General features: G+C 67.0%; 58 protein-coding genes (1 of these 58 only partly in view). 30 read left to right on the top strand and 28 right to left on the bottom strand.

Going from position 1 to position 56,379, the window contains the following annotated elements:
- On the bottom strand, positions 1-761 hold the 5' portion of the coding sequence (locus A9W99_RS16040) for an iron-siderophore ABC transporter substrate-binding protein (RefSeq protein ID WP_371514966.1). The gene continues 310 nt to the left of window position 1, outside the view; only the first 761 of its 1,071 coding nucleotides appear in the window; the start codon lies at positions 759-761; its stop codon lies off the left edge, out of view.
- Between the two features lie 220 nt (positions 762-981).
- On the opposite strand from A9W99_RS16040, the gene ctaD reads away from it, so the two are divergent.
- The 8 genes from ctaD (at position 982) to A9W99_RS16000 (ending at position 9,546) form a co-directional block, all read left to right on the top strand.
- Positions 982-2,742, top strand: a complete 1,761-nt coding sequence (gene ctaD / locus A9W99_RS16035; RefSeq protein WP_067380819.1) for a cytochrome c oxidase subunit I — start codon at positions 982-984, stop codon at positions 2,740-2,742.
- A 12-nt stretch (positions 2,743-2,754) separates the two neighbouring features.
- Positions 2,755-3,990 (top strand): phosphoserine phosphatase SerB, encoded by a 1,236-nt coding sequence (gene serB / locus A9W99_RS16030; protein WP_067379860.1) that lies wholly within the window; start codon positions 2,755-2,757, stop codon positions 3,988-3,990.
- Between the two features lie 112 nt (positions 3,991-4,102).
- The gene (locus A9W99_RS16025; protein WP_172828898.1) at positions 4,103-4,963 is read left to right on the top strand and encodes an ABC transporter ATP-binding protein; all 861 of its coding nucleotides are present in this window, start codon (positions 4,103-4,105) and stop codon (positions 4,961-4,963) included.
- Complete coding sequence (locus A9W99_RS16020) at positions 4,960-5,790, top strand: NUDIX domain-containing protein (protein WP_067379854.1); 831 nt, start codon at positions 4,960-4,962, stop codon at positions 5,788-5,790. The genes A9W99_RS16025 and A9W99_RS16020 overlap by 4 nt, the downstream gene beginning before the upstream one ends.
- On the top strand, positions 5,787-6,527 hold the full coding sequence (locus A9W99_RS16015) for an enoyl-CoA hydratase (protein WP_067380816.1): 741 nt from the start codon (positions 5,787-5,789) through the stop codon (positions 6,525-6,527). Before A9W99_RS16020 ends, A9W99_RS16015 begins: the two co-directional genes overlap by 4 nt.
- 36 nt (positions 6,528-6,563) lie before the next feature.
- On the top strand, positions 6,564-7,538 hold the full coding sequence (locus tag A9W99_RS16010) for a class I SAM-dependent methyltransferase (RefSeq protein ID WP_067379851.1): 975 nt from the start codon (positions 6,564-6,566) through the stop codon (positions 7,536-7,538).
- 70 nt (positions 7,539-7,608) lie between these two features.
- A complete protein-coding gene (locus A9W99_RS16005) occupies positions 7,609-8,799 on the top strand; it encodes a class I SAM-dependent methyltransferase (protein WP_216639737.1) in 1,191 nt (396 codons plus the stop codon).
- Positions 8,800-8,862: 63 nt separating this feature from the next.
- Positions 8,863-9,546: an esterase gene (locus A9W99_RS16000; protein ID WP_067379845.1), complete on the top strand. Its 684-nt coding sequence runs from the start codon at positions 8,863-8,865 to the stop codon at positions 9,544-9,546.
- A gap of 110 nt (positions 9,547-9,656) precedes the next feature.
- Here the strand turns inward: A9W99_RS16000 and A9W99_RS15995 are convergent, their stop codons facing one another.
- Complete coding sequence (locus A9W99_RS15995; RefSeq protein WP_067379843.1) at positions 9,657-11,021, bottom strand: PQQ-binding-like beta-propeller repeat protein; 1,365 nt, start codon at positions 11,019-11,021, stop codon at positions 9,657-9,659.
- A 169-nt stretch (positions 11,022-11,190) separates the two neighbouring features.
- Here A9W99_RS15995 and A9W99_RS15990 point away from each other — a divergent pair, with 169 nt between their 5' ends.
- Positions 11,191-11,928, top strand: a complete 738-nt coding sequence (locus A9W99_RS15990) for an acyltransferase (RefSeq protein WP_067379841.1) — start codon at positions 11,191-11,193, stop codon at positions 11,926-11,928.
- An 8-nt stretch (positions 11,929-11,936) separates the two neighbouring features.
- Here the strand turns inward: A9W99_RS15990 and A9W99_RS15985 are convergent, their stop codons facing one another.
- From A9W99_RS15985 to A9W99_RS15975, 3 genes are read right to left on the bottom strand one after another with little or no spacing between them, the layout of a single operon-like run.
- Entirely contained in the window at positions 11,937-13,268 is a 1,332-nt protein-coding gene (locus A9W99_RS15985; protein WP_067379838.1) for a deoxyribodipyrimidine photo-lyase, read from the bottom strand.
- A gap of 1 nt (position 13,269) precedes the next feature.
- Complete coding sequence (locus A9W99_RS15980) at positions 13,270-13,749, bottom strand: TspO/MBR family protein (protein WP_067379835.1); 480 nt, start codon at positions 13,747-13,749, stop codon at positions 13,270-13,272.
- 17 nt (positions 13,750-13,766) lie between these two features.
- Complete coding sequence (locus A9W99_RS15975; protein ID WP_067379832.1) at positions 13,767-15,866, bottom strand: MMPL family transporter; 2,100 nt, start codon at positions 15,864-15,866, stop codon at positions 13,767-13,769.
- A gap of 49 nt (positions 15,867-15,915) precedes the next feature.
- Here A9W99_RS15975 and A9W99_RS15970 point away from each other — a divergent pair, with 49 nt between their 5' ends.
- Positions 15,916-16,413 (top strand): MarR family winged helix-turn-helix transcriptional regulator, encoded by a 498-nt coding sequence (locus A9W99_RS15970; protein ID WP_067379830.1) that lies wholly within the window; start codon positions 15,916-15,918, stop codon positions 16,411-16,413.
- Between the two features lie 13 nt (positions 16,414-16,426).
- Here the strand turns inward: A9W99_RS15970 and A9W99_RS15965 are convergent, their stop codons facing one another.
- Entirely contained in the window at positions 16,427-16,825 is a 399-nt protein-coding gene (locus A9W99_RS15965) for a hypothetical protein (RefSeq protein ID WP_067379827.1), read from the bottom strand.
- 234 nt (positions 16,826-17,059) lie between these two features.
- On the opposite strand from A9W99_RS15965, the gene A9W99_RS15960 reads away from it, so the two are divergent.
- The 3 genes from A9W99_RS15960 to A9W99_RS15950 all read left to right on the top strand — a co-directional run bounded on the left by A9W99_RS15960 (position 17,060) and on the right by A9W99_RS15950 (position 20,218).
- Complete coding sequence (locus A9W99_RS15960; RefSeq protein ID WP_067379824.1) at positions 17,060-17,764, top strand: hypothetical protein; 705 nt, start codon at positions 17,060-17,062, stop codon at positions 17,762-17,764.
- 147 nt (positions 17,765-17,911) lie between these two features.
- Positions 17,912-18,958: a type 2 isopentenyl-diphosphate Delta-isomerase gene (fni, locus tag A9W99_RS15955; protein ID WP_067379821.1), complete on the top strand. Its 1,047-nt coding sequence runs from the start codon at positions 17,912-17,914 to the stop codon at positions 18,956-18,958.
- Positions 18,959-18,967: 9 nt separating this feature from the next.
- Positions 18,968-20,218 carry a glycosyltransferase gene (locus tag A9W99_RS15950; RefSeq protein ID WP_067379820.1) on the top strand — a complete coding sequence of 417 codons (1,251 nt, stop codon included), beginning with the start codon at positions 18,968-18,970 and terminating at the stop codon, positions 20,216-20,218.
- Here the strand turns inward: A9W99_RS15950 and A9W99_RS15945 are convergent.
- The 15 genes from A9W99_RS15945 to A9W99_RS15870 all read right to left on the bottom strand — a co-directional run bounded on the left by A9W99_RS15945 (position 20,215) and on the right by A9W99_RS15870 (position 31,286).
- Entirely contained in the window at positions 20,215-20,586 is a 372-nt protein-coding gene (locus tag A9W99_RS15945; RefSeq protein ID WP_067380813.1) for a hypothetical protein, read from the bottom strand. The two genes, A9W99_RS15950 and A9W99_RS15945, sit on opposite strands and share 4 nt — an antisense overlap.
- A gap of 205 nt (positions 20,587-20,791) precedes the next feature.
- Positions 20,792-21,265 (bottom strand): DUF2784 domain-containing protein, encoded by a 474-nt coding sequence (locus tag A9W99_RS15940; RefSeq protein WP_082930026.1) that lies wholly within the window; start codon positions 21,263-21,265, stop codon positions 20,792-20,794.
- A 13-nt stretch (positions 21,266-21,278) separates the two neighbouring features.
- On the bottom strand, positions 21,279-21,560 hold the full coding sequence (locus A9W99_RS15935) for a lipopolysaccharide assembly LapA domain-containing protein (protein ID WP_067379815.1): 282 nt from the start codon (positions 21,558-21,560) through the stop codon (positions 21,279-21,281).
- A 76-nt stretch (positions 21,561-21,636) separates the two neighbouring features.
- Positions 21,637-22,641: a DUF5914 domain-containing protein gene (locus A9W99_RS15930; RefSeq protein WP_067379812.1), complete on the bottom strand. Its 1,005-nt coding sequence runs from the start codon at positions 22,639-22,641 to the stop codon at positions 21,637-21,639.
- Positions 22,638-24,173, bottom strand: a complete 1,536-nt coding sequence (locus A9W99_RS15925; RefSeq protein ID WP_067379809.1) for an FAD-dependent oxidoreductase — start codon at positions 24,171-24,173, stop codon at positions 22,638-22,640. Before A9W99_RS15925 ends, A9W99_RS15930 begins: the two co-directional genes overlap by 4 nt.
- Positions 24,173-24,895, bottom strand: a complete 723-nt coding sequence (locus tag A9W99_RS15920) for a class I SAM-dependent methyltransferase (protein WP_067379806.1) — start codon at positions 24,893-24,895, stop codon at positions 24,173-24,175. The genes A9W99_RS15925 and A9W99_RS15920 overlap by 1 nt, the downstream gene beginning before the upstream one ends.
- A complete protein-coding gene (locus A9W99_RS15915; protein WP_067379803.1) occupies positions 24,882-25,193 on the bottom strand; it encodes a lycopene cyclase domain-containing protein in 312 nt (103 codons plus the stop codon). Before A9W99_RS15915 ends, A9W99_RS15920 begins: the two co-directional genes overlap by 14 nt.
- Complete coding sequence (locus tag A9W99_RS15910) at positions 25,190-25,513, bottom strand: lycopene cyclase domain-containing protein (protein WP_067379799.1); 324 nt, start codon at positions 25,511-25,513, stop codon at positions 25,190-25,192. Before A9W99_RS15910 ends, A9W99_RS15915 begins: the two co-directional genes overlap by 4 nt.
- Complete coding sequence (locus A9W99_RS15905) at positions 25,510-26,439, bottom strand: phytoene/squalene synthase family protein (RefSeq protein WP_067379796.1); 930 nt, start codon at positions 26,437-26,439, stop codon at positions 25,510-25,512. The genes A9W99_RS15910 and A9W99_RS15905 overlap by 4 nt, the downstream gene beginning before the upstream one ends.
- Positions 26,436-27,968, bottom strand: coding sequence for a phytoene desaturase family protein (gene crtI / locus A9W99_RS15900; protein ID WP_172828887.1), 1,533 nt, complete (start codon positions 27,966-27,968; stop codon positions 26,436-26,438). The genes A9W99_RS15905 and crtI overlap by 4 nt, the downstream gene beginning before the upstream one ends.
- Complete coding sequence (locus A9W99_RS15895) at positions 27,965-29,062, bottom strand: polyprenyl synthetase family protein (protein WP_067379794.1); 1,098 nt, start codon at positions 29,060-29,062, stop codon at positions 27,965-27,967. The genes crtI and A9W99_RS15895 overlap by 4 nt, the downstream gene beginning before the upstream one ends.
- A 315-nt stretch (positions 29,063-29,377) precedes the next feature.
- Positions 29,378-29,611 carry a general stress protein CsbD gene (locus tag A9W99_RS15890; protein WP_067379791.1) on the bottom strand — a complete coding sequence of 78 codons (234 nt, stop codon included), beginning with the start codon at positions 29,609-29,611 and terminating at the stop codon, positions 29,378-29,380.
- A 436-nt stretch (positions 29,612-30,047) separates the two neighbouring features.
- Positions 30,048-30,608, bottom strand: a complete 561-nt coding sequence (locus tag A9W99_RS15880) for a MarR family winged helix-turn-helix transcriptional regulator (protein ID WP_067379784.1) — start codon at positions 30,606-30,608, stop codon at positions 30,048-30,050.
- Positions 30,609-30,712: 104 nt separating this feature from the next.
- Positions 30,713-31,048 (bottom strand): DUF3140 domain-containing protein, encoded by a 336-nt coding sequence (locus A9W99_RS15875; RefSeq protein WP_067379778.1) that lies wholly within the window; start codon positions 31,046-31,048, stop codon positions 30,713-30,715.
- Positions 31,049-31,067: 19 nt separating this feature from the next.
- Positions 31,068-31,286, bottom strand: a complete 219-nt coding sequence (locus A9W99_RS15870) for a DUF2945 domain-containing protein (protein ID WP_067380804.1) — start codon at positions 31,284-31,286, stop codon at positions 31,068-31,070.
- Positions 31,287-31,439: 153 nt separating this feature from the next.
- Here A9W99_RS15870 and A9W99_RS15865 point away from each other — a divergent pair, with 153 nt between their 5' ends.
- A complete protein-coding gene (locus A9W99_RS15865) occupies positions 31,440-32,111 on the top strand; it encodes a phosphodiesterase (protein WP_067379771.1) in 672 nt (223 codons plus the stop codon).
- Between the two features lie 18 nt (positions 32,112-32,129).
- On the opposite strand, the gene A9W99_RS15860 is transcribed toward A9W99_RS15865, so the two are convergent.
- From A9W99_RS15860 to A9W99_RS15845, 4 genes are all read right to left on the bottom strand, one after another.
- Positions 32,130-33,473: a TIGR01777 family oxidoreductase gene (locus A9W99_RS15860; RefSeq protein ID WP_067379768.1), complete on the bottom strand. Its 1,344-nt coding sequence runs from the start codon at positions 33,471-33,473 to the stop codon at positions 32,130-32,132.
- A gap of 23 nt (positions 33,474-33,496) precedes the next feature.
- Positions 33,497-34,741: a glycosyltransferase family 4 protein gene (locus tag A9W99_RS15855; protein ID WP_067379760.1), complete on the bottom strand. Its 1,245-nt coding sequence runs from the start codon at positions 34,739-34,741 to the stop codon at positions 33,497-33,499.
- Positions 34,742-34,829: 88 nt separating this feature from the next.
- The gene (locus tag A9W99_RS15850; protein WP_067379751.1) at positions 34,830-36,410 is read right to left on the bottom strand and encodes a glycoside hydrolase family 57 protein; all 1,581 of its coding nucleotides are present in this window, start codon (positions 36,408-36,410) and stop codon (positions 34,830-34,832) included.
- Positions 36,407-37,210, bottom strand: a complete 804-nt coding sequence (locus tag A9W99_RS15845; RefSeq protein WP_067379744.1) for a bifunctional 2-polyprenyl-6-hydroxyphenol methylase/3-demethylubiquinol 3-O-methyltransferase UbiG — start codon at positions 37,208-37,210, stop codon at positions 36,407-36,409. Before A9W99_RS15845 ends, A9W99_RS15850 begins: the two co-directional genes overlap by 4 nt.
- 276 nt (positions 37,211-37,486) lie before the next feature.
- On the opposite strand from A9W99_RS15845, the gene A9W99_RS15840 reads away from it, so the two are divergent.
- The 6 genes from A9W99_RS15840 to mnmA all read left to right on the top strand — a co-directional run bounded on the left by A9W99_RS15840 (position 37,487) and on the right by mnmA (position 43,729).
- Positions 37,487-38,287 carry an electron transfer flavoprotein subunit beta/FixA family protein gene (locus A9W99_RS15840; protein ID WP_067379735.1) on the top strand — a complete coding sequence of 267 codons (801 nt, stop codon included), beginning with the start codon at positions 37,487-37,489 and terminating at the stop codon, positions 38,285-38,287.
- Positions 38,288-38,334: 47 nt separating this feature from the next.
- Positions 38,335-39,291 (top strand): electron transfer flavoprotein subunit alpha/FixB family protein, encoded by a 957-nt coding sequence (locus tag A9W99_RS15835; protein WP_067379727.1) that lies wholly within the window; start codon positions 38,335-38,337, stop codon positions 39,289-39,291.
- A 390-nt stretch (positions 39,292-39,681) separates the two neighbouring features.
- Complete coding sequence (locus A9W99_RS15830) at positions 39,682-40,536, top strand: GNAT family N-acetyltransferase (RefSeq protein WP_067379719.1); 855 nt, start codon at positions 39,682-39,684, stop codon at positions 40,534-40,536.
- Positions 40,533-41,384 carry a 1-acyl-sn-glycerol-3-phosphate acyltransferase gene (locus A9W99_RS15825; RefSeq protein ID WP_067379711.1) on the top strand — a complete coding sequence of 284 codons (852 nt, stop codon included), beginning with the start codon at positions 40,533-40,535 and terminating at the stop codon, positions 41,382-41,384. The genes A9W99_RS15830 and A9W99_RS15825 overlap by 4 nt, the downstream gene beginning before the upstream one ends.
- Before the next feature lie 42 nt (positions 41,385-41,426).
- On the top strand, positions 41,427-42,608 hold the full coding sequence (locus tag A9W99_RS15820; protein WP_067379702.1) for a cysteine desulfurase family protein: 1,182 nt from the start codon (positions 41,427-41,429) through the stop codon (positions 42,606-42,608).
- Positions 42,605-43,729 (top strand): tRNA 2-thiouridine(34) synthase MnmA, encoded by a 1,125-nt coding sequence (gene mnmA / locus A9W99_RS15815; RefSeq protein ID WP_067379699.1) that lies wholly within the window; start codon positions 42,605-42,607, stop codon positions 43,727-43,729. Before A9W99_RS15820 ends, mnmA begins: the two co-directional genes overlap by 4 nt.
- On the opposite strand, the gene A9W99_RS26980 is transcribed toward mnmA, so the two are convergent.
- Both A9W99_RS26980 and A9W99_RS15805 read right to left on the bottom strand, forming a co-directional pair.
- The gene (locus tag A9W99_RS26980; RefSeq protein ID WP_082930023.1) at positions 43,702-44,115 is read right to left on the bottom strand and encodes a hypothetical protein; all 414 of its coding nucleotides are present in this window, start codon (positions 44,113-44,115) and stop codon (positions 43,702-43,704) included. The genes mnmA and A9W99_RS26980 overlap by 28 nt on opposite strands.
- Positions 44,116-44,187: 72 nt before the next feature.
- Positions 44,188-44,823 carry a sensor domain-containing protein gene (locus A9W99_RS15805; RefSeq protein WP_067379693.1) on the bottom strand — a complete coding sequence of 212 codons (636 nt, stop codon included), beginning with the start codon at positions 44,821-44,823 and terminating at the stop codon, positions 44,188-44,190.
- Positions 44,824-44,903: 80 nt separating this feature from the next.
- Here A9W99_RS15805 and A9W99_RS15800 point away from each other — a divergent pair, with 80 nt between their 5' ends.
- From A9W99_RS15800 to A9W99_RS15765, 8 genes are all read left to right on the top strand, one after another.
- Complete coding sequence (locus A9W99_RS15800) at positions 44,904-45,929, top strand: methionine synthase (protein WP_067379691.1); 1,026 nt, start codon at positions 44,904-44,906, stop codon at positions 45,927-45,929.
- Positions 45,930-45,996: 67 nt separating this feature from the next.
- On the top strand, positions 45,997-46,479 hold the full coding sequence (locus tag A9W99_RS15795) for an SRPBCC family protein (RefSeq protein WP_067379687.1): 483 nt from the start codon (positions 45,997-45,999) through the stop codon (positions 46,477-46,479).
- Positions 46,476-46,799, top strand: coding sequence for a helix-turn-helix transcriptional regulator (locus tag A9W99_RS15790; RefSeq protein WP_156623129.1), 324 nt, complete (start codon positions 46,476-46,478; stop codon positions 46,797-46,799). Before A9W99_RS15795 ends, A9W99_RS15790 begins: the two co-directional genes overlap by 4 nt.
- Before the next feature lie 220 nt (positions 46,800-47,019).
- Positions 47,020-49,089, top strand: a complete 2,070-nt coding sequence (ligA, locus tag A9W99_RS15785; protein ID WP_067379681.1) for an NAD-dependent DNA ligase LigA — start codon at positions 47,020-47,022, stop codon at positions 49,087-49,089.
- 4 nt (positions 49,090-49,093) lie between these two features.
- On the top strand, positions 49,094-49,522 hold the full coding sequence (locus A9W99_RS15780) for a tautomerase family protein (protein WP_067379678.1): 429 nt from the start codon (positions 49,094-49,096) through the stop codon (positions 49,520-49,522).
- Positions 49,523-49,547: 25 nt separating this feature from the next.
- Positions 49,548-50,156 (top strand): TetR/AcrR family transcriptional regulator, encoded by a 609-nt coding sequence (locus A9W99_RS15775; RefSeq protein ID WP_253869916.1) that lies wholly within the window; start codon positions 49,548-49,550, stop codon positions 50,154-50,156.
- Between the two features lie 145 nt (positions 50,157-50,301).
- Positions 50,302-50,748 carry an MmpS family transport accessory protein gene (locus tag A9W99_RS15770; protein ID WP_216639733.1) on the top strand — a complete coding sequence of 149 codons (447 nt, stop codon included), beginning with the start codon at positions 50,302-50,304 and terminating at the stop codon, positions 50,746-50,748.
- Positions 50,745-53,651 carry an RND family transporter gene (locus A9W99_RS15765; RefSeq protein ID WP_067379672.1) on the top strand — a complete coding sequence of 969 codons (2,907 nt, stop codon included), beginning with the start codon at positions 50,745-50,747 and terminating at the stop codon, positions 53,649-53,651. Before A9W99_RS15770 ends, A9W99_RS15765 begins: the two co-directional genes overlap by 4 nt.
- 107 nt (positions 53,652-53,758) lie before the next feature.
- Here the strand turns inward: A9W99_RS15765 and A9W99_RS15760 are convergent, their stop codons facing one another.
- A complete protein-coding gene (locus A9W99_RS15760) occupies positions 53,759-54,415 on the bottom strand; it encodes an amino acid-binding protein (protein WP_156623128.1) in 657 nt (218 codons plus the stop codon).
- Positions 54,416-54,531: 116 nt separating this feature from the next.
- Between A9W99_RS15760 and gatC the strand changes: the two genes are divergently transcribed.
- Positions 54,532-54,831, top strand: coding sequence for an Asp-tRNA(Asn)/Glu-tRNA(Gln) amidotransferase subunit GatC (gatC, locus tag A9W99_RS15755; RefSeq protein ID WP_067379664.1), 300 nt, complete (start codon positions 54,532-54,534; stop codon positions 54,829-54,831).
- On the top strand, positions 54,828-56,312 hold the full coding sequence (gene gatA / locus A9W99_RS15750; RefSeq protein ID WP_067379661.1) for an Asp-tRNA(Asn)/Glu-tRNA(Gln) amidotransferase subunit GatA: 1,485 nt from the start codon (positions 54,828-54,830) through the stop codon (positions 56,310-56,312). The genes gatC and gatA overlap by 4 nt, the downstream gene beginning before the upstream one ends.
- Positions 56,313-56,379: the final 67 nt, after the last annotated feature.

Below are 56,379 nucleotides of genomic sequence, written 5' to 3'. Positions count from 1 at the left end.
ACCCCGACCGCGACAAGCACGCTGGCCGGAAAGTTTTTGGACCCGTACACGCGCATGGTGTTGTCGGTCAGCTCGACGATCGAGGCCTGGAAGTGCGCCGCGTCATGCTTGGACCCGACCTCGCTGGCCCGTCGGGAGAAGCCGGCGATCAGCCCGTCGACTGCGGCGCCGCGCGCGGTGGCCGCACCGACACCGCGCAGGTTGTCCTGCCAGCCTGCGCCCGGTGCCCCGGTGAACACCGTGGGAGCGATCGCCGCCAGCTGCGGATACAACTTCGGCGTCAAGCCCTGCGAGCCGAGGATCAGATCGGGGTGGGCGGCCTTGATGGCGTTCAGGTCGGGGGAGCCGCGGGTCCCCACGCCGGGCAGCCCGTGCACCGCGTTGCCCAAGTAGGACGGCTGACCGGACGAGCCGTCCGGCAGCGCCGCGCCGACGACCCGCGACTGCAGACCCAGCACGCACAGCGCGTCGAGCTGGTCGCCGGAAAGCACCACGATGCGCTGCGGGTCGGACGGCACCTGCACGACGTCGGGTGTGACGCCCTCGGCATTGTGGGCCGGACGGGTCGGCGGTCCCGGGTCCGGGGCGGCGGCATCGTGCGCGCACGATTCGTCGGACTTGCGATCGTTACCCAGCACGCCGGCCCCCGCGATCTGGGTCGTCGGGGTAGGCACTGACCGCGACGGCTTGGGAGGGTGATCGGACCCGCACGCGCTGCACGTCAGAATCGCCGCCGCCGCGGCTACCGAGGCTGCTGACATGAGTCGCATCCGGCCGAAACGCACGGGTCCGACGGTAACATCCGCTCGCCCCGGCCCCCTCCGCCGAAACGGGCCGAACGCACGTCAGAAGGGATTACGACAGTTTGTAGGACCAAACCTTCCACTGACCCCATCGAAGGCTAAGATTCTGGGCAGTGTTGGTTTTTTGGGGCCTCTTGGCTTTTAGGCCTCTATCCGGGACGGATGTTTGGAGGAGCTGTTGACAGCCGAAGCGCCCCCGTTGGGAGAACTCGAAGCCGTCCGTCCCTACCCGGCTCGGACGGGTCCCAAAGGGAACCTGGTCTACAAGCTGATCACCACCACCGATCACAAGCTGATCGGCATCATGTACTGCGTCACCTGCTTCATCTTCTTCTTCATCGGCGGGTTATTGGCGCTGTTGATGCGCACCGAGTTGGCCGTGCCGGGTCTGCAGTTCCTGTCGAATGAGCAGTACAACCAGCTGTTCACCATGCACGGCACGATCATGCTGCTGTTCTACGCGACCCCGATCGTGTTCGGCTTCGCAAATCTCGTGTTGCCGCTTCAGATCGGCGCCCCCGATGTGGCATTCCCGCGACTGAATGCCTTCTCATTCTGGTTGTTTGCGTTCGGCGGCATAATCGGGATGGCCGGCTTCATCACGCCCGGCGGGGCGGCCGACTTCGGCTGGACCGCCTACACCCCGCTAACCGACGCCATCCACTCGCCCGGGGCTGGCGGCGACCTGTGGATCATGGGCCTGATCGTCGCCGGTCTGGGCACCATCCTGGGCGGGGTCAACATGATTACCACGGTGGTCTGCATGCGCGCCCCCGGCATGACCATGTTCCGGATGCCGATTTTCACCTGGAACATCATGGTGACGTCAATCCTGGTGTTAATCGCGTTCCCGCTGCTGACCGCCGCGCTGTTCGGGCTGGCCGCCGACCGCCACCTTGGCGCACACGTCTACGACCCCGCCAACGGCGGAGTGTTGTTGTGGCAGCACCTGTTCTGGTTCTTCGGGCATCCCGAGGTCTACATCGTCGCCCTCCCGTTTTTCGGCATAGTCACCGAGATCATCCCGGTGTTTGCCCGCAAACCGATCTTCGGCTACACCACGCTGGTATACGCGACGCTGTCGATCGCCGCGCTGTCGGTGGCGGTTTGGGCGCACCACATGTTCGCCACCGGAGCCGTCCTGCTTCCGTTCTTCTCCTTCATGACATATCTGATCGCGGTGCCCACTGGGATCAAGTTCTTCAACTGGATCGGCACCATGTGGAAGGGCCAGTTGACATTTGAGACGCCTATGCTGTTCTCGGTCGGGTTCCTGGTGACCTTCCTGCTAGGTGGCCTGACCGGTGTGATACTGGCCAGCCCACCGCTGGACTTCCACGTCACCGACAGCTATTTCGTGGTCGCCCACTTCCACTACGTGTTGTTCGGAACGATCGTGTTTGCGACGTTTGCCGGCACCTACTTCTGGTTCCCCAAGATGACCGGTCGACTGCTCGACGAACGGCTGGGCAAGCTGCACTTCTGGTTGACGTTCATCGGTTTCCACACCACGTTTCTTGTGCAGCACTGGCTCGGCGACCTGGGCATGCCACGCCGCTACGCGGACTACCTGAAGAGCGACGGCTTCATACCGTACAACGTCGTCTCGACCATCGGCGCGTTCATTCTGGGCGCGTCGATGCTGCCGTTCGTGTGGAACGTCTTCAAGAGCTGGCGCTACGGCGAGGTGGTAACCGTCGACGACCCGTGGGGCTACGGCAATTCGCTCGAGTGGGCCACCAGCTGCCCGCCGCCGCGGCATAACTTCACCGAGCTGCCCCGCATCCGCTCCGAGCGGCCGGCGTTCGAGCTGCACTACCCGCACATGGTGGAGCGACTCCGCGCAGAGGCCCACATCGGGCGCCACGCCACTGCCGGCGAGTCGCCCAAGGGATTCGGCCCACGGACCGAACCGGACCGCTCGACGAGTAAGCAGTAGCGGCTTCCGCGAGTGAACTCGCCACCCAGGGTGTCGGTGCTGATCACCGTCACCGGCGCGGACCAGCCAGGTGTCACGTCCGCGCTTTTCGACGTGCTCTCGCAGCACAAGGTCGAGCTGCTCAACGTCGAACAGGTGGTGATCCGCGGCCGTCTCACACTAGGGGTGCTGGTGTCGGTGGCCACGGACGTAGCCGAGGACACCGCGCTGCGGCGCGATGTCGAGGCCGCGATTCACCAGGTGGGCCTGGATGTCACGATCGAGCGCAGCGACGACCTGCCGATCATCCGGGAGCCCTCGACCCACATCATCATGGTGCTGGGCCGGCCCATCACCGCCGAGGCGTTCGCCGCGGTGGCCCGCGAGGCCGCCGCGCTCGGCGTCAACATCGACCTGATCCGCGGCGTTTCGGACTATCCGGTTACCGGGCTGGAACTGCGCGTGTCGGCGCCGCCGAAGGCCGGTGACGAGCTGAAGACCGCGCTGACCAGGGTCGCCGCCGAAGAACAGGTCGATGTGGCGGTCGAGAGTTACGGGCTGGACCGGCGCGCCAAGAGGCTAATCGTGTTCGACGTCGATTCGACGCTGGTCCAGGGCGAGGTCATCGAAATGCTGGCAGCCCGGATGGGCGCCCAAGGCAAGGTCGCGGCGATCACCGAGGCCGCGATGCGCGGCGAGCTGGATTTCGCCGAGTCGCTGGTGCAGCGCGTGGCCACCTTGGCGGGCATGCCGGCCAGCGTTCTCGACGAGGTCGCCGCTCAGCTGAAGCTCATGCCTGGTGCACGTACTACGCTACGGACGTTGCGGCGCTTGGGTTTTCGGTGCGGCGTCGTGTCGGGGGGATTCCGGCGGGTCATCGATCCGCTGGCGCACGAGCTGATGCTGGACTTCGTCGCCGCCAACGAGCTGGAGATCGTCGACGGGGTGCTGACTGGGCGCGTCGTGGGGCCGATCGTCGACCGGGCCGGCAAGGCCAAGGCGCTGCGCGACTTCGCCGAACAGGCCGGGGTATCGATGGAGCAGACGGTCGCCGTCGGCGACGGCGCCAACGACATCGACATGCTGGCGGCCGCGGGGCTGGGCGTGGCTTTCAACGCCAAGCCGGCGCTGCGCGCGGTGGCCGACGCGTCGTTGAGCCATCCGTACCTGGATACGGTGCTGTTCTTGCTGGGTGTTACCCGCGGCGAGATCGAGGCCGCCGACGCGGTCGACGGCGTGGTCCGCCGCGTCGAGATCCCCCCGCGGTAGCGCGCACCTTCCCTGCCGCGAGGGTGCGCAAATGTACGCCAAAGACGGCGAAATCCCGTGCATATGCGCACGCTCGCGGTTACGGATGGGGGCTTGCGTCTGTTCGCCGGGCATACGGCACGATGATCGGGTGCCCGAAACCGGCCTCGAAACCGTCAACCCGGATCTGCTGATCGATTTCAGAGGCGTTTCGCTGCGCCGCGGTGGCCGTGTTCTGGTCGGTCCCGTCGATTGGACCGTCGAGCTCGACGAGCGCTGGGTGATCATCGGTCCCAACGGGGCAGGTAAGACGTCGCTGCTGCGCATCGCCGCGGCCACCGAACACCCGTCGTCGGGAGCGGCCTACGTGCTCGGCGAGCGGCTCGGCCGCGTCGACGTCTCCGAACTGCGCGCGCGGATCGGGCTGAGCTCGTCGGCGCTGGCGCAACGGGTGCCCGACAACGAGCTGGTCCGCGACCTGGTCGTGTCAGCCGGCTACGCGGTGCTGGGCCGGTGGCGGGAGCGCTACGAGGATGTCGACTACCGCCGCGCGGTCGACATGCTGGAGAGCCTGGGCGCCGAGCACCTGGCTGACCGTACCTACGGCACGCTGTCGGAAGGCGAGCGCAAACGGGTGCTGATCGCCCGGGCGCTGATGACCGACCCCGAGTTGCTGCTGCTCGACGAGCCCGCGGCCGGGCTGGACCTCGGCGGGCGCGAAGAGCTGGTGGCGCGTTTGACCGACCTGGCCGCCGACCCCGACGCGCCGGCGCTGGTGCTGGTCACCCACCATGTGGAGGAGGTGCCGCCCGGCTTCAGCCACTGCATGCTGCTCTCGGAGGCAAAGGTGGTGGCCGCGGGTTTACTGCCCGAAGTGCTGACCGCCCAAAACCTGTCCATCGCCTTCGGTCAGTCGATCGCCCTGGACGTCGTCGACGGACGCTATTTCGCCAGGCGGGTCCGCACCCGCGCAGCCCACCGGAGGCCGTCATGAACGCAACCCAGACGCCACTCACGCCACGACCAGCCGCGACGGTGATGCTCGTCCGCGACGCCGAGCCGGATGCCGCAGCAGGCGTCAGCGTGTTCCTGATGCGCCGACATTCCGCGATGGAGTTCGCCGCCGGGGTGATGGTGTTTCCCGGCGGTGGCGTCGACGACCGCGACCGCAACGCCGATATCGCGTGGGCCGGACCGCCGCCGGACTGGTGGGCGCAGCGTTTCGGCATCGAACCCGACCTGGCCGAGGCGCTGGTCTGCGCCGCGGCCCGGGAGACGTTCGAGGAGTCCGGGGTGCTGTTCGCCGGGCCGGCCAACGATCCGGCAGGAATCGTGCGTGATGCCTCGATCTATCGCGATTCCCGGCAGGCGCTGGCCGATCGATCGCTGTCCTTCGCGGACTTCCTGCGTCGGGAAAACCTGGTGCTGCGCTCGGATCTGTTGCGGCCGTGGGCGAATTGGGTCACCCCGGAGGCCGAGCTGACGCGTCGCTACGACACCTATTTCTTCGTTGGAGCGCTGCCCGAAGGCCAGCGTGCCGACGGCGAGAACACCGAATCCGACCGTGCCGAATGGATGTCGCCGCAGGCCGCCATCGCGGACTTCGAAGCCGGCCGCAACTTCCTGCTGCCGCCGACTTGGACGCAGCTCGATTCGCTGGCCGGCCGCACCGTCGCCGACATCCTGGCCGTGGAGCGTCAGATCGTCGCGGTGCAACCGCATCTGGAAATCCAAGGCGACAACTGGATTTTCGAGTTCTTCGACTCCGACCGCTACCACGCCGCCCGCAAGAAAGGCGGAACCATGGGGTGGCCGCTGTGAGCGAGTTCGTCAGCGTCGTGGTCAGTGACGGCTCACAGGACGCCGGTCTGGCGATGCTGCTGCTGTCGCGGCCGCCCACCAACGCCATGACCCGTCAGGTCTACCGCGAAATTGCCGCTGCGGCAGACGAATTGGGCCGGCGCGACGACGTGGCCGCGGTGATCCTGTTCGGCGGCCACGAGATTTTCTCGGCCGGCGATGACATGGCAGAACTGCGGACGCTGAGCCCCGCGGAGGCCGGCACCGCCGACCGGGTCCGGCGCGCGGCCATCCACGCCGTCGCGACGATGCCGAAACCGACGGTCGCCGCGATCACCGGATACGCACTGGGCGCTGGCCTGACGCTGGCGCTGGCCGCCGACTGGCGGGTGAGCGGCGACAACGTGAAGTTCGGCGCCACCGAGATCCTGGCCGGCCTGGTTCCCGGTGGTGACGGGATGGCCCGTTTGACCCGCGCTACCGGCGACAGCCGGGCCAAGGAGCTGGTGTTCAGCGGACGCTTCTTCGACGCCAAGGAGGCCATGGCGTTCGGCCTGATCGACGAGATGGTGGCTCCCGACGACGTGTACGACGGCGCCGCGGCCTGGGCGCGCCGCTTCCTGGACGGACCCCCGCACGCGCTGGCCGCCGCCAAGGCCGGGATCAATGCCCTCTGGGAGCTAGCGCCCGCCGAGCGCCTAGCGGCCGAACGCGACCGCTATGTCGAGGTGTTCGCCGCTGGTCAGGACGGCGGCTGACGGGACCGGACGGACCGGCGGTTAGGCTAGCCATTCATGACGACGAGTTCGACCGACGCGGCGCCCAACCCGCATGCCACCGCGGAGCAAGTGGAAGCCGCACGGCACGACAGCAAGCTGGCCCAGGTGCTCTACCACGACTGGGAAGCCGAGAGCTATGACGAGAAGTGGTCCATCTCGTACGACCAGCGGTGTGTCGAATACGCTCGCCACTGCTTCGACGCCGTCGTGCCTGATGAGGTCACCCGTGAGCTGCCCTACGACCGGGCCCTGGAACTGGGCTGCGGGAGTGGGTTCTTCCTGCTCAACTTGATTCAGGCCGGGGTGGCGCGGCGCGGCTCGGTCACCGATCTCGCACCCGGAATGGTCAAGGTCGCGACCCGCAACGGGCAATCGCTCGGTCTGGACATCGACGGCAGGGTTGCCGACGCCGAGGGCATCCCGTACGACGACAACACCTTCGACCTGGTGGTGGGGCACGCGGTGCTGCACCACATTCCCGACGTCGAACTGTCGCTGCGTGAGGTGCTGCGCGTGCTGAAGCCTGGCGGCCGGTTCGTCTTCGCCGGCGAGCCCACCAACGTCGGCAATGGATACGCTCGTGCGCTCGCGGATCTGACGTGGAATGTCACCATCCGCGCGGTAAAGCTGCCCGGGCTGGGCGCCTGGCGCCGTCCACAGGCCGAGATCGACGAGAACTCTCGTGCGGCGGCCCTCGAGTGGGTCGTCGACCTGCACACCTTTGATCCCAAAGACCTGGAAACGATGGCGACCAATGCCGGTGCCGTCCAGGTCGACACCGCCACCGAAGAGTTCACCGCCGCCATGCTGGGATGGCCCTTGCGCACCTTCGAGTCGACGGTGCCGCCGGGCAAGCTGGGCTGGGGGTGGGCGAAGTTCGCCTTCACCAGCTGGAAGACGCTGAGCTGGATGGACTCCAACGTATGGCGTCGCCTGGTGCCGAAAGGCTGGTTCTACAACGTGATGATCACCGGGGTCAAGCCGTCTTGAGCCGGAGCCCCGACGCGGTTCAGCACGGCGACGATGCGGGCCGTCCAGCGGCCCGAGGAGGAGCCGGGCAATCAAATTCAGCACGGAGGACGTCAGATACCTGCGGTCCGAATCGGGTGCCGCGGCTCTGCAAGCGGTCGCTGAACTCTCGCTGACGGAGTCCACCCGTCTAGCCGATACCGCCGCGGCGCGAGCCCGGTTCGGCGAACGGGCGCCGGTGCTGGTGGAGACGACGCTGCTGCGCCGCCGCGCGGTATTCAAACTGGCTGAGCTGGGGCCAACGTATGACATGTCCAAATGGCTGTTCACCGACGAGGCGCTGCAGCAAGCCACGGCTGCGCCGGTAGCCCGGCACCGGGCCGCCCGCCTGGCCCGACACGGTGGTCCGGTGCACGACTCCACCTGTTCCGTCGGCACCGAACTGGCGGCGCTGCTCGCCGCGGGAACTCAAGCCGTGGGCAGCGATATCGATCCGGTGCGGCTGGCGATGGCACGGCACAACCTGGGTCCCGCGGCCAACCTGTTGCGCGCCGACGCACTGGCCCCGGTGACCCGCGACGCGGTCGTTGTCGTCGACCCCGCGCGTCGCAGCGGCGGGCGGCGGCATTTCAACCCCGACGACTATCAGCCTGGCCTGGGGGAGTTGATGGACCGCAACCGCGGACGGGACCTGGTCGTAAAGTGTTCCCCCGGAATCGATTTCGAGCACCTGAAGCGGCTGGGATTCGACGGGGAAATCGAGGTGACGTCGTTTCGCGGTTCGGTCCGCGAGGCGTGCCTGTGGTCAGCGGGGCTGGCCGCGCCTGGTGTGCACCGCCGGGCCAGCATCCTGGACAGCGACGAGCAGATCACCGACGCCGAGCCGGACGACTGCCCGGTGCGGCCCGCCGGGCGATGGATCGTCGACCCCGACGGCGCTGTGGTGCGCGCGGGTCTGGTCCGCCACTACGGCGCGCGGCACGGGCTGTGGCAGCTCGACCCCGACATCGCCTACCTGTCCGGAGACCGGCTGCCGCCGGGGGTGCGGGGCTTCAAGGTGCTCGAAGAGCTGGCGTTCGACGAGCGCCGGCTGCGGCAGGCACTGACAGCGCTGGACTGTGGTGCACTCGAAATCCTGGTCCGCGGTGTGCAGGTGGACCCCGACGCGCTGCGGCGGCGGCTGCGGCTGCGGGGCGACCGGCAGCTGTCCGCGGTGATCACCCGCATAGGTTCAGGGCCGGCAAGTCACGCGACCGTCTTCGTCTGCCTACCCTCGCGGTAGCGACCGGTAAGCTGACGGCAATCTCTTCCAGGCACCCCTCGAGTCTGCGAGGACAACTCGACAATGCGTTATTCAACAGCGGCCGCGCTGCTGGCTTTCGCGGTCTGGACCGCGTGTCCGGCTGCGGCTGAGCCGCCGTCGTGCACCGGCTTGGGCGGCACCATCGTGGCCGCTCAGACCTGCCGTCTGCATGCGTCCGGCCCGACGTACACGCTCAACATGACGTTCCCGACGGACTATCCCGACGAGCAGGCGCTGACCGACTACATCACGCAGAACCGCGACGGGTTCGTCAACGTCGCGGAGGGGTCCGGGGCGCGTGATCACCCCTACCAGATGGACGCCACCAGCGAGGAGCACAGCGCCGGGCAACCCCCGCACAACACTCGCAGCGTGGTGCTCAAGTTCTTCCAGGATCTGGGTGGGACGCGGCCGTCCACTTGGTTCAAGGCGTTCAACTACCACCTGGGGACCAAGCAGCCGATCACATTCGACACGCTGTTCGCTCCCGGCACCGCCCCACTGGAAAGTATCTTCCCGATCGTCCAGCGCGAGCTGGAGCACGAGAACGCGCTGGGCGCCGCGATATCGCCGTCGTCGGGCCTGGACTCGTCGCACTACCAGAACTTCGCCATCACCGACGACGCGCTGATCTTCTACTTCTCGCCGGGCGAGCTGTTGCCGTCGTTCGCCGGCGCGACCCAGGCCCAGGTGCCGCGCAGCTCCATCCCGCCGCTCGCGATTTAACGGCGAGCTGGGGGCACTCCCCTACCTGCGGTGTGGGCCCACCCGCTTGCGGGGGAACGCAAAATCCCCCGAAATTGACTGTTTTGACGGGATTTTGCGTCTGCTCGGCACTAGGCCGCCGGCGCGAAGCTGTAGACCTGGCCGTCGCTGGTGGCGGTCACCACCGCGCGATCCTTGGCCACCGAAACCCCCACGGGATATCCGGTGGCCGACGGCAGCGGATAGCTATTGACGGTGTGGCCGTTGGCCGGATCGAACACCAGCAACGACATTCCCGGCGCGTTGTCTCGCGGTGGCCCGCTGACCACCGCATAACCGGCGTCGCTTCCGGCCAGGCTCGACGTGGAGAGCGGAGTGACGTCGTCGCGGCGCCAGGCCGGATCGGCGTGGTCTCCGGCGTCCCGGAACGCCACCAGCCGCGTGTCCGGGCCGCCGCCGGACACGACGAGACCGTTCGGCGTGACCGCCGGCGGCGTCTGCGTCAGAAACCCCAGCGGCACCGACCACTTGGTTTTCCCGTCTGCGGCGCGGAATGCCCACAGCCGCTGGTCGCGGCCGTTGACGTAGACGGTTGACCCGTCGGCGGACAACACGGGGCTGGCCAGAACCCCGGCGGTGACGGCGTCGCTGGTCCATTCCCGAGTCAGCAATGGTGTCTGTCCCGGGTGGTACTTCAGCCCTACCAGCCCCGCGCCCAACGCGCCCGGCTGCCAGACACCAAGCACCACCGTCCCGCTCGCCGCGGAGAACGCGGGAGCGGCCGCGACCGGGCAGCCCTGCTTCGCCGGCACGCAGTCGGCCAATCCGCGGGTGGCGTCGGTGGGGTCGACACCGTCCACCAGATCCAGCGGCGGGCCGACCGAGACACCGCGGTGGGAGTCGAAGACGAGCACCTGTCCCAGGTGCGTAGTGACGAGCAGTCGACCGCCCGCCAGAAATCTCGGGGTGGACGGCATCCCGATCACCGGCTGGCGCCAGCGGGTCCATTGGGTCGGCGGAAAAGAGTCCATCGCTCCCGGCTGACCGACGTACAGGTTGTCGAATCCGTCGAACAACGGCCCGCCCACGCCGCCGCCCTGGACCAGCCGGACACACCAGCGTTGCCGGCCGTTCTCGTTGTTCTCCCACTCCATCAGCGAACATCCGGCCGGCGTCTGCGCGTTGAGCGCCAGATAACCGCGCGCGCTCAGCGCCGGCCCGGCAGCCAAGCTGCCCTTGACCGAGCGCGTCCAGCGCAATGCCAGCCTGGTCGCGCCGTTCGTGGAGGTATAGCTGCTGTTGGCGGCATCGCCGTACTGAGCGGACCAGCCCTGCGCGGGTGCCGCGTCCACCCACGCGTCGGTGTTGCCGCAGCCGCCGAGCCCGATCACGAGCACGACCACGACACCGGCCGCCAGCAGACGTCGCGCAAGCACCTCTTGCTTTCGCAGGGTTCCGAAATTCCTTTCGTATCGTTCCGATACACGCTTCGTCATGAGCAGCTATCGAGTACAGGTGAGGGTAACGCGTGGAGCTTGGCCGCTGCCTGATCGACTGGCGGTTCCCCCGCCGTTCCGGCGCGCATCGGCGCCGACTGTGCCTGATTGCCCGGCTACTCAGCCCGCCGTTCCGGCGCGCATCGGCGCCGGGCTAAGCTTTCCGGCCATGACGAGCATGTGGGGGGCGCCGTTGCATCGCCGCTGGCGCGGCTCGCGGCTGCGGGATCCGCGCCAGGCGAACTTCCTCACCCTGGCATCGCTGAGGTGGATGCTGAGAAACCGGGCCTACACGCCGTGGTACCTGGTCCGGTATTGGCGACTGCTGAGGTTCAAGCTCAAGAACCCGCACATCATCACCCGCGGCATGGTGTTCCTCGGCAAGGGCGTCGAGATCCACTGCACACCCGAACTGGCGCAGCTGGAGATCGGGCGCTGGGTGCACATCGGCGACAAGAACACCATCCGCGCCCACGAGGGCTCGCTGCGGTTCGGCGACAAGGTGGTGCTCGGTCGTGACAACGTCATCAACTGCTACCTCGACATCGAACTCGGCGATTCGGCGCTGATGGCGGACTGGGTTTACGTCTGCGACTTCGACCACCGGATGGACGACATCAACGTCCCGATCAAGGACCAGGGCATCGTCAAATCCCCGGTGCGGATCGGTCCGGACACCTGGATTGCCACCAAGGTGACCATCCTGCGCGGCACATCGATCGGGCGGGGCTGCGTGTTGGGATCGCACGCGGTGGTGCGAGGTGTCATCCCCGACTATTCGATCGCGGTCGGCGCACCGGCCAAGATCGTCAAGAACCGGAAGCTGTCCTGGGAGAGCTCGGCAGCGCAGCGCGCCGAGCTGGCCGCCGCGCTGGCCGACATCGAACGCAAGAAGGCGTCCCGATAGCAGTCGGTTCAGCCCAGGCTCTGGTAGCGGCGCAGGGCCTCGGCCCGCTCGGCTCGATGGTCGATGATCGGCTCCGGATACCCTTGCGGACGTTCACCTTTACGCAAGAAGACATCGGTCGCGCCGCTCAGCTCGGGAACCCACCGCCGGATGTAATCACCTGAGGGATCGAACTTTTCGGCCTGCGTGGCCGGGTTGAACACCCGGAAGTAGGGCGCGGCGTCGGTGCCGCATCCCGCGCACCACTGCCAACCGTGCTGATTGCTGGCCAAATCACCATCTGTGAGCTGATCCATGAACCAGCCGGCACCCCACTGCCACGGCAGATGCAGGTCCTTCACCAGGAACGACGCGACGATCATCCGTGCCCGGTTGTGCATGAAACCGGTCGCGCGTAGTTGACGCATCCCCGCGTCGACGATCGGGAACCCGGTTTGGCCGGCCTTCCAGGCCTCGAAACGCCGCTTCGCCTCCGCGCCGGTGTCGGTTTTGATGGCGTCGAAGTCGCTGTTCCAGTTGCGCCATGCGCTGTCCGGCCAGTGGTTCAGCACCGCTGCGTAAAAGTCACGAAAGGCCAACTCGCGCAGGTATTTCTGCGGGCCGGTGCGGCGCAGGTCCAGATCTGCGACCATGGTGCGCGGATGGATGGTGCCGAACTTGAGATGCGCCGACATGCCGCTGGTGGCATCGAGGTCGGGCCGGTCACGGCCCTGGGCATAGCGACCGAGTCCGTCGGCGACGAACGCCGCCCATTGCGAGCGTGCCGCGTTCTCCCCGGCCGGGAACGCGAGAGTGGCTCCGGGATCAGGGATTTCGCAGGGGTCGATGCTCAGGTCCGCCGGGTCCAGCCAGCGTGCCGACCCGGCGCCCGATCGTGCCGGCTCTCGCCATCCGGCGTCGCGCCAGGCACGGAGAAACGGTGTGAACACCTTGTAGGGAGTGCCGTTCTCCTTGGTGACGCGGCCCGGGGACACCAGATACGGCGATCCGGTGGCAATCAACGGCACCGAACCGAGTGCCGCACGCACCCGTTCGTCGCGACGCCGCCCGAACGGCGCGAAATCTTCCGAGATGTGCACCGAGGAAGCACTGATTTCCTTGGCGACGAGAGGAATTCGTTCCTCGGGGCGCCCACTGGTCACCAACAGCCGCCCACCCAGGTCGTCGCGCAGTTGCCGCAGCGAGTCACCCAAAAACTGCAGCCGCCGCTGACCCGACGAAGCCACCAGGCGCGGGTCGAGTACGAAGCAGGCCAGCACCTCCTCGCCGTCGGCCGCAGCGGCCAGCGCCGGATGATCCCGCAGCCGCAGGTCGCGTCGAAACCACAAGAGCGTTGGCATGTCAGCGGTTGAGTCGCCAGATATGGGTGGATAGCACCGTCGCGAAGGCACACCACAGCGGGTAAGGCAACAGCGCGGCTCCGGCCCGCGGATCCGCTTCGGCGGCCCGCCTGGCCAGGTCGGCGCTGCTGACTGTCAGCGCGGCGGCGCCAAGTGCGGACGCACCGAGTTTGTGGTAGCGGAAGAACAGCCAACTCCATCCGGCATTGAGCGCTAGGTTGACGCTCAGCGCGGTGATGTAGCGCCGTGCATTATCGTGTCGGCCCGCCGCACGAAATCGGTCGATCGCTATCGCGGAGGTGGCCGCGATATCGCCGTACAGCGTGGTCCACACGACGGGAAAGGCGGCGCTGGGCGGTTGGTACGACGGCTTGCGCACCAGCGCGTACCAGCCGGGTGTGCGGCTCGGGCTGGCAATGCTGCCGCTGATTGCCGCCGCACCCACCGCCAGGGTGGTGCCGGCCAACGTGTACTTTTTCATAACGGCCTCCGGTGATGTCAGGCGTGGGCTGATTCCGCTTGCTGCTCAACGGTTTTAGCGCCGGTCGGGTCATTGGGCCACCAGATCCGGTCGCCGATCAGGGTGAACAGGGCAGGGATCACCAGCGTGCGCACGACGAACGTGTCGAGCAGGATGCCCAGGCCGACGATGATGCCCAACTGGGTCAGCACGATCAGGGGCAATACGCCCAGCACGCAGAAGACCGCAGCCAAAACGATTCCGGCGCTGGTGATCACGCCGCCGGTGGCCGACACCGCACGGATCATGCCTTGGGAGGCGCCGTGGTCCGCGGCGTCCTCGCGGGCGCGAGTGACCAGGAAAATGGTGTAGTCGACACCGAGGGCGGCCAGGAACAGAAACGCGAACAGCGGCGTGCTCTGGTCCAGGCCGGGAAAACCGAAAATGTGGATGCTGGCCCAACTGCCCATTCCGAGAGCGGCCAGCGCACCCAGGATCGTCGCGCCCAGCAGCGTCGGCGGCGCCAGCACGGACCGCAGCAACGCATACAGGACGACCAGGATGACGGCCAAGATAGCGGGGATCAGCACCAGACGGTCGCGTTGTGCAGCGTCGCGCACATCGAGCGCTTGCGCGTCAGGGCCACCCACCAGTGCTCCGGGGGAGGCGCTTTCGACCGAACGGCGCAGCGCCGCAATCGTTTTGAACGCCTGGCCGGATGACGGCGGCGCATCGATGACCACCGACCATTTGGTCAGCCCGGAGGTCGACCGTCCGGTTTCGGTCGCCGAGACCACGCCGGGAGTGGTAGCGATGGCAGGCTGCAGTATCGGTGCGCCCGCGCTCGCACCTACCACTACCGTCGGGTTGGTCAAGCCGGCGGGGAAATGCCTTGCCAGGGTGTCGAATCCGGACACCGAGTCCGCCGCAACGCGGAATTGCTCGGTACGCGACAGCCCGATTTCGGTTCCCAGCAGGCCGGTGGCCAGTGTGCCCAGCAGCGCGATCGCCAGCGCGGCAACCAGGGCCGGACGGCGGGCCACCCGTTCGGCGACGCGGTGCCAGGGCCCCGCCTCCGCCGCGGCTCCTGCGCTGTCCGGATGCGGTATGAAGGGCCAGAACAGTCGCCGGCCCAACAGCGCCAGCAGCGGCGGCAGTACCACCAGAACCGACACCGCGGCAACCACCAGCGCGCAGGCGGCTAGGGCGCCGAGGCTGCGGGTGCTCGGGCCGGCGGCTAGGGTGAGGGTCAGCAGCGCCAGCACCACGGTGGCGTTGCTGGCGAGGATGGCCGGTCCGGCCATTAGCACGGCGCGGCGCAGCGCGTCGCGGTGATCGGCGTAGCGCGGAAGTTCTTGGCGGTAGCGGGAAATCAGCAGCAGCGCGTAGTTGGTGCCCGCGCCGAAGACCAGCACGCTGGTGATTCCGGAGGTGGCCCCGTCGAAGCTCAGGCCGGTTGCCGACGCCACCGCCGTGCCCACCGCCGCCGCGGTCCGGTCGGCGAATCCGATCACCAGCAGCGGCAGCAGCCACAGCACCGGTGAACGGTAGGTGGCGATCAGCAGCAGCGCGACCACCGACGCCGTCACCGCCAGCAGCGTGATGTCGGCATGCGCGAAGGCGTTGGCGATATCCGCGCCGAATGCGGGACCGCCGGTAATGTGCGCCTCGAGGCCGGCCGGAAGGTCACGGTGTGCGGCGTTGCGCAGCTCGGCGACACGGTTGTTGAGCGCCAGACCCGTCAAATCGGCGCTGATGGTCACCATGGCGATCGCTGCCTTGCCGTCGGCGGCCATGATCGGCGGGCCGGGCGCCGGAGCGTGTTGGGTCAGCGCCTGCATCCGGTTGCGGGCCCGCTCGACGGCCGTGACGTCGGCGGAGTTCAGGACCGTGCCGTCGGTGCGGGTGACCACGGCGATCAGCGGAGCCTGGTCACCGTCGGGGAACTGGCGCACCAGCGAATCGACTTTCGCCGCGTCGGAGTCGGCCGGCAGTTCCGGTGGCGGCTGGCCCGCGGCCGCGTTGCCGCCGATCAGCACCATCAAAACGCTCGCCAGCAGCACTGCCCCTAACGCCCACAGCCACGATCGCCGGCCCGTCACGGCCGCTGCGAGACGATCCCACACGCCGGTAAGCATTTCAATAAATAAAACATTAACCAACTTAAATGATTGCCGGGATGCGGATATGCTGCAAGACGCAATGAACCCTGAGGACCGGGTGCGGGCGGAGCTGGAGGCGCTGATCTCGGCCGACCTGCGCGAGGTATCTGCAGAATCGGACCAGATCGGCCGGCTGTTCGCGGCGGCGCATCAGGTGCGTCCCACCGATTTCCGTGCGCTGCTGCACATCATGGTCGCTGAAACCGCCGGGCGGCCGATGACGTCGGGGGATCTCAGCCAGCGGATGGGCCTGTCCGGCGGGGCGATCACCTACCTGGTGGACCGGCTGATCGAGTCCGGGCACGTCCGCCGGGACTCGCATCCCGAGGATCGTCGAAAGGTGATCCTGCGCTACGCCGAAGCCGGACTCGAGGCAGCACGGTCGTTCTTCGACCCGCTGAGGATGCTTACCCATGTCGAGCTCGAGGGCCTGCCCGACACCGATCTGGCGGCTGCACACCGGGTCTTAGCCGCGCTTATCGCCGCCATGCGCCGATTCCAGGCCGAAGTTGGGGCTAGCTAGACCGGATGGGCCGCTAACTACTGGCTTTGAGGGCAGCCGCCAGCCCTGCGGTATCGGCGACGGTGACGGTCAGCGCCGAGTGGTCACGTAGCCCGATTACACGGCGAATACGGGGGTCGAAATGGACACACACGCCCGCCGTCGCATTGGTTCCGAATGTGAGCCCGTCGTCGACCATCGATAGCCGGGGCCCGACGGCCGTCCACCACCGGTACGGGCCTGCGACATGGGCGTTGACGACTGAAGACAAGGGCGCCTCGACACGAAATGGACCGTAGCGCGCGAGGAAACGGCCGTCGTCGGTGAGGACCACCCCTTGCTGTCCGGGCCACCGGAAGGGTAGCCACATCGGGGCCAGCCGAAGGTCGTAGCGATAGGGGAAGTAGCGGCCATTTTCGTCGTGCGATGTCATCCTGCGGCTCCGATCTATGATTCGCCCACGCATCCTGACACGCTGGGCATATACGTGAAAAGGGTCGGCAAACCGCATTCTTCGGTATCCTTGGGGCACCAGTTTCGAATTCGTCTATCTATCGGCGGTTTGGGTCAGTGAGTACCGGGTATTCGGCGTGAACCGGATTACAGGTGTGGCCCAATGACAAGTTTGGAGTTCATCCTTTTCAGGCGCGAGGGACGGTGCGTATCAATGAAGGCGGTGCACCGCGCGTCCTGGTGTTTGGCAACCGCATTCGCCACCGCCTTTTTGGGTCTAGCAGCGCCGGCTAAGGCCGACCCCGTTGCCAACGCGTTTCCCGGTATGGAAATTCGTCAGGGCAGCACGATATGCACGCTCGGAATGGTTGAGATGACGTTACGGATCGCGCTGGCCACCGGTCAATGCGACGGCGCGTCCGTGGTGACCGACAATCACGGAAACGTACTCGGCGGAGTGGTTACCGCGCGCCACGACGCCGCCACCCCGGCCGGAGACGGCTCGTCGGCAGATGTGGAGTACGAGGTCATCAAGTTGGCCGACGACGTGAAGGCGACGGACGTACTGCCTACCGGACGCCAATTGCAATCCAAGCCCGGAACGCACGCGCAGCAAGGCGATTGGGTGTGCCACTTCGGAATCTCGACGGGTGAGACCTGTGGCCGCGTCGGCACGGTGAACAACAACCGGTTCGCCATCACCGGGGTGGCTTCGGACGGACGCGATACGGGCGGACCGGTGTACACCCTGGCCGATGACAACCATGCCGTGATCGTCGGGTTGTACGAGGGCACAGCGGGTTCGGGTCCGACGGCGGAGTCCTGGCAGGCCGTCATGCAGCAGCTGTACATCGACGGCCAGTCACCGGGTCGAGGACCGGTTCGGATTGCGGGCTGGAACGGACATCAGCACCAGTAGTGACTTCCATGCGAAATGTGGCCTGAGGCAGCCTGACTGGCACGCGGCATTTTTCTGCATGAGCAGGCTAGTTAAGTATCTGAAACATTCATGTGCTTAACTAAGTTGTGGGATCGAACGGCGAAATGCAAGGATCGTCGGAAAATCGTGGCGGATGATCGCGGCGAGCTGACAACTCGCAAGCTCCGCCACATCGACGTGTGCCTCGACGGCGACGTGGGTTATCAGGGTCTCACGACCGGCCTGGAACGCTATCGGCTGCCCTACAACGCACTGACGCAGACCAGCCTCGACGACATCGAGCTGTCCGTCGAATTCTTCGGTGCGCGGTTGCGGGCGCCGGTTCTCGTCGGCGCCATGACGGGCGGCGCGGAGCTGTCCGGAACCATCAACCGGAATCTGGCCATAGCAGCGCAGCGGCTCGGAATCGGGATGATGCTCGGGTCGCAGCGCATCATGCTCGACAGCGCGCAAGGGGAGCGGGCCGCGGCCAGCTTCGCCGTGCGTGACGTCGCACCCGAGGTGTTATTGTTCGGCAACATCGGGCTGTCCCAACTGACCAAGGATGCGGTGCCCGACATTGTCCGCGCACTCGACCGGGTTGGCGCCAATGCCCTTGCCGTGCACACTAATCCGTTGCAAGAGGCGATGCAGCGCAATGGTGATACAGACTTCGGCGGCTCGTTGGACCGGCTGCACGACGTGACCGCCATGCTCGGCTATCCGGTGCTGTTGAAGGAGGTAGGGCACGGCATCGGCGCCGCCGCCGTCGCCGAATTGTTGGGGTACACGGGCGAGCCGCCGGTGGCGGGCATAGACGTCGCGGGCGCGGGTGGCACGTCATGGTCGCGGGTCGAGCAGCTGGTGCGCTACGGCGAAGTGCGCTACCCGGATCTGGCCGACTGGGGGATACCCACTGCCCGAGCGATATTGGAGGTGCGTGCCGCGCTGCCAGACATTCCGCTGGTGGCCTCCGGTGGAATCCGGACCGGTATGGACGCGGCCAAAGCGATCGCCCTGGGCGCCGACGTGGTGGCGGTGGCGCGACCATTGCTCTCGGTCGCGATCGAGTCCGGCGCTGCCGTGACGGCGTGGTTGCAGCGATTTATCGACGAGCTTCGCATCTGTCTGCACGGTTGCGGTGCGCGCGATCTGCGCACGCTGCACGCCTTGGGCGCGACACCGATCACATAGCGAGCGCGGATGTCGGTAATCCTGGCTTACGGGTCACCCGCACTGGGTCATCTGTACCCGCTGGCCGCACTGCTGGTCGAGTTGGCCCGGCGGGGTCACACGGTTCACTTGCTGACCATGGCCGGTGAGGTCACGGCCTTGCGTGAAATCGGCCTGCATGCCGAGCAGGTCGACCCGCGCATCGAGGCCATCGTCGGACAAGATCGCTTGGCGCGCAACGCGTTAGGCGTGCTGAAGATGTCCATCGACGTACTGTGCCGTCGTGCGGTGATCGAGGTGGACGACCTCCGGCGCGCGATTGCCCGGGTGCAACCCGACGCGGTCGTCGTCGACGCCAACTGTTGGGGGGCAATGTCGATGGCCGACGCCGGCGACCTTCCCTGGCTGGTGTTTTCACCGTTCACGCCGTACTTGCGATCGGCGGCGGCGCCACCGTTCGGCCCGGGTCTGCGGCCGCTACCCGGCCTGGTCGGAAGTGTTCGCGATGCGTCAGTGCGGCCGTTCGTCAGGTTCGTCTTCGATCGTCCCGTGCTGCCGCGGATCAACGCGATCAGGGCGGCGCTGGGCATTCCGACGGTCGAGTCCGTCGACGCGCTTATGCGGCGGGCGCCGCTGCTGTTGGCCGTCGGTGGTGAGCCGTTCGAATACCCGCATCCGGACTGGGGTGACGCGGTGCACTTCATCGGTGCGTGTGTTTTCGAGCCGGCGGCCACGACGGAGCCGGATTGGCTGGCCGGCGTCGACCGGCCCATCGTGTTGGTCAGCACGTCCTCTATTGCGCAGGCGGACGTCAGGTTGGGATGTATCGCGTTGCGTGCGTTGGCCGATGAGCCGGTTCACGTCGTAGCCACGTTCCCGGCAGGGGTACCGCGTGGGCTGCCGCGGACACCCAACGCCACGGTGCGCCGGTTCCTGCCTCATGGTGCGGTGCTGGACCGCGCGATCTGCGTCATTTCCCACGGCGGCATGGGCACCACGGTCAAAGCCCTTGACCGCGGTATCCCGGTCTGCGCGGTGCCTTTCGCCCGCGACCAGGCCGAAGTCGCGCGTCGCGTCCAGGTGGCCGAATGCGGGGTCCGGTTGCCCGAGAAGCGGCTCACCGAGGCACGGCTACGCGCCGCTGTTCGGAAGACGGTCGCAATGGCCGACGGTGCACGGCGGGTAGCCGCCGGTTTCGCCGCGACTGGCGGTGTCGCCCGTGGCGCGCACCTGATCGAGCAGCGTCTGCTGACCCAACGATGTGGGCGCCGCGCTGACTAGTCCGTCGGGTCGTCGTGGGGGGCCGCGGTATGAGCGGGGTGCCCCGCAGTGCGCCGACGCTCCTTCATCTCGGCTTCGAACACGTGCCGCCGCCCGCCGGTAAGCCGGGCTCGCGTCAGCCGTTCGATTTCCTGAAAGCACTGGTAGTAGCCTTCATCGTAGTCATCGATGACCTGAAAGCTCCACCGCCCGGGTAGCACATTGCGACCGATCAGCTCGTAGCTGATGCGCTCCGCCAAGTCGTCCTGTCCAATTTCGCGCAGCTCTTCCACCACCGCATCGAGTTGCAGGTCGGCACGCCCGGTCAGCTGGTGGAACGCGTACAGGTGGCCACGCGCCCGCTCGATCGTCTCCAGTGCCTCGGACATCTTCCCGGCGGCCTGCACCGCGGCATCTCGTGCCTCGGCGTCTTCGGTTGCCTGACTTGCGTGTTCGCCATTGCGCTTGATGCTCAACCGAACGGTGGCGCGCTTCGGTGTCTCCATCGTGATCGCTTTCCTTTCGGCTGTCGTCGCATGGTCCCCCCCGAGCGAGCCGAACCCCCGGGACCTGCCCTGTTCATTAGGTTAATAGTTAAGTTACTGGTATGAAACCGCACGGACTGGCCGGAGCCGCCAAGCTTCGCTTGATTGGTTGCCGCGCAGCGGCTTTCATTGCGGGTCGCCGTGCAGCGAATACCGCCCACGAGACAGCAGCTGCGACGAAAGCCATCGCTTGTGCAGCTCCGGTGCGGCCGGGCGGCACTAACCGGCCAGCGAGGTAGCCGTCAACGAAGCCCGACTGCGGCAGTGGGTTCAGGTTCGCGCGAGCGCGTGCCCACTCTTCCAGCTGGGTCAACGGGCAGGGGAGATGCAGCCCGACCACGGCGATGCCCCAGACAACGGCGGGCACGTGAAGTACGAGGGTCCGCGGCCAGCGAAGGGCGAGAAAGCCGCCGCTGGGCACGTAGATGAGGTAAGCGATGTGCGCGCAGACGGTGGCTGCCACGACGACAAAGTACGCGTGCCGGGTGGCCGAGCCATCCTCGCGTGCGAGGCCGCGTTGCATTTTCGACGAACGTTCAAACCGACCGGATGGTTCGCCTCGCCGCCCGGCGCAGTTGAATCATTCGTGCGGCGCCGATCAGCACCGTGATGCTCCCCCCGGCCACGCCGGACAACAAGTAGCCCACCCCGACGGGCAAACTCCACTGAAATCCGAGGAAGTGCACGGCGACGGACTCGGTGTTCTGCGCCACGAATATCAGCAAGACGACGAGGATCACCAACCCGACGACAAGCGCCCACCAGGCCGCCGAGAGCCTGGTGAACGGTGAACCCCTGGTACTCGATGTGCCAGCCACAGAACCGGATTCGGAGCTCCGGCCTGAAACGGAAGGTCGACTTTTCATGGTTGTGTCTACCCCTTCATGCGCCGGGCTAAGCACGCCTGTCACCGGAGCGCAGGTGGTAGCGCCGCTCGGCGTAGGCGAGGTCGTCGCGCCAGAGTCTGCTGGCCGCAAAGCGCATCAGCGGTGCGACCAACGGCGCCGCTGCGCGGGCACGTTTGAAACCCGGACGGTCGGAATGCGCGATGGTCGCTTCCAGCACGGCGGTACGCGGACGACCGTCGGGCCCTGAACCGATTGGCGTGACGTGGGTTTCGACCACGCTACCGCTCCCTTCACCGTCCACGATCCGCATCACGACGGTGCGTGCATCGGGGCAGCCGAATTCCGCGACCACGGGTGCGCCCACCCGGCCCATCCGGAAGGTCACCGCTACCAGGAATTGGTCGGCGCGCTCGGTGGGCGTGGTGAGCACCTCGAGCCGAGTGAAGGAGTAGGGGTGAAGCCATCCGCCGTGCCAGGGGTCGAGTCTATTGGCGATGATGTCTGGCGGTTCGCATGCACCGACCAGCCGGGTAACGGCGGTGATCGTGGCGCCACCGGGTCTGGCCGGGATCACCGGCTCGTCCATCGGCGTCTCGCCACCGACCTGGTCAAGGCGCACCCAGGCGAGGACACCGTCGTCGTGGCTGGGCAGCGGTTTCCACCCGAATTCGCATGCGGCGCCGCTCAAGGTCAGTCCGTGCCAGCGGCAAATCAGCGAGCCGCGGTGCACCGCGCCGGTGGCCAGATCAGCCCCGAGGTGCGGACAACTTCGGGGACCGACGCGTAGGCGGTCCCGCTGGTCGCGCCAGGCCACGATTTCGGTTCCGGCGACGCCGGACCCGAACGGCCGACCGGGTCGGATGGCGCGACTCGCCGCGAACGCGTACCAGTTGCCGGTGGGCCTGGACTGGGACCGCCTCAGGGCGGCGTCGATGATCGAAGGCTGCGCCTCCCGATATGTCGGGCGCTGGTCGGTCCAAAGTGTCCGCGGGACCGACTGCAACGGAAGGTCTTTGGGCAATCGTTGGCCCAGGCGTTGCAAAAGATTCATCGTCGATCCGATCCTTCACGGGTGGCGAGCCAGCGCAGCAGTGGCATGCGGCCGTGGTTGGGCACCGTCTGCAACGAGTGTCCGGCGAGGTCCCATCGCCGCAATAATCGGTTGGCGGCGCACCAGCCGGTGGTTGCGGCGCGTTCCATGAGTGCTACCGGCAGATCGACCCGGATACCGTCGCCCGCCAGTACCAGGCCGTCTACCGGGCTGACCACTCCCGGCCGGTCCGCATACGTCCCCGGGGCAAAAAGTGGGCAGTCGCCACGATGCAGGACCCGCTCGTAAACCACTTGCGCCGCCGCGGTTTCCGGATAAAGCCGGTGCAGCTGTCGCATGGCGGCCGCGGTGGACGGCGCGCATTCCAGGGCATAGGAGTGCAGCTCGACGACGGACCCGCGGTGCGCTTGGGCCCACTGCGCCGCTTGGTGTTCGTAGCGCTCGAGCACGCTGATGTTGTCGAGCGGTTTGTGGCCCGCCGTGCCCAAGAACGCCGGGCGGCCGGGCGCCACCGGGCGGTCGAGCCACAGCCGGTGCACTGCGAACGACGGCGCGATGCGCATCGCTGCTATGCGTGCGCGCCAGGTGTCGTCGGCCAAACCCGGAGACGCCGCAACGATGCGCTGCAGGCCCGCGACGTGGGTGGCCAGTACTACCGCGTCGGCATCCAGATGTCCGGCGGAATCGGTATGTACCCGAAAGCCTTTCGCCCCACGCTCGTCGACACGCAGCGCGCTGGCGCCGCGCCGGAACCGCACGCCTCGCTCCTCGAGATAGCTTTGCAGCGGCTGCCAGAGGGCGGTGTCATAGTTAGCGTCGGCGACATCGAAGATGAGTCCTTCGCTGGAGCCCAGGAAGTAGATGTGGAACATCGTTGCCAACTCGGCGGCCGACAGCTGGGCCGGGTCGGCGAAGAAGCTGCGGGAAAACACCTCGAACGCGAGATGCCTTGCCGCCTCCGGGAAACGGATACTCTTCAGAAATGTCTCGGCGTCGAGGTGATCGAGGCGCCGATAGATTTCCGGCACCGACACCGCGGCCAGCGGCGCGGCCGCGCGAGCGTCGATGCGCGCGAAGTCGCGCAGCCGGAATGTCGGGCTGCGTGCCGCGAACGCCAGCGCGTTCCACGGCGGAGTGCGGGGGAGTCCGCGGAAGCTGTCGCGCCGGCCCGTGCCGTCGACCAGCGGATAGTCCTCGACAGGGGTGAGCATGCGCAGGCGCCGATCGATGCGCCGCAGCAGCTCTCGCAAGTTGTAGTACTGCCGGAAGAACGCATGGAACCCGCGGTTCATCGCAAGCGTTGCGCCGTCGTGCTGCTCGGTCCATCCGCCGACACGCCCACCGAGGTAACGCTCGCGTTCGACGACCTCGACGGCGACGCCGCGTTCGGCCAGTCCGGTGGCGGCGGTCAGCCCGGCTATGCCCGCCCCGACGACGATGGCCCGGGGCCGCCCCGGCAGCCGACTGGGGTTGCAGAATCCCGCTGGTGCCAGATGGATCTGGCGGCGACGGTCACTTCGGTGGTCGTTCATCATGGCGCATCTGCCAGGAAGGTGTGCACGATGTTGGTTCGCCAGCCGGGCATCGTTTCGCTGTGTACGGCGGTGAACCCGGCATCGGCGAGCCGCCGCCGAAACTGTGCGGCGCCGTCGAATGTCAGCACGCTGCGTAGCAGGTACCGGTAAAGAGTGGTGTCTCGGGTGTGCCACCAGCCGGCCGGGATGATGATGCCCCAGCAGACCGCCCGCCAAACTCGGGCCGCCGCAGGCGAATCGCGCACCGAATACTCGTGGACGGCCAAGGTGCCACCCGGCCGTAGCAGCGCGCAGAAGCGGCGCAGCTGGCTGTCCCGGTCGGCCAGATTGCGCACCAGGTAGGCGGCCAGGATGCCGTCGAACGGTCCGGTGATGCCATGCGCATCGAGTTCCTCTACGGATGCATGCACGAATCGCACTGAGGCGGGCCAGTTCTTGGCGAGCGCCATGTCGAGCATTCGGCGTGACGCGTCGACCGCGATGACGTCGGCTTCGGGTGCGACGGCGAGCAATGCCGCAGTCGATGCGCCGGTCCCGCATCCGGCGTCCAGCAGCCGCAAGCCCCGGCCACGTAACGGGATTCGCATGCGGCGTGCCGAGAGTCGTAAATCCGCATGGTAGCCCGGGCTGGCGCCGACCAATCGGTCGTATGCTGCGGCCCCGACGTCGAACGCATCCGTCAGGCCGCCGGGACGCAAGCGCGCTTCATCGACGCCCATGTTGCCGTTCCCACAACAACAGCACCGCGGTGGCCAACGCGAAGCCGAACAGGAAGTCTTCGATCGGTATGTCGAACGGAAACCGCAGACCGGTGATCTGGCGCCGGTCGTAGCTGACGATGGGCGAGCTCAGTTTCGTCAGCCAGCCGTCGACCGGGATCTGGAAGCCGAGCACGATCAGCATCGACAGCCAGTAGGCCGGACGCCGAAACAGGCTGGTGCGCAACAGCATCAGTTCCGATGCGCAGACGATCACGACGGCCGCGGCCGCCGGCACGGTGTAGCCCAGACCGGTCATCGGCGCTTGAACCGATCGACGATGGTGCTCACCGCGTTGTAGGTCAGCAGCGCGCACAGCGGAATGACGAGGAAGAACAACACCTCCTCGATCGGCACGCCGAACGGGATGCTGACGCCGGTGAGGTAGTGGCCGTCGTAGCTCCACACGTGTCCGGCGACCGCGATCTCATCCCAGATGAGAAACAGCAGCGCCACCGGAAGAACGGCCCGTGCTGCGCGCCGCCATCGGCGGTAGACGCCGGCACCGAAAATCTCCAGGGGCGCGGTGATCACCAGGCATGCCGCCAGGACCAGAAGGTATTGCCAGCGATCACTCATGCGGCGCCGTTTCGTGCCCGCCACGCCCGCATCAGGCCGGCGCCGGCCACCTGCAGGCGTCGTGCTCTGCCGACGGTTGCCCGGTGACTGAACACCGCGAAGTCGCTAGCTTCGATGCAATCCAGAATCTCCGAATACAGCGCGGTCGCTGTCGCCACGCAGGGCCGCGAGCGTGGCGCGAGCGTGCCGATCCCGGCACTGGCGAACCGGTAAGTCTCCCGGGCGATTTCATGTTGGGCTGCCAACGCCTGTCGGACCCGGCGATCGGTGCGGCGGTGCGTATGACACCACATCAGCAGGTCGCGGTTGACGCCGAAGGCGCCCAATTCGTCGGCGGGCAGATAGATCCGGCCGCGTAGCAGATCTTCGTCGATGTCGCGCAGGAAATTGGTGAGCTGAAACGCCCTGCCCAGTGCCGCTGCATAGGGTGCGGCTTGTTCGGGGGCGGACACCGTGCCCAGTATCGGAAGCAGTTGCAGGCCAATGGCTTCGGCGGAGCCACGCATGTAAGCGTTGAGTGCCCGGCGGTCGGGATAGTCGGTGACCGTGAGGTCCATTCGCATCGAAGCCAGGAAGTCGACGAACAGCTCGGTGCTGATCTGGTAGCGGCGCGCGGTGTGGGTCACTGCGACGAGTACCGGATTGGCTTGATGTTCATCGGCGCCGAAGAATTGGTCGGCAAGCTGCTGCAACCGCTGGGCGCGTATTTCGCCGCCGATCTTCGGATCGAGTTCGTCGAGGATGTCGTCGGCGTAGCGCGCGAAGCCGTAGAGCGCGTGTACCGCCGGCCGTTGATCCGGTGCGAGCAACCGGGTGGCCAAAAAGAACGTACGGCCGTGGGCGGCATTGATTTCCCGGCAGCGGCGATACCCGTCTCGCAGCCGGGGATTGTTGATTCCTGCGGCGTCCAGCTCGCTGCGGATCACGATCGTCCGGTCTTCATGTCGAGGTGTGTCTGCGCGCGAGTGGCTGGTCCGGGCGACCCCGTGACGCGATCGGCGGCGAGCCGCCCGGAGATCAGGGCGGTGGGCACGCCGACGCCGGGCACGGTGGAGGACCCGGCAAGCACCGCGTTGTCAATCCCGCGCACCATGTTCGCCGGGCGGAACGGGCCGGTCTGGGCGAAGGTATGAGCAAGCGCGAACGGGCTGCCGGCCGCCATGCCCTGACGGGCCCAGTCGGCGGGGGTGACGATGTCGAGTATGGTTCCATGCTCCCGCAAGCCGGGTATCAATCGCTGCTCGACGCACTCGAACACCTTGTCCGCGTACGGTTTGCCGGCGTCCTCCCAATCGATCCCGCCCCGCGTGAGATTGGGCGCGGGTGCCAGTACATACAGCAGATCTCGGCCGCCCGGCGCCAGCGTTGGGTCGGTTGCGGTCGGACGGGTGACCAGCAAGGACGGATCCCGCATGAGCTGACCGTCTCGGATGATGTCGGTGAAAGTCTCATTCCACGCTTCACCGAACAAGATGGTGTGATGCGCCGTTTCCGGTTCGGTGCTGCGACATCCCGCATGGATTACGACCGCTGACGGCGACGGGCGCAGCGCGATCGCGCGGCGCGGTGTTCTTCCGAGCAATGCATAGGTCTGCGGCAGTTCAGTGGTGAGCACCACCGCGTCGCAGGGGATGCGTTCGGTGTCGGTGTGCACGGCGCTGACGTGTCCGGCGCCGGTTTCCAGCCCGGAAACCGTCGTGCCGTAGCAGAACCGGACGCCGGCGTCGACGGCGGCAGCGGCGAATGCCTCGGGAAGCGCCCGCACGCCGCCGCGCGGAAACACCACACCCGAGATGGTGTCCATGTAGGCGATGACCGCATAGACCGCCAAGGCGTCACGCGGCGCCACCCCGGCGTACAGCGACTGGAAGGTGAATACCCGCTGCAACCGCGGGTCGGAGATGTAGCGGTTGACCATCCGGTCCCACTTGCGAAAGCCGCCGATCGCGGCCAGCCGCGCCAACTGCGGGGTGAGTAGGGACAGCGGGGAGTCGAAGTTGGCGGCGATGAAACCGTCGAATTCAATGCGGTACAGGCGTTCCAGCCATTCACGCAGCCGGCGGTAGCCCTCCGCCTGCCGGGGATCCGCGAATTCCTCAACGGCTGCTGCCATTTGGTCGGGATCGGCATGGACTTGCAGGGAACTGCCGTCGGCAAACACGGCGTGGTAAGCGGGATCGACCGGCAGCAGATCCAGCCGGTCGGACATGGTCTCGCCTACGGCCGCGAACACCTCGTCGATCACCTCGGGCATGGTGAGCACTGTCGGGCCGGTGTCTATCCGGTAGCCGTCGATGTCGAGCCGCCCAGCCCGTCCGCCCGGCCATTGGTGCCGCTCTACCACAGTGACCTGCCGGCCCCGGCCGGCCAGGTGCAGTGCCGCCGACAGGCCCGCCAGGCCCGCGCCGATCACGACGATGTGGTCGCCTCGTCCGCCGATGGTCCGCATGGTCATTCGCAGCGTTCCGTGCAAGCGATGGCCATATTCGCCAACGCGCTGCGAATCTGGCCGTCGATAGCGAGGTCGCTCAACGCCTTCCGGGCCGCCACCACGCGACGACTGATCATGTCTTCAATCCACTGCACTGCCCCGGTCGCGGAAATCACTTCTTTCCAACGCTCTACCGCTGCGTCGTCGAGCACGGCGCTGTTCACAAGTTCGGTCAGCTGTCGTCGGGCCGGCCCCTCGGCCATCTGGTGGGCGGCCACGATGACGCTGGTCGCCTTGCGTTCGAGGAGGTCTCCACCGCAAGGCTTTCCGGTGACCTCGGGTGAGCCGAAAACCCCCAGCAGGTCGTCGCGAAGCTGAAACGCTTCGCCCACCGCGACGCCGTAGCGGCCAAGACTGGACAAGGTGCGCTCATCGCAGCCGGCCATCGCTGCGCCGATTTCCAGCGGGCGGCGCACGGTGTAGTTGCCGGATTTGCGCTGTGCCACGTCCAGCACATCTTTCAGGGTCGGCATCTGACGCACATCGGACGTCAAGTCGGCGAACTGGCCGACCGCAAGCTCGATGCGCATGGCGTCATAGCGCGACCAGGCTCGCTGCAGGCACCGCGGGTCGACACCGCTTTCCCGCAGCATCTGTTCGGCCCAGATCAGGCAAAGATCGCCCAGCAGAATGGCCGACGATTCGCCGAACCGCCGCGCCGAGCCGGACAAGCCGCGTTCGCGGTGCCAGATCGCGAATTGAAGGTGAACCGACGGTTGGCCACGGCGTTGCGACGAATCATCCATCACATCGTCGTGCATAAGTGCGAAGGCGTGCAGCAACTCCAAGCTGGCCGCGGCCCGTACTGCCGCGTCGTTCGGCGGCGCGCCGCACAGCCACCCGAGGTACATAAAGGTCGATCGCAGGCATTTGCCGCCACGGACGAATTCCGCCAAGACGTCGCCGGCGGCATCGAGACACAGCCCATCCAGCTCAGCGGCGCGGCGTGAGGCGACGAAGTCCCCGAGGGCAGCTAGCACAGCCCTTCGCACACTCGAACGCCAAGCGCCGAAGTCGTCCGCCACCGACCACCCCGCCGGCGTCGGGACCAACCCCATCCTCGGTGACGCAGCACGCATTTACCCCCCCTTTCGAATGGCTTGGGCGGCACGGTCTGAAGGGCTCGAACACCCGCCGTCATACCCTGCCCGAGCAGCGCTAAACGCCGGACGTCTGGCTCGCACGATCCGCTTTGAGCCTCCGCCATAGTTTGGCCGTCGAGCCACAGCATAAGTTCATCATCTTAAACGTTAACTTACTGAATAATATGATGCACTGTCCAGACTGGAGCTGGCGGGAGTGTGTTTGGACAAACAAACGTGATGGGCCCAGCAGGACCAAACCGGCTGGGCCCATCACGGGTAAGAAGTGCGCTACTGGTTCTTCTTCTGCCGCTCCTCTGCGGCTTTGGCACTCGCACGGGCCGACTCGGCCTCGGCTTCCCGCTTGGCCGCGTCGCGTTGCGCCTCGCCTTTGTCCTGCTGCGCCCTGCCCTCGCGACCCAGTTGATCGTTGCGGGTCACGATGCTGACGACTTCCTTGACCTTGCCCTTCAGCCCTTCAACGATGCCGCTGACGGCCTCCAAGGGTCCACTTCGCTCTGCCATATTTACCTCCCGATTCAGGCGGCGTCGACGACTTCGCGCCCGCCGATAACTCTCCATTCCCACGAGGCGCCGTTCGCCAAACATCGTTCGGCGCGAACTGCCGCACCGCTTCGGTCAGAGTGCGCATCGAGGCAGGAGTTTCGAACGGTTGGCGTCCGGGTACCTTGCGCGGTGTGGACGTGCGAGCGGCATCGGCACGACTAATGCGTGCAGAACGCAAAGTGCTGCGCGTTCAAAGACGTTTGTGGCTTGCGCAGTTGGAGCTCTGGCCGGCCGTCGTAACGCTGGCTGCCGTCGGCGTCGTTGCGGCATGGAAGTTGTGGCAGCGCTCGGTTCAGCGTCGGCCTGACGGCAATGCGGGCACGACGTTGCCGACCGAGCCCGGCGCCCCCATGCCAGGGGCCGAGCCCGGATGAGTACGTTGCGGCAACAGCTTTCACCGAACTACGCGGCGTCGCGAATTGACCGGGCCTCGCTTGGCGCCGGTCGCTGACGATTCGGCTTGCTTGGCCGCCTTTGCTTCGAACGTCGTCATGGCCGCGATCATTGCCGTGAAGACTCGATGAGCGGCGGCCAGATCGCGGTCGGGTAAATCGGCCATCGCGGAGCGCACTTCGCCGCCCAGCGGCGTGAAATAGGCCCGGGCCAACGCCATGCCGGACTTCTCGTAGCGAAGCAGCGACTTGCGGCGGTCGGCCGGGTCGGCCTCGCGCCTGATGTGGCCCGAGTCGATCATCCGATCCACCAGGTAGGTGATGGCGGGCGCAGACAAATCCATTCGCTGTCGCAACTGGGCCAGCGTCAACGGTGTCTCGGTGGTCTCGGCGACCATGATGTGCAGCAGGGCGTGGAAATCACTGCCGCTGACGTCGTGCCCGCGCGCGAAGTGCCGTCCGATACGGTCGGCTTGCGCGGTGAGAGCTCGCAGGTCAGCCGACATCAGCTTTTCGAGTTCGGCTCGGTCTGGTCGCCGGTCAGCAGCGCCGCGCTTGGTCACTTGATCCGCATCCTTCTTAGCGTTCCGCCGAACAGCTTATCGGCGGGACGCGGGTGCGGTCGTCCAACCCTGGTACGGGTTTCTCGGGCCGCCGGCCGGCGCGCTCACGATTTGGCTGGGTCGTGCCCCCAGTTCATCAACGAGTAACGCCAAGCGGTGTCATCGATGACGCCGCTGGGCCGCTGTGCCAGGTGGCGTTTCGCGTAGTTCACCACTTTGCGCATGTGTGCGTAGTCGTCCGAAGTGAGGTCGGCTCGTTTCGTTTGGAGGATGTTGACAATGCGGCGCCCGCTGGCATGACCCGTGGACTCTGCGTTGTCCTGCTGCTGTCCCACACTTTTCGACTCGTCGGTGTCAAGCCACTTCTGCAGCTCGCGCGCGGTCATATTGACTGTCGCGCGAAACTGCTTCCAGGTGGCTTCTTCGTCAGGTTCGGCCATCTGTGATCACCGGTGCGAATCAGTCGACCCGCCGCAGCGCCTGCGGCTTGTGGACGGCATCCGCGCCGGTCTTGTCGCTGCGGACCTGGTATTGCGGCTGGTCTGGAGATGCGCGCACGGTCCGTCCCGCGGCTTCGGTATCCGAGGTGATTTCGCGCTCAACCGTTCCGTGGACCGTGCTGCCGTGGCTCTTCCACCGCACCTTGTCGCCCTTTTCGAACTTCTTCTTGTCCCCCATCTGCTTCACCTCTCGTTATGTTGCCTTGGCGCATGGGGTTCCCGCTCGGCACGACGGCCGAACCAGTTTCAGTTAAGAAGATTGATAGTTAAGTCATCTGATCATCAACCAGCGGCCTGGTTTCGGCCGGCTTAGAACGGGAATTCGCCGCCGGTGAACTTTTCCGATCTCCTTGCCCGCCCCTTCGGCTGGGGATCCGCCATTCGGGGCAAGCGGTTCTTCCATCCGATCGGTGTGCTTGCCGAAGGCGCTGTCGAACGCATCGCACCTGCGGACGACGGGCTGCCGATCCCGTCGTCCGATGTCGTCGCCCGGCTGTCCAAAGCCACCGGGACGCCTGGGGCGTTGCCCGACTTCATTGGGCTGGCTGTCCGCGTTCCGGCGGATGCGAAACAGTGGGACATCCTGCTGGTGTCGGCCGGCTCTGGGCTCCTCGGCCGGACGCTGACGTTACGGCCGGTGACGTCGTGGACCGGGCAGCACATGTCCACTCTGATGCCAGTGCGCTACGGCGGGAAGCTCTGGTGGTTGCAGGCCCGGATCACCACCGAAATCCCCGGACCAGGCGTATCGCTGGACGCTGTCCGCGAACGGATCGAACAGGGCGGAATCGAGGTGGTGTTCGATCAGGCCTGTGGCAGGTCCGATTTCGAGCCGGTGGCCAGAGTGACGCTCACCAGCGTCCTCGATGAGCGCCGGGGTAAGGACGTGTCGTTCGACCCCGTCATCAACACAGCGCCCGGCCTGGAGCTGTATCCGGAATGGCTGGCGGACTTGCGAGCACGCGCCTACCGGCACAGCCGCGAGGGCAGGGACGCAAGTTGACCGGACTCTCAGTGCCCGTCAGCGGCCCAGCAGATGCCGCAACGCCTGATCGAGATCGGGCTGACGGAACCGGTGCCCGGCTTGGTCAAGGCGGGAGGGGACGACACGCTGGCTGGCGAACGCGAGTTCGCGGGCACCCTGCTCACCGAGCAGTAGCCGCGGCCCCAGCGGCGGCACCGGCAACACCGCTGGACGGCGCAGCGCGTGAGCCAGGGTGCGGGTGTAATCGGCGTTGCGGACCGGTTGCGGCGCAACAGCGTTCACCGCGCCGGACAGTGCGTTGTCCCACAGCGCCCGGTGATAGATGTCCACCAGGTCGTCGATCCCGATCCAGGACAACCACTGCCGGCCGTCCCCGAGCCGTCCGCCCAATCCGGCGCTGAACAACGGACGCATCAGCCGAAGCGTCCCCCCGCGCGGCGACTGCACGATACCGGTGCGCACCTGTACCACCCGCGCTCCCGCCTGCTGTGCCGGCGCGGTCGCGTCCTCCCAGTCCGCGACGACGTCCGCGAGGAACCCGTCGCCGCGATCGCTGTCCTCGGTGAGCGCGTCGTCTCCGCGGTCGTATCCGTAATAGCCGATCGCCGAAGCGGACACGAACACCTTGACGGGGGAACCGCTCACCAGTTCGGCCAGCCGGCGCGTCGGGCCAATCCGGCTGTCGCGCACCGCCGTCCGATGCTCGTCGGTGAAGCGCCCGGCGATCGAGGCGCCGGCCAGATGGATCACCGCGTCGACACCGGCCAGCAGTTGCGGGTCGGGTTCGTCGGGCTGCCACTGCCGCTCGTCCGGCGTGCGCGGGGTATGGCGTACCAGCCGGACGACGCGATGGCCGCCCGTGCTCAGAAACGCGGTCAATGCCGAACCCACCAGTCCCGACGACCCGGTGATGGCGACGGTCGCCGGAGCAAGGCCATGCTCGGCCGCCCGCCGGTGCGCGGCCAGATCGTCGGCCAACTGCCGGTGCCGGTAGACGAACATGGGTCGCAGAGCCGACGCGGGAACCGGTGTGTCGACCCGGTCGACGACCCGGGTCTCGGATGCGGAGACGTCTTCGAATTCATGGATGTGCCGCCACCGCACCACGATTCGTGCCGGCAGCGACGCCGGGCCGTCGCTGCCGATGGTGTCGACGAAACGGCGTGGCGGATCGTAGCCGTCCGGCTGGTGTTTGGCGACCCAGCGCAGACCGCCGGGCAGCGATAGCGTCGCGCGCCCGTCCTTCAGCGAGGCCGCCTCGGTGACCAGCCGCAGGGGCTGCCACGGCGGAGACAGCCGATTGAACGCACCGGGCCTGGCGTGCCAAGCGAAGACCTCGTCGCGCGGCGCGTCGATGACGCTCGAGTATTCGATCCCCATGTCACGACGCTACCGGGCAGCGCTCAGCGATCGGGCAAAGCATGCTCGACGATGCGCGGCCGCGGCTGTGGTTGGCGTTCGCCGCGTTTGGCGGCCAGGTACACCTGCGCGGTCTCCTGCGCAACGGTGTGCCAATCGAAGTCCGAGGTGAGACGTTCGCGGGCGGCACGCGCGCGCCGCTGCGCGGCGGCCGGATCGTCGAGCACACTGCGCACGGCGGCGGCCAGTGCCGCCACGTCGCGGGGCGGACAGGACACCCCCGTCTGGCCGTCGATCACCGCTTCGCCCAGACCGCCGATGTTCGAAGTCACCAGCGGAGCGCCAGCCGCGGCCGCCTCCAGGGCGACGATCCCGAACGGCTCGTAGTGGCTGGGCAGCACCGCGGCGTCGGCCCGATGCAGCATGGCGAGCAGTTCGGCGTGGCCGAGGTGCCCGACGAAACGAGTAGCCTTGAGCACCTTGTGTTTACGCGCTTGCTCGACGAGCCAGTCCTGCTGAGTGCCCTCACCGGCGATGGTCAGCGTGGTACCCGGGTGATGGCGCCTGATCCGGGCCAGCGCGGCGATGGCGTCGTGCACACCCTTCTCGTACTCGAGCCGGCCGAGGAAGAGCAGTTCGGGCGGTCCGGTACGGGGACGCCGCAGCGCGAACTGCCAGCGCGCCGCGTCGATTCCGTTGCGGATCACGGTGATTTCGGCCAGGCCCGGACCGAACAGCTCGGTGATCTCTTCGCCCATCGACGCCGAACACGTGATCAGCGAATCGGATTCACGCACCAGCCACGATTCGACCGCGTGTACCTGGCGGCTGAGCGCTCCCGAAACCCAGCCGGAGTGCCGTCCGGCTTCGGTCGCGTGGATCGTGGAAACCATTGGCACGTCGTAGAACTCGGCGAGCGCAACGGCCGGATGGGCCACCAGCCAGTCGTGTGCGTGCACGACGTCGGGCCGCCACGGACGGTCGCTGCCGTGTTGCCTCAGGGACAGCCCGGCACGGACCATGGCGTGTCCCATCGCCAGGGTCCAGGCCATCATGTCCTTGCCGAAGGTGAACTCGTGCGGGTCCTGAGCAGCAGCGACCACCCGCACACCCTCGCTGATTTCGTCGGACGACGGATGGGTGCTGGGATCGGTGCCCGAGGGACGGCGGGAAAGGACGACGACGTCGTGACCCGCCGCGGCCAGTGCGGTGGACAGGTGATGCACGTGCCGGCCAAGGCCGCCGATCACCACCGGCGGGTACTCCCACGACACCATCAGGATTTTCACGCGCGGCCCCTGCGCGAGGGTGCACAGAATGCCGCATGCGACGCCGTGTCGTTGTACAAACACGCACGCTCGCGGGACGGCACGCAGCTCATCGCGGCAGCCTGCGGGCGTCCAGGGCACCGAACAGCCCGTCGGCGCGGTTCCAGCCGTCGGCCAGCCGCTGCGCGTTGTCGCGCCGCCCCGAGGCCAGCGCCCCGGCGATCTCCCGGGTGGCGTGTGCGTGCAGATGGGCCCGGTAGCGCGCGTAGCCCGCTGCGGAGTCCTTACTGACCATGAACGGCCAGTCGCTGGACACGGTGAGCAGCGTCTCGCGCAGGATCTGGTCGGCCACGTGGTCGCGGGGGATGGGCCCGTCCAGCGATGCCGTCTGGGTCAGCGCCTTGTCGACGGTGCTCAGCGCCGTGTCGACCACCTCGCTGTTGAGCTGAACCAGATCGGCCACCTTCGCGCCGGCCCACACCTGCCAATCCTTACCGGAACCCCAAGAGCTGGGCGGTAATTCGACCGAGCTGCCGACGAACCCGCCGGCTATCGCGTCGCTCAGGGTGCCTACCCGCACGCCTGCGGCGGGCAGGGCCCGCAGCACGCGCGCCAGCCACGTCGGTCCCTCGTACCACCAGTGTCCGAACAACTCGGTGTCGAATGCCGCGACGACATGAGCGGGACGCCCGATGCGCTCGGACTCGGCGAGCAGCCGGTTGCGGACTACGTCGACGAAGTCGGCGACGTGCACGTCGACCGCGCGGTCGGCGCGTTCCGGGTCATAGGGTGCCTTGGCTTCCGAGGCGACGTTGCGGCCGGTGACCCTGGCCGGCTTGAGGCCGGTGAGGTGGTCGTAGGTGTGGAAGTCGCGGTAGGCGGCGTGACCCGGGTAGCCGGATTTGGGCGACCACACCCGGTAGCTGACCTGCAGGTCACGGCCGAAAGCGACCACGTCGGTGGCACCGACCGGTCGGCCTAGGGCGGTGTCTCCGTGCAGCGACGGGCCGTCGACCATGAAGTGCGTGACTCCGGCTGCGGCGTAGTCGTGTTCCATGCCCGGGGCGTAGGCGCATTCGGGCGCCCAGATCCCGGTCGGGGTGTGGGCAAGCCTCAACGCCGCGTCGGCCAAACCTTCGCGCAACGCGAACTCGCGCAGCCGCGGCGCGAGCAGCGGCTGGAACGGATGCGCCAGCGGGCCGCCGAGCAGCTCCACCGTGCCGGCGTCGATCAGGCTCCGCAGCAGTGGGCTGCCGCCGTGCCGCCACAGTGTGGCAAACTCCTCGAGCGCCTGGTCGGCCTCGGCGCATTCACGAGTTCCGAAGGCCCGCAACGCTTCTGGCGTACACGCCGAATAACCGGCCGACTTCGACTTGGGCGATGTCCGGACGCTGGCGGCCTCGGCGGCACGCAGCCGCCAGTTGGCCAGCCAGTGGTGCATGCCGTCGAGGCAATACGGGTCGTCGAGTTGAGCGTTCACCACCGGCGTGATGCCGAGGGTGACCAACCGGTGCCGGTCCTCGTCGGCCAGGGTGCGCAGCACGCGCAGCAGCGGCAGGTAGGCCGCCGACCACGACTGGTAGAGCCACTCCTCGCCGACCGGCCATCGGCCGTGATGCGCCAGCCAGGGCAGGTGGGTGTGCAGCACCAGGGTGAACAAGCCGGGTACCCGGTCTCCCGGCGCGGTCACCGGCGCACCGCGATTGCGATCAGGTCCAAGCTGTTGTCTATTTCACGGGTCTCGATTTCGAAGTCGGCTGTGGTCACCGACGCGACGTCGGCCATCAGGTCGGGCGGCCAGGGTGCGTCGGCCACCGCGCGGGCGATCTGCGCGTCGATGATCGAGCCGCCATGGCGGGCGTCCATCTCGCGCAGCCGCGGCCCGTGGAACACCCCGCTGATCGACACGTCGGAAAAGCCCGCCTCGACCAGCAGCTCGGTGAGCTCGTCGGCGTTGAGCTCACGGGTGTGGAAAGGGTTGACCGGGGTGTCGCGACCCGGCGAGAAGGTGATCCGGTTGGGGGTCGACACCATCAGCAGGCCCGACGGGCTCAACACCCGCAGGCACTCTCGAACGAACTGCCCCTGGTCCCACAGGTGCTCGATCACCTGGAAGTTCACCACTACATCCACCGAAACGTCGGGCAACGGGAGATCGGCCAGGTTGGCCTGCGTTACTTCCACCCGGGGGTAGCGGGCGCGAACGTGGGCCACCGCGGACTCGTCGTAGTCCACCGCGAGGACCCGGCTGGCCACCTCGGCGATCAGGTCGGCACCGTAACCCTCGCCGCAGCCGGCTTCCAGCACGACCCGGCCCGCACAGCGCGGCGCCAGCCGCTCGTAGACCACTTGGTGGCGCCGGAACCAGTAGTTCTCGATGTCCAGATCGGGGATGGTTCGCTCGCCCGTCAGCGTCAACGCCGCCGGGGAGGCCGACGACGAGATGTCGTCGGGGTTCCGGCGGGGAACATCGGGGACGAATGCGCTCATTGCATAGGCAGGCTAACCCCTACCGGGCGATTCGCGAACCGGACGGTGGATCCGGAAGACGGAACACGCCGCCCGGCTGCCCTTATCCATAAGGCACCGTCCGGGGCGCCGGACGGAGGAGCAGCGGGCAATTCGGCAGATGCGACCCGCTATGGTGTGAAGGCGAACCGCGCAAAGTTACCCGCTAGTAACCGGGACGTGCGGTTGCTGAATGCCTGACCGAGGTCCTGCAGCCGACTGCTGCGGGACGCCCTTCGAGGAGGACGAACCACACTCATGACGAACATCGTGGTCCTGATCAAGCAGGTCCCAGACACCTGGTCGGAGCGCAAGCTGACCGACGGCGACTTCACGCTGGACCGCGAGGCCGCCGACGCCGTGCTGGACGAAATCAACGAGCGCGCGGTGGAAGAGGCGCTGCAGATCCGCGAGAGGGAGGCCGCCGACGGAGTCGAGGGGTCGGTGACGGTACTGACCGCCGGCCCGGAGCGCGCCACCGAGGCGATCCGCAAGGCCCTCTCCATGGGCGCCGACAAGGCCGTCCACCTCAAGGACGACGGCATGCACGGCTCGGACGTCATCCAGACCGGCTGGGCCCTGGCGCGGGCGCTGGGCACCATCGAGGGCACCGAGCTGGTCATTGCCGGTAACGAAGCCACCGACGGAGTCGGGGGCGCCGTGCCGGCCATCATCGCCGAGTACCTGGGCCTGCCGCAGCTCACCCACCTGCGCAAACTGTCGGTCGAGGGCGGCAAGGTCACCGGTGAGCGCGAAACCGATGACGGCGTCTTCACCCTTGAAGCCACCCTGCCCGCTGTGGTCAGCGTGAACGAGAAGATCAACGAACCGCGTTTCCCGTCCTTCAAAGGCATCATGGCCGCCAAGAAGAAGGAGGTCACGGTGCTGACCCTGGCCGAGATCGGGGTGGAGTCCGACGAGGTCGGGCTGGCCAACGCCGGGTCGACCGTGTTGTCGTCCACGCCGAAACCGCCCAAGACCGCCGGTGAGAAGGTCACCGACGAGGGCGAAGGCGGCAATCAGATCGCGCAGTATCTGGTTAGCCAGAAGATCATCTGAAAAGCCTCCTGAGACGATCCATCCAAGACGAGAAGAGCGAATAACCCATGGCTGAAGTACTCGTGCTCGTCGAGCACGCTGAAGGTGCGCTGAAGAAGGTCACCGCCGAACTGATCACCGCCGCCCGTGCGCTGGGCGAGCCGGCTGCCGTCATCGTCGGTGCGCCGGGAACCGCCGCCCCGCTGACCGACGGGCTCAAGGCGGCCGGAGCCGCCAAGATCTACGTCGCCGAGTCCGACGCCGTCGACAAGTACCTGATCACCCCTGTGGTCGACGTACTGGCCGGGCTGGCCGAGTCGTCGGCTCCCGCCGCGGTGTTGCTGGCCGCCAGCGCCGACGGCAAGGAGACCGCCGGCCGGCTGGCAGCGCGGATCGGGTCGGGCCTGTTGGTCGACGTGGTCGAGGTCAAAGAGGGCGGCAAAGGCGTGCACTCCATCTTCGGTGGCGCGTTCACCGTCGAGGCGCAGGCCAACGGCGATACCCCGGTGATCACGGTGCGGGCCGGTGCCGTCGAGGCGGAGCCGGCTGACGGCGCGGGCGAGCAGGTCACGGTGGAGGTGCCGGAGCCCGCCGAGAACGCCACCAAGGTCACCGCCCGCGAGCCCGCGGTCGCTGGTGACCGGCCGGAGCTCACCGAGGCCACAGTCGTGGTGTCCGGTGGTCGTGGAGTTGGCAGCGCCGAGAACTTCAACGTGGTCGAGGCGCTGGCGGACTCGCTGGGTGCCGCCGTCGGCGCGTCACGTGCCGCGGTCGACTCCGGCTACTACCCGGGCCAGTTCCAGGTGGGCCAGACCGGTAAGACGGTGTCGCCGCAGCTCTACATCGCGCTGGGCATCTCCGGGGCGATCCAGCACCGCGCCGGCATGCAGACCTCCAAGACCATTGTTGCGGTCAACAAGGACGAAGAGGCCCCCATCTTCGAGATCGCCGACTACGGTGTGGTCGGCGACCTGTTCAAGGTGGCGCCACAGCTGACGGAGGCGATCAAGGCCCGCAAGGGCTAGTCCTCCGTCGCAAAGCGATTGATGCTGGGAGCCGGACAAAGAGGCCTATGTCGTGGCGCCGGTGGCGGCGTTCGTCTTCGGCTTTCGGCGTGAATCCTGGGCTTTCAAAGTGAATCCTGGGCTTTCAAGGTGAATCCTGGGCGAAGATCCGCGCCGATTCCCGCCCTAGAGTGACAATGAAAGCCCAGGATTCACGCGCAAAGCCGTCAGTTCACACTAAAAGCACGTCACTTCAGAAGTGCCGGAGAGCGATCCTCGTCACACCGGCGAGGTTCTGCTCGACGCATCACATATCGCCGGATCAAATCCGCACAATTAGTCATCTGACGTGCACCGACATGTCAGCGCAGCGATGCCGGCTGGATCATCGTCTGCGACACGTTGGTGCCTATGAGCATTGCTTCTGTTCTGATAGCCGGCGACAAACCCGGCGGATCTTCGGCTTCCCCGGTTGCGGGGTCGGCTGACGGGCCGCGCTATTCCCTGCTGCTATCGACCGACCCCAGCCTTATCGAGGCGGCGCAGCGGCTCCGCTACCAGGTGTTCAGTAGCGCACCCGGCTTCACCCTGTCGGGTGACAGCCACCGAGATGAGGACCGCTTCGACGAATACTGCGACCACCTGCTGGTTCGCGAAGACAACACCGGTGAGTTGGTGGGGTGTTACCGGATGTTGCCGCCGACGGGTGCTATCGCCGCCGGGGGACTTTATACCGCAACGGAATTCGATGTCGGTGCGTTCGACCCGCTGCGACCGTCGCTGGTCGAGATGGGCCGCGCCGCGGTGCGCGAAGGGCATCGCAACGGTGGTGTGGTGCTGCTGATGTGGGCCGGCATCCTGGCCTACCTGGACCACTGCGGCTATGACTACGTGACGGGGTGCGTATCGGTGCCCATCGACGGCGATGGCCAGGCTCCGGGCGCCGAGCTGCGCGGAGTGCGGGACTTCGTGCTGAGCCGCCATGCCGTTGCGCGCCACTACCGGGTGCGCCCGTACCGCCCGGTGCGGGTGAACGGCACAGCCCTCGACGACATTCCACCGCCGCAACGACCGTCGGTGCCGCCGCTGCTGCGCGGTTACCTGCGCCTGGGTGCCCAGGTGTGCGGTGAACCCGCCCACGACCCGGATTTCGGCGTCGGTGACTTCTGCGTGCTGCTGAGCAAGCAGAACGCCGACACGCGGTACCTGAAGCGGCTGCGGTCGGTGTCAGCAGCCTCGACGATCGCCGGCGGCACGGCACCGTGAACACCGGCCATGCCTGGCTGCCCCGCGCCTCGTGCGACGTGAGCTGTGTGAGTGTTCGCGACGCAGCCGGATGGCGGCGGTGCTTGGTGTACCTACGGGTGGCGCGCCGCGCAGTGGCAGGGCTATTGCTGCTGCCGGGGCTGCCGTTGCTGGCTGTGCCGCTACCTGGCCGCACCCGGGTGCAACGCGGCTACTGCCGGTTGGTGCTGCGCTGTTTCGGAGTTCGAATCACCGTGTCGGGCAGCCCGATTCGCAACCTGAGCGGCGTCCTGGTGGTCAGCGACCACATTTCCTGGCTGGACGCCTTCGCCATCGGTGCAGTGCTGCCGGGCTCCTTCGTCGCCCGCGCCGACATGTTCACCGGGCCCGCGACCGGCGTCGTGGCCCGCATCCTGAAGATCATCCCGATCGAACGGGCCAGTCTGCGGCGCCTGCCCGGGGTGGTGGACGCCGTCGCCCGCCGGCTGCGGGCCGGTCAGACCGTGGTGGTATTCCCGGAGGGCACCACCTGGTGCGGTGCTGCCGGCGGCGACCACCGCGGTTCTGGACTCTTCTATCCGGCGATGTTCCAGGCCGCGATCGACACGAACCGCCCGGTCCAGCCACTTCGGCTGACGTACCACCACGTCGACGGAACCGTATCGACCATCCCGGCGTACGTCGGCGACGACAGCCTGCTGCGGTCCGTCGGGCGGCTGCTGTCGGCGGGCCGCACAGTGGCGCGGGTGCGGGTGGAATCCCTGCAGCTGCCGGGTAGCGACCGTCGCGAGCTGGCCCGGCGCTGCCAGAGCGCGGTTCAGCTGGGGATTGCCCGGCAATCGGGTCACGAGCACGTGCTGGTGGCCTGAGGGAGCTGACCGTCTCGGCCGGCCGGTATTCTGGGGCGCGTCATGGTCTACCTGGATCACGCTGCCACCACCCCGATGCACCCCGCCGCCGTCGAGGCGATGACGGCTGTGCTCGGCACGGTCGGTAACGCCTCGTCGCTGCACACCAGCGGCCGCACAGCACGGCGGCGCGTCGAGGAATCCCGTGAGCTGATCGCGGAAAAACTCGGCGCGCGTCCGTCGGAGGTGATATTCACCGCCGGCGGCACCGAGAGCGACAACCTGGCCGTGAAGGGCATCTATTGGGCCCGCCGTGACGCGGAGTCGCGACACCGACGCATCATCACCACGGAAGTCGAACACCATGCGGTGCTCGACTCGGTGAACTGGCTTGCCGAACACGAAGGCGCTCAAGTGAGTTGGCTACCCACCGGGTCCGACGGCTCGGTGTCGGCGGCTGCGCTGCGCGAGGCGCTGGAAGCCCATGACGACGTCGCGTTGGTATCGGTGATGTGGGCCAACAACGAGGTCGGCACCATCATGCCTATGGCCGAACTCGCGGCTGTCGCAGCCGAATTCGGTGTACCGATGCACAGCGACGCTGTTCAGGCGGTCGGTCAGCTGCCCGTCGATTTCCCGGCGAGTGGGCTCTCGGCGATGAGTGTCGCCGCCCACAAGTTCGGTGGTCCGCCGGGGGTGGGAGCGCTGCTGGTGCGCCGCGACGTCGGCTGTGTGCCGCTGTCGCACGGTGGCGGGCAGGAGCGTGACATCCGTTCCGGCACGCCCGATGTCGCGGGCGCCGTCGGGATGGCCACGGCAGCGCAGATCGCCGTGGACGGACTGGAGGCCAATAGCGCGCGGCTGCGGTCGCTCCGCGACCGGTTGGTCGAGGGCGTCCTGGCCGAGATCGACGACGTCCGGCTCAACGGCGCCGGAGGCGCATTGCGACTTCCGGGCAACGCGCACTTCACTTTCCGCGGTTGTGAGGGCGACGCTCTTTTGATGTTGTTGGACGCCAATGGAATCGAGTGTTCGACCGGGTCGGCCTGCACCGCCGGCGTGGCGCAGCCGTCGCATGTGCTGATCGCGATGGGAGCCGACCCGGCCAGCGCGCGTGGGTCGCTACGCCTTTCCCTGGGCCACACCAGTGTCGAAGCCGACGTCGACGCCGCCCTGCGTGTGCTTCCGGCGGCCGTCGAGCGCGCCCGCCGCGCCGCCCTGGCCGCCGCGGGGTCGTCCGGGTGAAGGTGCTCGCCGCGATGAGCGGCGGTGTCGACTCGTCGGTCGCCGCCGCCCGCATGGTCGACGCCGGGCACGACGTGGTCGGTGTGCATCTGGCGTTGTCCAGCGCGCCCCGTACGCTGCGCACCGGCTCGCGCGGCTGCTGCTCGAAAGAAGACGCCGCCGACGCGCGCCGGGTCGCCGATGTTCTCGGAATACCGTTCTATGTCTGGGATTTCGCGGAAAAGTTCAAGGCTGACGTGATCGACGACTTCGTCTCGTCCTACGCCCGCGGGGAAACCCCCAACCCCTGTGTGCGATGCAACCAGCGAATCAAGTTCGCGGCCTTGGCTGCACGAGCGCTGGCGCTCGGCTTCGACGTGGTAGCCACCGGCCACTACGCCCGGCTGTCGCACGGACGCCTGCGGCGCGCCGTCGACCGGGACAAGGACCAGTCCTATGTGTTGGCGGTGCTGACCGCCCAGCAGTTGCGTCACGCCGCGTTCCCGATCGGGGACACCCCCAAACCGCAGATCCGTGCCGAAGCGGCCCGGCGCGGCCTGGCCGTCGCCGCCAAGCCCGACAGCCACGACATCTGCTTCATCCCGTCCGGGAACACCAGAGCCTTTCTGGGCGAGCGCATCGGGGTCCGCCGGGGCGCCGTCGTCAACGCCGAAGGCGCGGTAGTGGCCGAGCATGACGGGGTGCACGGTTTCACCATCGGTCAGCGCAAAGGCCTGGGCATCGCCGGACCGGGCCCGGACGGCCGCCCCCGCTATGTCACGGCAATCGATGCCGGCACCGCGACGGTCCATGTCGGTGACGCACAAGACCTCGACGTGTACGAGCTGACGGGACGTGACCCGGTTTTCACCGGGGGAGCCCCGCCGTCGGGACCGCTCGAATGCGTAGTACAAGTCCGGGCCCATGGCGAAACAGTCAGTGCCGTAGCCGAATTGGTAGGCGCCGAGCTTGTCGTCGGATTGCGTTCCCCGCTGCGCGGCGTGGCGCGCGGCCAGTCGCTGGTGCTGTACCGCCCTGACCCCGACGGCGATGAGGTGCTGGGCAGCGCGACGATCGCCGGCACGCGGGCGCAACTGAGCGAAATCACGAAGGCCTACTCGGACCGCTGGTCTGGTCCTTGATCGGTGACGATGGTGTGCAGAAGCTCTACGATTCGCTGTTGTCCCGCCGCGGTGGCATCGAATTTGCCACGCATCTCGATGAAGCCTTGATCGACATGCTCGCGGAGGCCGGCGAAGTCCTGACGGAGATCGACGAAGTCCTGGCGGAGGTCGACAAAGTCCTCTCGCATGGCGTTGAAACTTGCCGTCGTGGCTTGGCGGAACTCACGAAGGTCACTGCGGAACTCGCGGAGCTCGCCGCGGAACTCACTGACGTCGCGGTCGGCGGCTCCGGCCAGTACCCGGGCGGCGGCGGCGTCTTGTTCGCTCGCCTGCACTCGTGTCCTCAGGTCGCGAACCTGGTGTTCCAGCGCGGTGACGCGTGATTCGAGGTCCCCGGGTTCCACGACGGGGAGCTTACCGGTATTTCCAGGTCGCCGTGTTCACCGCGTGCGCTGCCCTGCCGGAGGCCGCTGAACTCAGCGCGGGATGTTGGCCACGATGTTGGTCATCACGATGTCGGAAACCGAGGGCGGAAAGCCGCAGAAGGTGACCTCGAGCAACGCCACCGACAAGACGCGGTAATCACGGCCACAGCCCCCGGGCCGGATACGCAGCGAATCAGCATCAGCCTTCCAGGTGCCGATGTAGGACAGGCCGTCCGGGGTGGCCGCACAATCGTGCACGGTGCTGACCAGGGTGTCGAATGCGCGCCGGGCGGTGGCGGCATCGCGGTAGGCCGCAGCGCCCTCAGAGATCAGGGCGCCGTCCGGCGGGTCCTGGAATGTGGTTTTGTGGAATTCCTCGACGTCGGGCCCGAACGTTGCGGTTTCGGCGTAGATGAACCGGCACGCGAGCGGCGCGGTTTGGGCAAGGCCTTCGATATCCACCGGAGACCGGCCGTCCATGGTGGGGATGATCGTCAGGTGCTCACCGGCGCCGGTGATCGCGCCCATCCGGGGCTGTTCGAGCAGGATCCGGTCGACGTTGACGCCCTGAATGCCTTTGGCGGCGGGGCCGAATCCGGGTAACGCAGTGCCGTCTACCACGCGCGTGCACGCCGCCGTCGCCAACAGCGCGCCGCACAAAAGCAGCGACCGCGCCAACCCTGCCATCCCCCGAACCTACCCAAGCCGGCGACCGCAAGACACCCCTGGTGACCGGTGTTCGAGGATAGTTCGAATACGGTTGGCGGGTGAGTGTTTTCGCACCGCTCGCGGTGAAGGCCAGCGGCATCGGATCCTGGCCCGGCACCGCCGCACGGCAGGCAGCCGAGGTTGTCGTCGGTGAGCTGGCCGATGCACTGGCCCACATCGTCGAGCTGCCCGCCAGGGGAGTGGGCGCGGACATGCTAGGCCGGGCAGGTGCGCTCTTGATCGACGTGGCCCTCGACACCATGCCGCGCGGCTACCGCATCGCTGCGCGGCCCGGAGCGGTGACACGCAGGGCGGTGAGCCTGCTCGACGAGGACATGGACGCCCTCGAAGAGGCGTGGGAGACGGCCGGTCTGCGCGGCGGCGGGCGGGTGCTCAAGGTGCAGGCGCCGGGGCCGATCACGCTGGCTGCAGGGCTCGAGCTGGCCAACGGCCACCGGGCGATCACCGACGCGGGCGCTGTGCGCGACCTGGCCGCGTCACTGGCCGAAGGCGTTGCCGCACACCGGGCGGCCCTGGCCCGTCGCCTCGACACACCGGTGGTGGTGCAGCTCGACGAGCCGTCGCTGCCCGCGGCACTGGACGGTCGGCTGACCGGGGTTACCGCACTGAGTCCGGTTGCCGCGCTTGACGAAACGGTGGCCGGGGCGTTGCTGGACACCTGCGTCATCGGCGTGGGAGCCGATGTGCTGCTACACAGCTGTTCGCCCGGGCTGCCGTGGAACTTGTTGCAAAGCAGCGGAATTCGTTCGGTATCGGTGGATGCGAGCACGTTGAGTGCCTCCGATCTGGATGGTGTTGCCGCATTCGTGGAATCGGGCCGCACCGTGATGTTGGGCGTGGTGGCCACCAGCGCCCCGAACCGACGGCCATCTGCCGAGGAAGTGGCCGGTGCCGTGGTCAAGGTGACCGATCGGCTCGGCTTCGCCCGCTCGGCGCTGCGCGACCGCATCGGGGTCACCCCGGCGTGTGGCCTGGCCGGCGCCACTCCGCAGTGGGCACGCACCGCGATAGAGCTCGCCCGCAAGGCCGCCGAAGCGTTCAGTCAGGACCCCGAGGCGATCTGATAGGCAACCAAAAGGTTGCGTTTTGTCATCGGGCATGGTTGGCTGAAAGGCAACCAGGAGGTTGCATATGAGCATCGATCGGATCGAGAAACAGGTGCTGTTGCGGGCGCCGCTGGACCGGGTATGGCGCGCGATCAGCGACGCCGAGGAGTTCGGGCAGTGGTTCGGAGTGCGCTTCGACGGCCCTTTCATCGCCGGTGGCACCGTCACCGCGGCAATTGTCCCGACCACCGTCGACGCCGGCGTCGCCGAGCGTCAGGAAGCGCACGCCGGGGTGAAGAGCGTCTGGCAGATCGTTGCGATCGAGCCGCAGCGGCGCTTCGCCTACCGCTGGCATCCGTTTGCGATCGACCAGCATGTCGACTATGACCGCGAGCCGACCACGCTGGTCGAATTCACCCTGTCGGAAACCCCCGATGGCGTGCGGCTCACCATCGTCGAATCCGGCTTCGACGCCATCCCCGAAGCGCGTCGCAATGCCTCCTTCGAGGCCAATTCGGAAGGCTGGGCCATCCAAACCGATCTCGTGCGCAGGTATCTGGAGCGGTGAGGGCGTCCGCCGTCGTCGGCGCGCCGCTCTTCGACGCGCTCGGCGACCCTAATCGGCTGCGTATCATCGTGCGGCTCTGCGACGCCGGACCGAGCTCTACTTCGCAAGTGACGCAAGTGGTTCCGGTGACCAGGCAGGCGGCCAGCAAGCATCTGCTGCTGCTGGAGTCGGTCGGCTTGGTGACCAGCAGCCGACGCGGTCGTGAGCGGGTCTGGACTGTGCAGACGGAGCCGCTGGCCCGCGCCAGCGACTATCTCACCCAGTTGTCACGTCGGTGGGATGCCGCGGTCGACTGGCTGCGGGCGTATGTGGAGGACTGAGGACTCGGGCGACCGGCGCATCAATTAGCTTGACGCGCAGCAGTTGTCACGGTTGAGGTAGGCAAGCGTTTTGGGTGTGAAGTCTGGGGTGTGCGGGTGAAATCTGGACGGAAAGCCGTCAGTTCACAGACATCGCGCCTAACCCCAACGGGCCATGGGGCCTGAGTGTCATGTGACGACCTCGCGCGCGATTGTCGGAGCGCTTCGATAGCCTGCCAGGGTGAGCTCGCCCGACGTGTTGCGCCCCGAAGTTCTGCGGCAGTGGCAGGACCTCGCCGAGGAGGTGCGCGAACACCAGTTCCGCTACTACGTGCGTGACGCACCGATCATCACCGACGCGGAGTTCGACAAGCTGCTGCGCAGGCTCGAGGCGCTGGAAGCCGAGCATCCCGAGCTGCGCACTCCCGACTCACCCACTCAACTGGTCGGCGGCGCAGGGTTCGCCACCGACTTCGAGCCGGCCGACCACCTCGAACGAATGCTCAGCCTCGACAACGCATTCAGCAGCGACGAACTCGCCGCCTGGGCCGGGCGCATCCACGCTGAGATCGGCGACAGCGCGCACTACCTGTGCGAGCTCAAGATCGACGGTGTCGCCCTGTCACTCGTCTACCGCGACGGGCGGCTGACCCGAGCCGCCACCAGGGGTGACGGCCGCACCGGCGAAGACGTCACGCTGAATGCCCGCACCATCGACGACATCCCGGAAAGACTCACGGCCAGTGACGATTACCCGGTGCCCAAGGTCCTCGAGGTTCGCGGCGAGGTGTTCTTCCGGGTGGACGACTTCCAGGCGCTCAACGCGAGCCTGGTCGAGGCCGGTAAGGCGCCGTTCGCCAACCCACGCAACAGCGCCGCGGGTTCACTGCGCCAGAAGGATCCGGCGGTCACGGCCCGTCGCAAACTGCGAATGATCTGCCACGGACTGGGGCACACCGAAGGATTCCGGCCACCCACCCAACACGACGGTTATTTGGCGTTAAAGGCCTGGGGGCTGCCCGTTTCCGAGCACACGACGCTGGTGGATGACATGTCCGGCGTGCAGGAGCGCATCGATTACTGGGGCGAGCATCGCCACGAGCTCGACCACGAAATCGACGGCGTGGTCGTCAAAATCGACGAGTTGGCGTTGCAGCGCCGACTCGGCTCCACCTCGCGGGCGCCGCGCTGGGCCATCGCGTACAAATACCCGCCCGAGGAAGCGCAGACCAAGCTGCTCGACATCCGGGTCAACGTCGGGCGCACCGGGCGGGTCACGCCGTTCGCGTTCATGACTCCGGTGAAAGTCGCGGGGTCCACGGTGGGGCAGGCCACGCTGCACAACGCCTCGGAGGTCAAGCGCAAGGGGGTGCTGATCGGCGACACGGTGGTGATCCGCAAGGCCGGCGACGTGATCCCCGAGGTGCTGGGTCCCGTGGTCGACCTGCGCGACGGATCCGAACGCGAATTCGTCATGCCCACAACATGTCCCGAGTGCGGTACCACGCTGGCGCCCGAGAAGGAGGGCGACGCGGACATCCGCTGCCCCAACGCCCAGCGCTGCCCGGCACAACTACGCGAGCGGGTATTTCACGTAGCCAGCCGAAGCGCTCTGGACATTGAGGTGCTGGGCTACGAGGCCGGTGTCGCGCTGTTGCAAGCCGGGGTGATCAGCAGCGAAGGTGACCTGTTCGCGCTCACTGAAGAAGACCTGCTGCGCACCGAGCTGTTCCGGACCAAGGCCGGCGATTTGTCAGCCAATGGCAAGCGATTGCTGGCCAACCTCGGCAAAGCCAAGGTCGCACCGCTGTGGCGGGTGCTGGTCGCACTGTCGATCCGCCATGTCGGGCCGACGGCTGCCCGCGCGCTGGCCACTGAATTCGGCGACATCGACGCCATCCGGGAGGCGTCCACCGAGCAGCTGGCGGCGGTCGAGGGGGTAGGGCCAACCATCGCAGCGGCCGTCACCGAGTGGTTCACCGTTGATTGGCACCGCGAGATCGTCGACAGGTGGCGAGCGGCCGGAGTGCGGATGGCCGACGAGCGCGACGAAAGCATTCCGCGCACGCTGACCGGGCTGACCATCGTGGTCACCGGCTCGCTGACGGGTTTTTCCCGCGACGAGGCCAAGGAGGCGATCGTGGCCCGCGGCGGCAAGGCCGCGGGCTCGGTATCGAAGAAGACCTCCTACGTCGTCGCGGGCGATTCGCCGGGATCGAAGTACGACAAGGCGGTCGAGCTGGGGGTGCCCATCCTCGACGAAGAGGGATTCCGAAAGCTTTTGGCCGACGGCCCCGATGGAGGAGAGTAGACCAATGCCGTTCTATCAGTGCCTCGTCGCGGCGGGATCGCTCAGCTCTGACAAGCGTGCCGCCATTGCCGAGGCCATCACCGATGTTCACTGCCGCGTCACGGGTGCACCGCGCGGATTCGTCAACGTCGTATTCACCGAGTACGACCCGTCGGCTTACTTCACCGCGGGCAAACCCAACCGGTGTTCGGCGATCAACGGCACGATTCGCGCCGGCCGGGACCGGGAGACGCGGGCGCGCCTGCTCACCGAACTGTCGCAAGCCTGGGTCTCGATCACCGGCCAGGATGCCCGGGCACTGCTGATCGGCCTGAGCGAGATCGATCCCACCTCGATCATGGAAGCCGGGTTGATCATGCCCGCACCCGGCGAGGAAGCCGAGTGGCTCGAGCGCAACCAGAAAGTGCTCGGGGAACTTCTCGCCACCCAATAGGCGGCCACACGACCGCTGCAGTTCTATGGTGGGCGCTATGACCCAGACTGCCGGCGCGTTCACCGACGCATCACCGTGGTCGCCACGCGAGGCCGAGTTGCTGGCAGTGACTTTGCAACTGCTGCAAGAACACGGCTATGACGGGTTGACGGTGGACGCCGTGGTCAACACCGCCCGGGCCAGCAAGGCCACGGTGTACCGGCGCTGGCCGTCGAAAGCCGAACTGGTCCTGGCTGCGTTCACCGAGGGCGTCCGCCAAGTGGCCGTCCCGCCGAACACCGGCACCCTGCGCGGCGATCTGCTCAAGCTCGGCGAGATCTGTTGCCAGCAGTCACGCCAGCATGCCAGTACCATCCGTGCAGTGTTGGTCGAGGTGGCACGCCACCCCGCACTCAACGACGCCTTTCAGCACAATTTCATCGATCAGCGCAAAGCGTTGATGCAGCAGGTACTCCGCGAAGCCGTCGAGCGGGGTGAGATCGCGAAGGCCGCCATCACCGACGACCTGTGGGACCTATTGCCGGGATATCTGATCTTCCGGTCCCTCGTCCCGGACCATCCGCCAACCCGTAGCACGGTGGAAGCGCTCGTCGACAACTTCATCATCCCCGGCCTGACCCGGTGCGCCAGGTAAGAAGGCTGGGTGTCAACCCGGCCGTAAAGTGTACGGTCACGTCTCTTGTGCAGTACGGTCCAGTACCGTACTGTCATACCCATCGGTCGCGCGCGAGGTGCCGCATGCAGGTGGCCGAATCGCCCGAGCGTCGAAAGGTAAACGGGTGAACAGGTTTTCGGTTGCGCCCCTGGTCAAGCGAGGGTGGATGGCGTTAGTCGCGGTGATCGTCTTCGCAGCCGCGGCATTTGCCATCTACCGCCTGCACGGAATCTTCGGCTCACACAACGACGTATCCGCCAACAGCGGCCTCGCCAACCAGATCGTCCCGTTCAACCCCAAACACGTCGTGCTGGAAGTCTTCGGCGCGCCGGGGGCGGTGGCGACCATCAACTACCTTGATGTCAACGCGCAACCGCAGGAAGTCAAGAACGCGCCGTTGCCCTGGTCGTTCACGATCACCACGACCGAGCCCGCGGTATTGGGCAATGTCGTGGCGCAGGGCAATGGCGACACCATCGGCTGCCGCATCATCGTCAACGGCGAAGTAAAGGATCAGCGCACCGTCAACACACCGGACGCATACACCTTCTGCCTGGACAAGTCCGGATGACCAGCCCCCGACCGCCTCGTCTCCCGCACACCATCCGGCGGCTCTCGGTGCCGATCCTGGTGTTGTGGGTGGCCCTGGCCGCGGTAACGAATGCGCTTGTGCCGCAACTGGAAGACGTCGGCAAAGTCCATAACGTGGCGCTGAGCTCACCGGATGCGCCCGCGCTGAAGGCGACCAAGCGCATCGGCCAGGTGTTCCGCGAGTTCAACACCGACAGCTCGGCAATGGTGGTCCTGGAAGGTGACCAGCCGCTCGGCGCCGACGCCCACCGGTACTACGACACGCTGATCCGCAAGCTGGAGCAGGACCGCAAGCACGTCGAGCACGTGCAGGACTTCTGGGGCGACACCCTGACCGCGGCGGGATCGCAGAGCACGGACGGCAAGGCCGCGTATGTGCAGCTGAACCTGACCGGCAATCAAGGCTCGGCCCAGGCCAATGAGTCCGTCGACGCCGTTCGCGACATCATCGCGCGCACCCCGCCGCCGCCGGGAGTCAAGGCGTATGTCACCGGCGCTGCGCCGCTCATTGCGGATCAGTTCGAAGTGGGCAGTAAGGGCACCGCGAAAGTCACCACGATCACCGTCGGGGTGATCGCGGTGATGCTGCTGTTCGTCTACCGCTCCTTCATCACGATGATCCTGGTGTTGTTGACGGTTCTCATCGAGATGGCCGCGGCCCGGGGAATCGTCGCCTTTCTCGGAAACGCCGGGATCATCGGGCTGTCGACGTACTCGACGAACCTGCTGACGTTGCTGGTGATCGCGGCGGGCACGGACTACGCGATATTTGTCGTCGGCCGATATCAAGAAGCGCGCAGCTCCGGTGAGGACCGAGAAGCGGCGTTCTACAACATGTTTCGGGGGACAGCTCACATCGTCCTGGGTTCGGGCCTGACGGTGGCCGGCGCGGTGTTCTGTTTGAGCTTCACTCGGCTGCCGTATTTCCAAAGCCTCGGCATTCCCGCCGCGCTGGGCATTCTCGTTGCGCTCGCCGCCGCGCTGACCCTGGCTCCTGCGGTGTTGACCCTGGGCGCCGCCGTGGGCTGCTTCGAACCCAAACGCGCGATGAGAACGCGCGGCTGGCGGCGGATCGGCACCGGGATCGTCCGCTGGCCCGCCCCGATCCTTTCCGTGGCATGCGCGCTGGCCCTCATCGGCCTGCTTTCCCTCGCCGGATACAAGACGAGCTATGACACCCGGCCCTACATGCCCGCCAGTGCGCCGGCGAATGTCGGGTTCACCGCCGCCGAGCGGCACTTCTCCCGGGCCCGGCTGGAGCCGGAGCTGTTGATGATCGAAACCGATCACGACATGCGCAACCCCGCCGACATGCTCATCCTGGACCGGGTGGCCAAGGCGGTCTTCCACACGCCGGGCATTGCCCAGGTGCAGGCGATCACCAGGCCGCTGGGAACCCCGCTGGTGCACAGCTCACTGGCATTTCAGATCAGCGCGCAAAGCGCCGACCAGACCGAAAACCTTACCTACCAACGAGATCGCGCCAACGACTTGATGAAGCAGGCCGGCGAGCTCGCCAAGACGATCGACCTGCTGAAGCAGCAATACGCCCTGCAACAGGAGTTGGCGGCCACCACGCACAGTGAGGCCCAGAACTTCCGCGACACCATCGCCACGATCAACGATCTGCGGGACAAGATCGCCAATTTCGACGACTTCTTCAGGCCGATCCGAAGCTATTTCTACTGGGAAAGGCATTGCTACGACATCCCGGTCTGCTTTGCGCTGCGGTCCATCTTCGACGCGCTCGACGGCATCGACGCGCTCAGCCAGAAATTCGAAGACCTCACAGCCACCTTGGACCAACTCGATGCGCTGCAGCCGAAACTGGTGGCATTGATACCGCCGCAGATCGACAGTCAGCAGACCAATCGCGACCTGGTCATGGCGAACTACGCCACCCTGTCGGGCATCTACGCCCAGACCGCGTCCGCGATCGAGAACGCGACCGCGCTGGGCCGGGCATTCGACGTCGCCAAGAACGACGACACCTTCTATCTGCCGCCCGAGGTTTTCAACAACCCCGATTTCAAACGTGGTCTGAAGCTGTTCCTTTCGCCCGACGGCAAGGCCGCTCGCATGATCGTCACGCATGAAGGTGACCCCGCGACCCCGGAGGGCATCTCACACATCGAACCGATCAGGAAGGCCGCGCACGAAGCTGTCAAGGGCACCCCGATGGCGGACGCCAAGGTCTACATCGGCGGCACCGCGGCCACGTACAAGGACGTCCAGGACGGCGCCACGTGGGACCTGATGATCGCGGGAATCGCCGCGATCTCGCTGATCCTGCTGATCATGATGCTCATCACGCGAAGTCTGGTGGCGGCCCTGGTCATCGTCGGCACGGTGGCTCTGTCCCTTGGTGCGTCCTTCGGCTTGTCAGTCCTGGTGTGGCAGTATATCTTTGGCGTCCAACTGTATTGGGTGGTGCTAGCGCTGGCAGTGATCCTGCTGTTGGCCGTGGGATCCGACTACAACCTGCTGCTGATCTCCCGCTTCAAGGAGGAGATCGGCGCCGGACTCAAGACCGGCATCATCCGCGCGATGGCCGGCACGGGTTCGGTGGTGACATCGGCCGGACTGGTTTTCGCCATCACCATGTGCGCGTTCGTGTTCAGCGGCTTCGTGGTCCTGGGTCAGATCGGCACCACCATCGGCCTCGGCTTGTTGTTCGACACGCTGATCGTGCGTTCTTTCATGACACCGTCCATCGCGGCGTTGCTGGGCCGCTGGTTCTGGTGGCCGCAGCGGGTGCGGCCGCGTCCGGCCAGCACGATGCTGCGGCCGTACGGGCCGCGTCCGGCGGTTCGTCAACTGCTGCTCTGGGAGGACGACGACCCAGTGGTTGCCACCAAGTCGCCTGAACCAAATCGGGTTTAGTGGCGATCGCGAGCGCGGCGGAGAGGGGCGAAGCGGGTCGCCACCGTCGGGTTTAGTGGCGATCGCGAGCGCGGCGGAGCCGGGCGAAGTGGGTCGCCACCGTCGGCCTAGCGCAACATAGTCGCCACGATGCCGGCCAGGTAACCCAGGCGGGCCACCTCCGACGGCCGGAACTCCGGGCCCGGGCGTCCCAGCACCACTGCGGTGTGCGGATCGCCCAACGGCGCCGCGACCATCGTGATGTCCATGTCGCGCCAGGATTGCGGCACCCAGTCGGCGCCACCGTCGAGCGGGGCGGCACGCTCCATCGGCAGCCACGGCGCCGAATCCGCCCGAGTCTCCGGCGCACCCGGACTGCCCGCCAGCCGCTGCACTCCGGCCTCGGTGGCGCGCAACACCGTGCACCAGGCCACCCGCAGCACCCGCGGGGCCTCGTCGACCAGAACCTGCAGCCTCGATTCGTTGTCGCGGGCCGCGGCGACGTGGTCGAGGAGTTCCAGCTCGCGGTGGGCCTCGAGCAGACCGGTGTGCGGACGGACACTGTCGACCCGGACGCCGGGCAGCGACTCGGCGGCGGTAATCAGCGTGTCCGGCATGGCTCCCAACGGCAGCTCGATGACCAGGTCGTCGATCGCATAGCCGCCGCTGCGCTCCACCACGTCGAGCGACAGGATGTCGGCGCCCACCGAGCCGAGCGCCACAGCCAGCGAGCCCAAGCTGCCCGGGCGGTCGGCCAGCTCGATGCGCAGTAGGTAGGAAGGCACGGCCAACACTGTTGCACAGGGAGTGGCGTTCTGCCTGCCGAGCGTCACGCCAGCTTGACGGCGGGAGCCGAACGTCACGCCAGCGCGACGGACGCGGCGAGCTAGGCTTTTCGCTCGTGCCCAAGATCTCCCGCGACGAGGTGGCCCACCTGGCCCGGCTGGCCCGGCTGGCGTTGACCGATGCCGAGTTGGACAGCTTCGCCGGCCAACTGGACGCCATCCTGACCCACGTCAGCCAGATCCAGGCCGTCGACGTCTCTGGCGTCGAAGCGACCGACAACCCGCTCAAGGATGTCAATGTCACCCGCCCGGACGAGACGACGCCGTGCCTGACGCAAGAGCAGGCGCTGTCCCAGGCGCCCGAAGCCGCTGAAGGCCGCTTCGTCGTCCCCCAGATTCTGGGGGAAAGCCAGTGACGGACATCGTGCGGTCAGACGCCGCGACGCTGGCCGCCCGGATCGCCGCCAACGAGTTGTCGTCGGTGGAGATCACCCAGGCCTGCCTGGACCAGATCGCGGCGACCGATGACCGCTACCACGCCTTCCTGTACGTGGCCGCTGACGAGGCACTCAGTGCGGCGGCCGCCGTCGACAAGACGCTGGCTGCCGGCGAAGCTCTGCCGTCGGCGCTGGCCGGAGTACCGCTGGCGTTGAAGGACGTGTTCACCACCGTCGACATGCCGACCACCTGCGGCTCCAAGATCCTGCAGGGCTGGCGATCGCCCTACGACGCCACGCTGACCATCAAGCTGCGCGCGGCCGGGATCCCGATCCTGGGCAAGACGAACATGGACGAGTTCGCGATGGGTTCGTCGACCGAGAACTCCGCCTACGGCCCGACCCGCAACCCGTGGGACGTCGAGCGGGTCCCGGGCGGCTCCGGCGGGGGCAGTGCGGCGGCACTGGCCGCGTTCCAGGCGCCACTGGCCATCGGGTCCGACACCGGCGGTTCCATCCGTCAGCCGGCCGCGCTGACGGCGACGGTCGGCGTCAAGCCGACGTACGGCACTGTCTCCCGGTACGGACTGGTGGCCTGTGCCTCGTCGCTGGATCAGGGTGGCCCATGTGCGCGCACCGTGCTGGACACGGCGCTGCTGCATCAGGTGATCGCCGGGCACGACCCCCGCGACTCCACGTCGATCGCCGCCGAGGTACCCGATGTAGTCGGTGCCGCGAAGGCCGGTGCGACAGGTGACCTGAAGGGCGTCCGGGTCGGAGTGGTGCGTCAGCTGCACAGTGGCGAGGGCTACCAGCCTGGCGTGCTGGCGTCGTTCGAGGCCGCGGTCGAGCAGTTGCGGGCGCTCGGTGCAGAGGTCAGTGAAGTCGATTGCCCACATTTCGACTACGCGCTGGCCGCCTACTACCTGATCCTGCCGTCGGAGGTGTCGAGCAACCTGGCGCGCTTCGACGCTATGCGCTACGGGCTGCGCGTCGGCGACGACGGCACCCACAGCGCCGAAGAGGTGATGGCGTTGACCCGGGCGGCTGGCTTCGGGCCAGAAGTCAAGCGGCGCATCATGATTGGCGCCTACGCCTTGTCGGCGGGCTACTACGACGCCTATTACAACCAAGCTCAGAAGGTGCGGACGTTGATCGCCCGCGACCTCGACGAGGCCTACCGATCTGTAGACGTGCTGGTGTCGCCGGCGACGCCGACCACCGCCTTCCGGCTGGGCGAGAAGGTAGACGATCCGCTGGCGATGTACTTGTTCGACCTGTGCACCCTGCCGCTGAACCTGGCCGGCCATTGCGGCATGTCGGTGCCCTCCGGGCTGTCCCCTGACGACCAGCTGCCGGTGGGGCTGCAGATCATGGCTCCCGCGTTGGCCGACGACCGGCTCTACCGGGTGGGGGGGGGGGGGGCGGCCGCCCGGGGTCCGCTGCCCTCGGCCGTTTAGGGTTCGCGAGCAGACGCAAAATCCCCTCAAGCCATGCCGTTTAGGGGGATTTTGGGTGCTGTCGGTT

Origin of the sequence: Mycobacterium sp. 1164966.3 (assembly GCF_001665395.1) — a bacterium.
Lineage (GTDB): Bacteria > Actinomycetota > Actinomycetes > Mycobacteriales > Mycobacteriaceae > Mycobacterium.
Note: the sequence above shows the minus strand (reverse complement) of the source record. Positions and strands in the feature narration are given on the sequence as shown.

What these genes read in the sequence shown, in the direction of transcription:
- A9W99_RS16020 (WP_067379854.1), top strand. Translation starts at nt 4,960, where the DNA reads ATGAACGCAACCCAGACGCCACTCACGCCACGACCAGCCGCGACGGTG.
- A9W99_RS16010 (WP_067379851.1), top strand. Translation starts at nt 6,564, where the DNA reads ATGACGACGAGTTCGACCGACGCGGCGCCCAACCCGCATGCCACCGCG.
- A9W99_RS16000 (WP_067379845.1), top strand. Translation starts at nt 8,863, where the DNA reads ATGCGTTATTCAACAGCGGCCGCGCTGCTGGCTTTCGCGGTCTGGACC.
- A9W99_RS15995 (WP_067379843.1), bottom strand. Translation starts at nt 11,021, where the DNA reads ATGACGAAGCGTGTATCGGAACGATACGAAAGGAATTTCGGAACCCTG.
- A9W99_RS15990 (WP_067379841.1), top strand. Translation starts at nt 11,191, where the DNA reads ATGACGAGCATGTGGGGGGCGCCGTTGCATCGCCGCTGGCGCGGCTCG.
- A9W99_RS15985 (WP_067379838.1), bottom strand. Translation starts at nt 13,268, where the DNA reads ATGCCAACGCTCTTGTGGTTTCGACGCGACCTGCGGCTGCGGGATCAT.
- A9W99_RS15980 (WP_067379835.1), bottom strand. Translation starts at nt 13,749, where the DNA reads ATGAAAAAGTACACGTTGGCCGGCACCACCCTGGCGGTGGGTGCGGCG.
- A9W99_RS15975 (WP_067379832.1), bottom strand. Translation starts at nt 15,866, where the DNA reads ATGCTTACCGGCGTGTGGGATCGTCTCGCAGCGGCCGTGACGGGCCGG.
- A9W99_RS15970 (WP_067379830.1), top strand. Translation starts at nt 15,916, where the DNA reads ATGCTGCAAGACGCAATGAACCCTGAGGACCGGGTGCGGGCGGAGCTG.
- A9W99_RS15965 (WP_067379827.1), bottom strand. Translation starts at nt 16,825, where the DNA reads ATGACATCGCACGACGAAAATGGCCGCTACTTCCCCTATCGCTACGAC.
- A9W99_RS15960 (WP_067379824.1), top strand. Translation starts at nt 17,060, where the DNA reads ATGAAGGCGGTGCACCGCGCGTCCTGGTGTTTGGCAACCGCATTCGCC.
- A9W99_RS15950 (WP_067379820.1), top strand. Translation starts at nt 18,968, where the DNA reads ATGTCGGTAATCCTGGCTTACGGGTCACCCGCACTGGGTCATCTGTAC.
- A9W99_RS15945 (WP_067380813.1), bottom strand. Translation starts at nt 20,586, where the DNA reads ATGTCCGAGGCACTGGAGACGATCGAGCGGGCGCGTGGCCACCTGTAC.
- A9W99_RS15940 (WP_082930026.1), bottom strand. Translation starts at nt 21,265, where the DNA reads ATGCAACGCGGCCTCGCACGCGAGGATGGCTCGGCCACCCGGCACGCG.
- A9W99_RS15930 (WP_067379812.1), bottom strand. Translation starts at nt 22,641, where the DNA reads ATGAATCTTTTGCAACGCCTGGGCCAACGATTGCCCAAAGACCTTCCG.
- A9W99_RS15925 (WP_067379809.1), bottom strand. Translation starts at nt 24,173, where the DNA reads ATGAACGACCACCGAAGTGACCGTCGCCGCCAGATCCATCTGGCACCA.
- A9W99_RS15920 (WP_067379806.1), bottom strand. Translation starts at nt 24,895, where the DNA reads ATGGGCGTCGATGAAGCGCGCTTGCGTCCCGGCGGCCTGACGGATGCG.
- A9W99_RS15915 (WP_067379803.1), bottom strand. Translation starts at nt 25,193, where the DNA reads ATGACCGGTCTGGGCTACACCGTGCCGGCGGCCGCGGCCGTCGTGATC.
- A9W99_RS15910 (WP_067379799.1), bottom strand. Translation starts at nt 25,513, where the DNA reads ATGAGTGATCGCTGGCAATACCTTCTGGTCCTGGCGGCATGCCTGGTG.
- crtI (WP_172828887.1), bottom strand. Translation starts at nt 27,968, where the DNA reads ATGACCATGCGGACCATCGGCGGACGAGGCGACCACATCGTCGTGATC.
- A9W99_RS15895 (WP_067379794.1), bottom strand. Translation starts at nt 29,062, where the DNA reads ATGGGGTTGGTCCCGACGCCGGCGGGGTGGTCGGTGGCGGACGACTTC.
- A9W99_RS15890 (WP_067379791.1), bottom strand. Translation starts at nt 29,611, where the DNA reads ATGGCAGAGCGAAGTGGACCCTTGGAGGCCGTCAGCGGCATCGTTGAA.
- A9W99_RS15875 (WP_067379778.1), bottom strand. Translation starts at nt 31,048, where the DNA reads ATGGCCGAACCTGACGAAGAAGCCACCTGGAAGCAGTTTCGCGCGACA.
- A9W99_RS15870 (WP_067380804.1), bottom strand. Translation starts at nt 31,286, where the DNA reads ATGGGGGACAAGAAGAAGTTCGAAAAGGGCGACAAGGTGCGGTGGAAG.
- A9W99_RS15860 (WP_067379768.1), bottom strand. Translation starts at nt 33,473, where the DNA reads ATGGGGATCGAATACTCGAGCGTCATCGACGCGCCGCGCGACGAGGTC.
- A9W99_RS15845 (WP_067379744.1), bottom strand. Translation starts at nt 37,210, where the DNA reads ATGAGCGCATTCGTCCCCGATGTTCCCCGCCGGAACCCCGACGACATC.
- A9W99_RS15840 (WP_067379735.1), top strand. Translation starts at nt 37,487, where the DNA reads ATGACGAACATCGTGGTCCTGATCAAGCAGGTCCCAGACACCTGGTCG.
- A9W99_RS15835 (WP_067379727.1), top strand. Translation starts at nt 38,335, where the DNA reads ATGGCTGAAGTACTCGTGCTCGTCGAGCACGCTGAAGGTGCGCTGAAG.
- A9W99_RS15830 (WP_067379719.1), top strand. Translation starts at nt 39,682, where the DNA reads ATGAGCATTGCTTCTGTTCTGATAGCCGGCGACAAACCCGGCGGATCT.
- A9W99_RS15820 (WP_067379702.1), top strand. Translation starts at nt 41,427, where the DNA reads ATGGTCTACCTGGATCACGCTGCCACCACCCCGATGCACCCCGCCGCC.
- A9W99_RS15805 (WP_067379693.1), bottom strand. Translation starts at nt 44,823, where the DNA reads ATGGCAGGGTTGGCGCGGTCGCTGCTTTTGTGCGGCGCGCTGTTGGCG.
- A9W99_RS15795 (WP_067379687.1), top strand. Translation starts at nt 45,997, where the DNA reads ATGAGCATCGATCGGATCGAGAAACAGGTGCTGTTGCGGGCGCCGCTG.
- A9W99_RS15780 (WP_067379678.1), top strand. Translation starts at nt 49,094, where the DNA reads ATGCCGTTCTATCAGTGCCTCGTCGCGGCGGGATCGCTCAGCTCTGAC.
- A9W99_RS15775 (WP_253869916.1), top strand. Translation starts at nt 49,548, where the DNA reads ATGGTGGGCGCTATGACCCAGACTGCCGGCGCGTTCACCGACGCATCA.
- A9W99_RS15765 (WP_067379672.1), top strand. Translation starts at nt 50,745, where the DNA reads ATGACCAGCCCCCGACCGCCTCGTCTCCCGCACACCATCCGGCGGCTC.